The sequence below is a fragment of the Streptomyces sp. NPDC102467 genome, from assembly GCF_044765445.1.
Taxonomy (GTDB): domain Bacteria; phylum Actinomycetota; class Actinomycetes; order Streptomycetales; family Streptomycetaceae; genus Streptomyces.
The window spans coordinates 54978-96122 of the sequence record NZ_JBIWKA010000023.1 but is presented as its reverse complement, the minus strand read 5'-3'; the positions used below and the strand labels follow the sequence as shown (position 1 = coordinate 96122).

The window sequence follows — 41145 nt, the reverse complement described above, 5'->3', positions numbered from 1 at the left end:
GGACCCTGTGGGAGAGTAGGACGCCGCCGAACTAAATTTGATAGACAGAAAACCCCCGTCCGGGGATACCGGACGGGGGTTTTCTGCGTTTACGGTGCGTGTCCGTGAATTATGCGGGCTCCACCAATTTCGCGTCGTACGCCACGATCACCGCCTGGACTCTGTCCCGCGCTCCCGTCTTCGCCAGAATGCGGGACACATGCGTTTTTACCGTTGATTCCGCGAGATGCAGACGTGCGGCGATCTCCGCATTGCTCCAGCCCTGGGCGATGACCGTGAGGATCTCGCGCTCGCGTTCGGTGAGAGAGGCTGTACGGGGGTCAGGTGCCGCGGGGACGTTCGGGGCGGCCGGGAGATGGTGGACGTAGGCGTCCAGGAGGCGGCGGGTCAGGCCCGGGGCGACGATCGCGTCGCCGCCCGCCACCGCGCGGATGCCGGCGAGGAGTTCTTCCGGGAGCGCGTCCTTGATGAGGAAGCCGGAGGCGCCGGCGCGGAGGCCCGCGTACGCGTACTCGTCCATGTCGAACGTGGTGAGAATGAGGATGCGCGGGCCGGGCTCGCTGCCGGTCGGCGTCGAGACGATGCGGCGCGTGGCCTCGATGCCGTCCATGCCCGGCATACGGATGTCCATCAGGACGACGTCAGGGTGCAGCCGCGACGCGAGGGCGACTGCTTCCGTGCCGTTACCCGCCTCCCCGGCGACCCGCATGTCGTCCTGGCTCTCCAGGAGCATGCGGAAACCGAAACGCTGCATGGGCTGATCGTCGACGATGAGGACTGAGGTGGCCGAGGTGGCTGGGGCCGGGCTCACGTGGTGGGTTCCTTAAGGGCGAGGAGAAGGGACGGGGAGGCGGGCCGTGACGCGCCAGCCGCCGGTCGGCTGTGGGCCGGCCTCAAGTGTGCCGCTGTAGAGGGAAGTTCGCTCGCGCATACCTGCGAGGCCCCGGCCGCCGGTGGCGGGGGTGCCACCGCGGCCCGTGTCGGTGATGGTGAGGGTGACTACGTCGGAGGCGTAGGAGAGGTCGGCTGTGGCGGTCGCCTTCGGGCCCGCGTGCTTCAGGGCGTTCGTCAGGGCTTCCTGGAGGATGCGGTAGAGGGCGAGTTGGGTGCCCGGCGGGAGTGGGGCGGGCGGGGCGCCGCTGTGTGTCAGTCGGACCGCGAGGCCCGCGGTGCGTACCCCGTCGATGAGGGCGTCGACGTCCCCGAGAGCGGGCTGCGGGGACAATTCCGTTTCTGTCGACGGGGCTTCCTCGCGCAGGACGTCCAGGAGCCGACGGAGTTCGGTGAGGGCCTGGCGGCTGGTGGTGGCGATCGCGGTGAGGGCCTGGCCCGCGCGTTCCGGGTTGCGGGCGGCCGCGTAGGAGCCGCCGTCGGCGAGGCCCGTGATGACCGAGAGGTTGTGGCCGATGATGTCGTGCATCTCGCGGGCGATCCGGGCGCGTTCGGCGGCGGCCGCGAGCTGGGCCTGCTGATCGCGTTCGACCTCGAGCCGACGGGCGCGTTCGACGAGGGAGTTCGTGTAGTCCTGGCGGCTGCGGAGGGCGATGCCGAACGCGGAGACGAGGGCCAGGGCCCAGAACTGGGGGACGACCTGGGCGTCCCAACTGCCCCTGGGGAAGCGGACGACCGCGACCACGACCGGGATCATCGTCAGGGCGCAGGCCAGGACCAGGGTGCGCATGCGGGCGCGCAGGGCGACGTTGAAGACGACGAAGAGCTGGAGCAGGGCCGCCTGGAGGAGGGCACCGGTCGCGCTGTTCACGATGCCCGCGGGTACCAGGACGGAGAGCACCGCCATGGGGTGGCTGCGGCGCCACAGCATCGGGACGGACAGGGCGAGGCTGAGGAGGAGGACCAGCGGGCCGGGGACGTGGGTGTCGGCGGCTATGTTCTTCCAGCCGTCGCCCGCGTAGTCGATGACGGCCGCGATGACGCAGAACCCCGTCAGGACCAGGTCCCACACCAGCGGGCGGCGCCGGTCGAAGGCGCGCACCCGCCGGGTGGAGCGGTGCTGGAACTGGCTGATGCGGGACTCGGGCTCGCCGGCTTCGGACGTCACGTGATCATCCTGGTCATACGTCGCGGCGCTTGAGAAGGAGTGCGGCCGCGGCGAGCACGGCGGCGGCCCACACGAGGAGGCTGACCAAGCCGGTCACCGGGGCATTGTGGTCGGTCAGCGGTGCGATCGTGCCGAGGGACTCCGCGGACTTGGCCGGGAAGTACTTCACGGCGCTCTGTACGAAGTCGTTGCTGATCGCCCCGAGGACCTCGGGCAGGATCATGACGGCGCCGACGAATGCTCCGATGGCGGCCGGGATCGAGCGGCACAGGGCGCCGAGGCCCACGGCGATCAGGCTGAGGAGGGTGACGCCAGCGGCGTTGCCCGCGAGGGCGCCGAGGACACCGGAGTCCGTCAGCGACAGGGCCTTGTCGGTGTCGGACAGCCAGATCTGTGCCAGCAGGAACGTCACGGTGTTCGTCGCGAAGGTGAGAGTGAAGGCGCAGGCCGTGAAGACGCCGGCCTTCGACCAGAGGACGGGAAGGCGGCGCGGGACGGCCGCCAGCGTGGCGCGGACCAGGCCCGTCGAGTACTCGCTCGCGGTGACCAGGATGCCGAGGACGGCGACACAGATCTGGGAGAGCTGCGAGCCGAAGAGGACGAAGAGGACGGTGTCGATGTTCGCGTCGTCGCCGTCGTATGTGGAGCCCATCATGAGGCCGACGCCGATCACCAGGGCGGTGGCCAGGCCGAGGGTCCACCAAGTGGAGCGCAGCGTACGGAGTTTGTGCCATTCCGCGTGCAGGATGCGGCGCGGCGTCACCGCGTAGGGGGCGGTGGTGGTCGTCGTCGACGTTGTCATCGTGCGGCTCCCGTCAGGGCGGTGGTCGCCTGGTACTCGACCGCGTCGTGGGTGAGGTTCATGAAGGCCTGTTCCAACGAGGCGGTCTGCGGGCTCAGTTCGAAGAGGGGGATGGTGTGGGCGGCGGCGATCCGGCCGATGTCGGGGGCTTCGAGTCCGCGTACGTGGAGGGTGTCGGCGGCCTCGGTGGTGGTCTCGGCGCCGGTCAGCAGGGAGCGCAGGCGGGCGGCGTCGGGTGTGACGACCTTGACGTAGGCGGCGCCCGACGCGCGGACGAGCTCGGCGACCGTCGTGTCCGCGAGGAGGCGGCCGCGGCCGATGACGACGAGGTGGTCGGCGGTCAGCGCCATTTCGCTCATCAGGTGCGAGGAGATCAGGACCGTACGGCCCTGCTGGGCAAGGGACTTGAGGAGGTTGCGCATCCACAGGACGCCCTCGGGGTCGAGGCCGTTGACGGGTTCGTCGAGGACGATCGCGGCCGGGTCGCCGAGCAGGGCCGCGGCGATGCCGAGGCGCTGGCCCATGCCGAGGGAGAAGCCCTTGGCGCGCTTTCCGGCTACCTCGGTGAGGCCCGCGAGGTCGAGAACGTGGTCGACGCGGGAGCGCGGGATGCCGTGGGTGTGGGCGAGCGCCATGAGGTGGTGGAAGGCGCTGCGGCCCGGGTGGACGGCCTTCGCCTCGAGGAGCGCGCCGACCTCGCACAGGGGCGCGGGGTGGGTCGCGTAGGCGCGGCCGCCGATCGTGGCGCGTCCGGAGGTCGGGGCGTCCAGGCCGAGGAGCATGCGCAGGGTCGTGGACTTGCCGGCGCCGTTCGGGCCGAGGAAGCCGGTGACCGTGCCGGGCTCGACCGTGAAGGTCAGGTCGTCGACCGCTGTCTTGCCGGGCTTGCCGCCGTAGCGTTTGGTGAGGCCGTGCGCTCGGATCGTCATGCCTATGAAGGTGCCGTGAGAGGACCCCCGGCCGCGTCCGACCCGGGCACCGAGCTGCGGAAAAGGCGGTAGTACCCGGGTACTACGGGCCCGTAGGGTGCCGCGCATGGATTACGAGATACGCGTCGTACGCCCTGAGGAGTGGCCCGCGGTGAAGGAGCTGCGGCTTGCCGCGCTGCTCGACCCGGTGGCTCCGCTGGCGTTCCTGGAGACGTACGAGCAGGCGCTCGCGCGGCCCGACGTGTTCTGGCAGGACCGGGCTGCGGGGGCCTCGCACGGCATGGCCGCGCGGCAATTCGTGGCGGTGGGGAGCGACGGGGTGTGGGCCGGGACGGTGGTGGTGCTCGTCGAGGACGAGGGGGCCGTGGACTTCTTCGGGGAGGTCGTCGAGGAGCGGCAGGCGCAGCTCGTCGGGGTGTTCGTGCGGCCGGAGGCGCGGGGGCGCGGGGTGACGGAGGCGTTGTTCTCGGCGGCCGTCGAGTGGGCGCTGGGGGTCGACGGGGTGGCCCGGGTGCGGCTGCACGTCCATGAGGACAATGCGCGGGCGGCGGGGTTCTACCGGAAGTTCGGGTTCGTACGGTCGGGCGGGGCCGTCCCGAATCCGGGCGACCCTTCCAAGGTGGACCACGAGATGGTGCTCAGGGTTGGTTAGCTGATTTGGCCGGTGTGGCTGATCTGGCTGGTGTGCTGGGCGTGGCTGATGTTGCCGGTTCAGTTGTACGGGCGTTCCGCGCGGGCCGTGCGTAGGGCGTGGGCCCACCAGTCCAGCTGGTCGAGCAGGATCTTGGCGGCTGTGCCGGCGCCCTCGGGTGCGTGGGCCGCGCCGTTCTCGGCGAAGTGGTCGGGGGTCGCGCGGTGGAAGCTGACGCCGTCGCGGACCGTGACGGCGTGCAACTCGGCGAAAACCAGGCGGAGTTGCTCCACCGCGCGCAGGCCTCCGCCGACGCCGCCGTACGAGACGAAGCCGACCGGCTTGGCCTGCCATTCCTTGTGGTGCAGGTCGATGAAGTGCTTCAGGTGGGCCGGGAAGCTGTGGTTGTACTCGGGGGTGACGATCACGTAGGCGTCGGCGGCGTCCACCCGGGCGGCCAGAGCGGCCTGCTCGGGGGTGTGCGTGTGGCCCCAGTCCGGGTGGGTGTCGGGGAGGTCGAGGTCGGTCAGGTCGATGACGTCGAAGTGGGTGTCGGGGGCGTGGGTCCTGGCGTGCCCGGTGAACCAGGCGCCCACGGTGGGGGCGAGGCGCCCGTCGCGGGTGGAGCCGATGACGATGGCTACGCGGAGGGGGGTGGTGTTGCTGTTGGCGGTCATGGTGGGTCTCCCTGTATGCGGGGGCGGCGTTGGGCTGTGATGGTGTTGGCGGGTTTCGGCGGTGTGGTCGGGCCGTGGTGGTGCCAGCGGGGCGTGGCGGTGCCAGCGGGCTGCGCTGGTGCTGTTCGGGCGGTGGTGGCGCCCGCGGGCTTTGGCGTCGTCCGCGTCGTCATTGGGCCGTGGTGGTGCCAGCGGGGCGTGGCGGTGCCAGCCGGCTGTGATGGTGCTAGCGAGTTTCGGGAGTGCTGTCGGGCCGGCCGTGGTGGCTCCGGCGCGCCGTGGTGGTGCTAACGGGCTGCGATGGTGCGATCCGGGTCGTGGTGGGGCCAGCGGGCTTCGGCGGTGTTGATGGGCCGCTGTGGTGTCGGCGGGCTTCGGCAGTGTCGTCGGGAGGTGGTGGGGCCGGCGGGCTGTGCTGGTGCTGTCCGGGAGGTGGTGGTGCCCGCGGGCTTTGGCGTCGTCCGCGTCGTCATTGGGCCGTTGTGGTGCCCGCAGGGTTCGGCTGTGTCAGCGGGGCGCTGCTGAGGGGGCCTTGGTGAAGCTCGGGGTCTCGGGACGTGGGGTGTGGGTCGCCGGCGAGCGCTTGCCTTTGGGGGCGAGCAGGGCGTATGCGAGGGCTGCCAGTGCTGTCATCAGGACCGTCACCGTCCAGAGCGTGAGGTGCCAGGCTGCCGTGAATTCCGGGGCGTGGCCGCCTGTGCCCGCTGTGACCTGGGCCGCTGCCCGGCTTGAGCCGATCCGGGGTTCGACGGAGGCGAGCAGCAGCGCGCCGAAGACCGTCAGCATGACGGCGCCGGTGCCGCCGCGAACGGTGTTGAGGAAGCCGGAGGCCATGCCGACCTCGGACGGGGCGACCATCGACATGGCCTGCGCGTCGATGATGCCGATGGAGAGGCCCTGTCCGGTGCCGATGGTGAGCAGTGGGCCGGCGAGCGCGCCGGCGGTGATGCCGGGGTGCAGGGTGGTGAGCCAGGCGTTGCCCGCGGCGATCAGCAGCAGGGACAGGACCAGCAGGTGGCGGGCGGGTACGCCGCGGTTGACGAGGCGGGCGCCGAGCGGGGGCAGGGCGAGGACGGGCACCGTCATCAGGAGCAGGGTCAGTCCTGCCGCGCCGGCCGTGGTGCCGTTCACGCCCTGGAGGTAGGTGGGGAGGAAGGTGAGGGCGCCGGTGGTGCCCGCGCCCAGGCCGAAGGAGCCGACGGCCCAGCCGAGGAACGCCGGGTTGCGGGCGAGCCCCAGATCGAGGATCGGGCGGCCCCTGCCGGTGCGGGTGATGCGCTGCTCCACGCGGACGAAGGTGAGGAGCAGGGCCAGGGCGAGGGTGGCGGGGAGCAGCGTTGCGGGCGATGTCCAGCCGGACTTGGAGCCCTGGGTGATGGCGAAGAGGGCGAGGGCGAGGCCCGCGATGAAGGTGGCCGCGCCCGCCTTGTCGACGCGGGGCCGGGTCTCGGCCCGGGACTCGCTCATCAGGCGGGTGCCGATGAGGATGACGGTGCCCACGGCGACGTAGGACAGGAAGGTGGCGCGCCAGCCGAGCGCGTCGACGAGCCAGCCGGAGAACGTCGGGCCGAAGGCGAGGCCGAGGCCCGCGGTGGTGCCGAGTAAGGCGAAGACGCGGGTGCGGGCGGGGCCGGTGAAGGTCGCGGCGAGCAGGGAGCCGCCGCTGGCCATGACGCCCGCGGCGCCGATGCCGGACAGTGCGCGGGCCGCGTCCAGGAGAAGGATGTGCTGGACGAGGGCGGAGGCCAGGGTGCCGGCCGTGTAGATCGCGGCGCCGATGGTGAGGATCCGGCGGCGGCCGTAGAGGTCGCCGAGTGCGCCTGCGACCAGCATGAACGAGGAAGCGGCGAGGAAGTAGCCGACGACGACCCACTGCAGTGCGGCGCCGGACGCGTCGAGGTCGGCGCCGATGCGGGGCAGTGCCACCGTCGTGCCGGACATGGCCATCGGCAGGGTGAGCATGCCGAGGAGGACGACGATCAGGGTGAAGGCGGGGCGGCGGCCGTCGGACGTGGGGACCGCCGAAGCCTGGGGGTCGGTTGCCATGAGCAGTAAGGTACAACCGCGGTTGTAATAAGTGCAACAGTCGTTGTACCTAGGTCTTTGTGTCCAGAGGTGTCCAAGGGTGTCTAGGCTGGACGGCGGTGACGGAGGAACGTATGGCGGAGCAGGACGGGCCGGGCCCTCGCAAGGGCACGGCCGAGAAGCGGCAGGCGCTGCTGCGCGGTGCGCGCACGGTCTTCGGGCGCGAGGGCTATGCGCGTGCGGGCATCGACGAGATCGCGGCCGAGGCCGGCGTCTCGACCCGTACGCTCTACAACCACTTCGGCGGCAAGAAGAACCTGTTCCGTGAAGTGCTGATGGACAGCGCCGCGGAGGTCACCGCTGCCCATGTCGCTCTCATCGAGCGGCACTTGGGCAAGGTGACGGACATCGGGGAGGACATTCGGGCCCTCGCGCGCGAGTGGATGGCGGGGCGCGCCGAGCACGCCCCGCACATGCTGCTCGTCCGGCAGATCATCTCGGAGGGACCGCATCTGCCCGCCGACGTCATCGAGGAGTGGCAGCGGACCGGGCCGCGAGCCGTCACGGAAGCGGTGCGCGAGCGGTTCGTCGAGCTGGGTGCGCAGGGCCTGTTGAACGTCGAGGAGTCCAACTCCCTCGAAGCGGCGCGGTACTTCACGCTGCTGACCGCGGGGACTGTCACCGTGGACACATTCTTCGGGGTCGTACCGATGCCGAGGGCGGAGGTCGACGCGCGGGTGGAGAGCGGAGTGCGGGTCTTCCTGCGGCTGTACGCCACCGGGAACAGCGCCTAGACCGCCGGGAGTTCGGCGTCCGGCCAGCGGCTGCGGCCCTGTTCGCGGGAGCGGAGCAGGGCCAGGGTCGGCAGGCCCCGGCCCGCTCCGGTGGCCAGCAGCTCCGGTAGCTGGGGAAGCGGAGCCACCGCCGCGACGTCGTCCAGGACGAGCGTCATTGGTGGGTCGAGCCGACCGGCGGGTGACCTTTCGGCCATGCGGCGGCCGTGCTCGACCACGCTCGAGGCGAGGGCCGTCAGCAGCGGCATCGCACCGGGATTCCCCTTGGGGTCCTCGATGGCTTCGCCCACCACATAAAGCGTGCCCCCTTCGTCGATGAAGGAATCCAGGGTGAGCGCATCAGTTCGGTTGGCGGTGCAGGCCTCGCGGATGTGGACCGAGAAGAGCGAGGACAGTGCGCGGGCCGTCAACTCCTGCGCCATGTCGCGGCGTTCGGGGTGTGAGGTGAGCGCCGCTTCCAGTTCGCCCGCGGAGCCGGCGGCCGCCTTCGGGCTCGTCCGCAGGATGCGTACGGCGTCCTGCACCTGACTGCCCTGGGCCCAGCGGTGGACGTGGCGGAACGGTTTGCCGTCGACGGCGGCCGCGTGGAGGTAGCTGCGCAGCAGCGTGTCGGCGGTCTCGGCCACCGCGGAGTCGAGCTTGGCCGTCGGCCGGGTCGGGGCGAGCAGCGCCGCCGCGCGGGTGACCGCCGTGGCCCTGTCCTCGCAGCCCGCGGCGGGGTTCCAGTGCATGCGGGCCGGGGTGTCGCACCGGTGGGCCGGGTCGTAGAGGAGGACGGGGCCGAGTTTGGCCCGCGCGTCCTTGGTCTCCTCCCAGACGCAGGGGGCCGAGGTGATGACGAGGGCGGGGCCCTCGGCGTCCTGGATCGCCTGTACGGCCAGCGGGTGGCGGTCCGTCGGTGGGCCGAGGAGGAGGGGGCCGCGGGGGGCCGGGACGGGGGAGGGGTCGGCCGGGGCCGCCGGGGCCACAGCAGGCGCCGGGGCGGGCTCGACGGGGTGGAACTCCGGTGTCTGTCCGGCCGGGGGTCCGGCGTGTGTGGCCGCCGCAGCCACCGGTGCTTGTGGTTGTTCGCGCGCCGGGGCGGATGGTCCGCTGACCGGTACACCCTCGCGCCCCTGAACAGGCGCTGGCACCGGCTCGGAAGCAGGCCCCGCGACCATCGGCCCCGCGACCATCGGCCCCGCGACCATCGGCTGGGCGACCGGCCCGGCGACCGGGCCGCGCCCCGCCCGTACCGCCCGCCATCTCGCCACCGTGCCCGCCACGAAAATGGCCAGCACCACAAGGATCATCAACTGGCCGATGAACAGCCCCCAGAAGAGCCCGTACCCGGAGAGTTCCGCCCCGGGGGTGTTCGGCCAGGCGCCCGGCAGATCGTGCGGCTTGGCGACCAAATAACGTATGGCCAGCGGCGTATGACCGAACGTCACCTGCGAAGGCCACGCGCCTTTGGTGAACAGGCCCGCAAGGCCCGTCGCCGTCCACACCATGATCGTCATGCCCAGCAGGAACGCCAGGACGCCGACCAGCAGCCCGTCGGGAATGCCCCGGCCGCGCTGGTCACGCCCGTCGGGGTATCGCCGCTCGTCCCGCATCAGCACGCCACCTCACGCCACCGTGGACTCGGAGGAATCGCTGAGCCGCTGCTCGACGAAGGACGCCGCCCGTTCCTCGGCCTCCAGCTCGGCCGCGTGCAGGGCGTCGTCGGCGAGCGACGCGTCGGACGCCTCGGTCATCGCGCGGTCGGTGAAGACCAGGGGCCGTTCCGTCTCGGTGATCAGGTGTTTGACCACCTGGACGTTGCCGTTGACGTCCCAGACCGCGATGCCGGGGGTGAGGGTCGGGATGATCTCCACGGCCCAGCGGGGAAGCCCGAGGACCCGCCCCGTCGCCCGTGCCTCGTCCGCCTTCTGGGCGTAGATCGTGCGCGTGGACGCCATTTTGAGGATGGCCGCCGCCTCCTTCGCGGCCGCCCCGTCCACCACGTCGCTCAAGTGATGCACGACCGCCACGAAGGACAGGCCGAGCCGTCGCCCGAACTTCAGCAGCCGCTGGAACAGCTGCGCCACAAAAGGCGAGTTGATGATGTGCCAGGCCTCCTCGACCAGGAAGATGCGCTTCTTCCGGTCGGGGCGGATCCAGGTGTGCTCCAGCCATACGCCGACGATCGCCATCAGGATCGGCATCGCGATCGAGTTGCGGTCGATGTGCGAGAGGTCGAAGACGATCAGTGGGGCGTCGAGATCGATGCCGACCGTCGTCGGGCCGTCGAACATGCCGCGGAGGTCACCGTCGACGAGCCGGTCCAGGACCAGAGCGACGTCGAGGCCCCAGGCCCGTACGTCCTCTATGGCCACGTTCATCGCCTCGGCCGACTCCGGCTCGGGGTGGCGGAGCTGCTCGACGATGTCGGTGAGGACCGGCTGCCGCTCGACGATCGTCTCGTTGACGTAGGCGTGCGCGACCTTGAGCGCGAAGCCGGACCGCTCGTCCAGGCCGTGGCCCATCGCGACCTCGATGATCGTCCGGAGCAGCGCGAGCTGCCCGGTCGTCGTGATCGCCGGGTCGAGCGGGTTGAGCCGGATCCCCATGTCCAGGGCGGCGGTCGGGTCGAGCCGGATGGGGGTTATCCCCAGCTCCTGCGCGATGAGGTTCCATTCGCCGACCCCGTCCTCGCCCTGCGCGTCGAGGACGACGACCTGCCGGTCCCGGAACCTCAACTGCCGCAGTACGTAGGTCTTCTCCAGGGCCGACTTGCCGTTGCCCGACTCGCCGAGGACCAGCCAGTGCGGGGCGGGCAGCTGCTGCCCGTACAGCTGGAACGGGTCGTAGATGTAGCCCTTGCCGGAGTAGACCTCACGCCCGATGATCACGCCGGAGTCGCCGAGGCCGGGCGCGGCGGTCGGCAGGTAGACGGCCTGGGCCTGCCCCGTCGACGTACGCACGGGCAGCCGGGACGTCTCCACCTTTCCGAACAGAAAAGAGGTGAAGGCGTCGGTGAGGAGGGACAACGGATCCCGCATGAGCAGCGCCTACCTTCTGGCCTTGTGGGACACGGGCCTACCGTCGGATGCCGGTGGCGAACGGCAAGGTGTTCACGAACGCCCGGTGATGCTCCCGGTCACACCATTCCAGCTTCAAGTACGACTTTCCGGCCGAGGCCCGGATGGTGCGCTTGTCGCGGGCGAGCGAGTCCGGGTTGCGGGACGAGACCGTGATGTAGCCGACGATGTTGACGCCCGCCGCTCCGCTCGCCAGGTCCTCGCCGCGCTGGTCGAGGCGGCCGTGGGCGGCGATGTCGCGCGGGTCGACGGTCCTGTTCATCTTGGCGGCGCGGGACGCGTCCGCCTCGTCGTTGGTCTTCTCGGTGAGCATCCGCTCGATGGCGACCTCGGTCGGTTCCAGATCCATCGTGACGGCGACGGTTCTGATGACGTCCGGGGTGTGGACCAGCAGCGGCGCGAGGAAGTTCACGCCGACCGGCGTCATCGGCCACTCCTTGACCCAGGCGGTGGCGTGACACCAGGGCGCGCGCGTCGAGGACTCCCGCGTCTTCGCCTGGAGGTAGGTCGGCTCCATCGCGTCGAGCTCGGCCGGCCAGGCGTTCCGCTTCGTCATCGCCTGGATGTGGTCGATGGGGTGGTCCGGGTCGTACATGGAGTGGATGAGCGAGGAGAGGCGGCCCTGGCCGAGCGGCTGCCGTACGCGGATGTCGGCTTCCTGGAGCCGCGAGCAGATGTCGGTGAGCTCGCGTGCCATGACGACGGCGAGGCCCGCGTCCCTGTCGACCTTCTTGCCGGCCTTCGGGCGGGTGGCCCGCGCCATCGCGTTCGCCTCGGAGGCCAGCTCGCGGGTGAAGTGCATGCAGGCCACGAGGTAGGCGCGGTGCTGCTCGCTGCTGGTCGACACCATGGACTGCAGTTGGTCGTACGACTCCTGCAGCCAGCCCAGGGAACGGTCGTCGCCGCGCATGGCGACGTCCTTGGCGTGCGCGTCCGGGTCGGCGGGCAGGGTGCGGGCGAGCATCTGGAGGCGGGTCACGAACCCGTCCCCGTTCGCCACGTGCTTCAGCAGCGTGCCGAACCGGTCGACCAGCGCCTCCTGGTCCTCCGAGTCGCGCAGCCCGACGCCCGGACCCTCGATCTCGATGGCCGCGGTGACCGTGCGCCGGTCGGCGTGGAGCAGGACGGCGATCTCGTCCGGGCCGAACGGGGCGGCGAGCCACGTAAGCCGCCCGATGCCCGGCGGCGGCCCGACCTCGACCTCGCGCCCGTCGAACCGGACCCCGGCCTCCATCGTGCGCGAACGGTAGGCGGTGCCCCGCTTGAGGGAGCGCTTGTAACTGCGGTTGATCTCGAACCACTTGTAGAAGGTGCGGTGCTTGTACGGGACGTAGACCGCGGCCAGGGCAAGGAGCGGGAACCCCATGAGGAGCACGATCCGCATGGACAGGACAGGGACGAGCAGCCCGCACATCATGCCGAGGAACGCCCCGCCGATGATCAGGGCGATCTCACCGGACTCACGGTTCCTGCCGACGATCGCGTTCGGCCGGGCGCGGCCGATCAGATATGTACGGCGGGGCGTGACCGGAGGGGACACATGGGACTGGGTCGTCAACGCCCTGCACCTCCTTGCGGTTTGCTGTTGTAGCCGGAATTGCCGCCCCCGCTGCCGCGGTTACCCGCGTGCGGGGTGTTCGTGGGGCTCGTACGGGGCGGGGGTGCGGCGGAGGGGACAGATCCGCCGCCGCCCCCGGCGGCCGGGCGCGTGCTGTGCGCGGCCACGCCGCCGGACACGGGGTTGGCGGGACGGGCCTGGCTGGCGCCGCCTCCACCGCCACCGCCGCTGTCCGGACGGGCGCTGTGGGTCTTGATGCCCTGCGAGACGAGCGAGGCGGGCGAGGTGAACGCGGCGGCCGCCTTGCCCTCCGCGCCCTGCATGATGCGGTTCTTTCGTACGTTGGCCATCTCGTCGCCGAAGCCCGGGACGAAGCGGTAGATCATGCCGCTCGCGAAGATGGCGAGCAGCACGATGGCGAGTCCTGAGACGACCGCGGCCAGCGAGTCGGGCCCGCCGTTGCCGGTGGTGAGCGCGCCGGCGAGACCCAGCACGATCACGATGACCGGTTTGACGAGAATGATGGCGACCATGATCCCGACCCAGCGGCGGACATGGCCCCACAGGTTCTTGTCGACCATCCCCGAGTACACGACGACGCCGAGCAGGGCGCCTACGTACAGCAGCACGGCCCGCAGATACAGCTCCATGTAGAGCACGCCGGCCGCGACGATGGAGACCAGCGACACGACGATCAGCATGATCGGGCCGCCGCCGATGTCGTCGCCCTGCTTGAGGGCCTCGGAGAACGTTCCGAAGAACGTGTCCGTCTGGTTGCCCGTCGCCTTGGCCAGTACGTCGGTGACACCGTCCGTGGCGGAGACGATCGTGTACAGGATCAGGGGCGTGAAGGCCGAGGCGACCACGGTCAGCCAGAGGAATCCGACGGCTTCCGTGATCGCGGTGGTCAGCGGTACGCCGCGGACGGCTCGTTTGGCGACGGCGAGCAGCCACAGCACGATCGTCAGGACGGCCGACGCGGCGAAGACGACGGCGTACTGCTGCAGGAATTTCTGGTTGGTGAAGTCGACGTCGGCGGTCTTCTGTACGGCTTCGCTGAGTTGGTCGACGGTCCAGGAGGCGGCTTCCGCGCAGCCCTTGGCGAGGCTGGAGAGTGGGTCCAGGGGGTTGGTGGTGTCGGGGGCCAGATTGCCGCCTGTGGGGGCGCTCTTCTTGTTGCCGCGTTGGCAGTACTGCTTGGCGGGACCCACGATGAGGTCGCAGTTGTCCTCGGGAGCCGCGACGGCGCGGGCCGAGAGGAGGACGACCGCTGTCTGTACGGCGACGGCGGTGCCGGTGAGTTTGAGCGCGAGTCGGCTACCGGGCATAGGTGAACCCTCCGTACTCCTCGACGGCCTTGGCGATCTCGTCGGCCGACGAGACCTTGTTGTCGCCGTTCACGGGGGACGGGCCGTCCTTCTGGGAGAAGCTCTCGACCTTCCAGTCGCCGTTCACCCAGCGCAGCTTGAGCGTCATGGTGAACCAGTCGTTGGTCACCGGGTTCTTCGAGGCCTCCCCGGCCGTGCCGAAGGCACCGGTGCACCAGACCTCGGCGGTCGCCGTGCTGTCGGCGTAGGCGGTCGTCCTGGTGCCGACCGGCACGGTGCGGGAGACGTAGGTCTGACCCGCGGCGGCGTTGCCGTTCTCGTCGAGGCCGACCTTGGCCAGGAAGTCCTTCGAGTACGCGTTGTCGAACCGCGCCTGGAGGGAGCTCACCCGGTCGGCGACGAACAGCCGCGCCAGGATGTCGGGCCTGCGGTCCGGTTTGAGGATGTCCGCCGAAACGAGCTGGACCGCATAATTCGCCGCGGCCGACTGCACCCCTTGCTCATCATGGGCGAACCCCGACCCCACCGCTTTCGTGCCGGTCGGTGACGTGGGAGAGGATTTCGGGCCGTTGTCCGATTTCGCGGAGCCGCCGGAGGCACCGTCGTCGCCCCGGTTCGCGAAGGCGATCGCCGCGATGAGGAGCACCACGACGCCGACCACGGTGACCAGGGAACGGGACGAGGAGCGGCCGCCTCTTCGCGCGCCTCCGTACACGTCGCCGCCCGAGCCCTCGGGGAGCCGCGTCCGGGTCTGCCCGGTGCCGCCGTAGACGTCGTCGTCCCGCCGGTCGTCGACACTCATAGCGCGCACGTCCCCTCAACCTCGTGCTGAACCGTCGAATACGCCGCATACGACGGTAGCCGCACTGGTTCCCGTGCGGGCGCGGTGTGGTGACTGGACATCAGGGAGACGCAACCTCAGCCGGTGGGCACGACAGGACGGATGGTGTAGAGGGGTTATTAGAGGTAACCGGGTGGGACCGGACCGAAACTGACGGCGTGCCCGCCGCGGGACATGCGGCGAGGGGACCGGGGGCCGCCGGGCTACACGGCCATGCCGTACACGATCGTGAAGAGCGTGCCGAGGGATCCGATGATGAAAACCCCGGTCAGGCCCGCGACGATCAACCCCTTGCCCTGTTCGGCGCTGAAGGTGTCGCGCAGGGCCGTGGCCCCGATCCGTTGCTTGGCCGCGCCCCAGATCGCGATGCCGAGGCAGAGCAGGATGGCCACCGCCATCACTACCTCGATCATTACGCGTGCCTCGTTGCCCAGGCTCCCGAACGGGCCCCAGTCGGGGGCGATCCCGCCGATAATGGTCGTGATGTCGCCCTTTTCGGCTGCCATCAGCATGTGTAACTCACCGCCCCATGTGGGTAGTTCTGTCGCCTCCGCCGCAGCGCAGAGGTCAGGCCCATTCTGACCCAGATTGGCGCTGATGCCTGCACACTTGGCGCCATTCGTTGGCCGAGTTCGTACGGTCCCGCGGTCGCGGGGCCGCCTCGCGGGGCGGTTCCGTATGCGAGGGAACGTATGGTCACTCTGTGTATCACGCCTGGTCACGCCGGGCAACGACGGTTCGCGGTGTCCTGGCGCCCGGGGAGCCGCCGGTGAACTGCCGGTCGCGCGGCCGGGACGGCTCTAGACTGTGACGCCGGTGGACTCCCGTGCGGCGAAGGGCGGTTGACGGTGCGTAAGGCGTGGATCGTCGCAGGATCGGCCGTCGCCGGGGGGACCGGGTTCGTGAGCCTGCTCGTCGTCGGTACGTACATGGCGGCCGGGAGCCTGACGAACGGGGTCGGTCAGGGGGCCGTCGGGCTCGCCAAGGGCGCTGTGCCCGCCGCATACCAGTCGCTGGTGCAGAAGTGGGGCAACATGTGCCCCGCCATCAACCCGGCGCTGCTCGCCGCGCAGCTCTATCAGGAGAGCGGCTTCAACCCGAAGGCCACGTCTCCCGCGAAGGCGTACGGCATCGCGCAGTTCATCTCGGGGACCTGGGCCGCGCACGGTGTCGACGGGGACGGCGACGGGGACCGTGACATCTGGGACCCGAACGACGCGATCCCCTCGGCCGCCTCGTACGACTGCAAGCTCGCCTCGTACGTGAAGGACGCGCCCGGCGATCAGACGAAGAACATGCTCGCCGCGTACAACGCGGGGGCGTACGCCGTCATCAAGTACGGGGGCGTGCCGCCGTACCGGGAGACGCAGAACTACGTGAAGACGATCACGACGCTGGAGAAGTCGTTCGCCAGGCCCGTGGGGCGGGTGCAGCCCTCGCAGCAGGCCGCGGCGGCGATCTACTACGCGCAGAAAAAGCTGGGCACCCCCTACCTGTGGGGTGGGAACGGGACGGCGGACCAGGGTGGGCGGTTCGACTGTTCCGGGCTGACCAAGGCCGCGTACGAGGCGGTGGGCGTGGAGTTGCCGCGCGTCGCCAATGACCAGTACAACGCCGGGGCGCACCCGAAAAGGGACGAGTTGCTGCCGGGAGATCTGGTGTTCTTCTCGGACGATCTCAGCAACAGCCGCGCCATCCGGCACGTGGGCATCTACGTCGGCGGCGGTTACATGATCGACGCGCCGCGACCTGGTGCGGTCATCCGTTTCGACCCCGTCGACACGCCGGATTACTTCGGCGCGACGCGGGTCACCGAGGACGGCGCAGAGGCTTTGCCCAGCACGTCACCCGAAGTGTGACGTGGCTTGAACTCTCCGTTAACGCCCGGCCCTGAGCTGCGGGTTTCCATCTCTCTTCGATAACGTCTGGGTGATCGTTCGGTGGAGTGCGGAACGTTGGGAACGGGAATGTGCGTTCCTCTTGCTGAACCGGAAAACAGACCACGGGGGTGGCTGAAGACGAAGGGGCCGCTGAATCATGGCTGGACTCGAGGCACTCGAGAGTTCCGGATCAAACCCTGACGTCTCGCTGCTCTACGACATCAATGGGCTCACGGACGCCACACCGGGCTGGTTCGACAAGGCCATGGAGTTCGTCGGCGAGTACGGAATTCTGCTCGGGCTCGTGGTCGTCGTGGTGTGGTGCTGGTGGGGCGCCCGGCGCCGGGGCGCGCTCGACGACGCCGCCTCGTCCGTCGCCGCCGTGGTGTGGGCGCCGCTCGCCGCGGCCGCCGCGGTCCTGGTGAACGCGCCGATCCGGTCCTTCGTCGAGCGGCCGCGGCCCTTCAAGGACCACGACGGGCTCACCGTCCTGGTGACGGGGAAGAACGACTTCTCGTTCGTCAGCGACCACGCGACGCTGGCCATGGCGATGGGCGCCGCGCTCTTCGTCGCCCACCGCAAGCTCGGCCTCGCCGGGATCGCCCTCGCCGTGATCGAGGGGTTCTGCCGGGTCTTCATGGGCGTGCACTACCCGACCGACGTCATCGGCGGGTTCGCGCTCGGCACCGCTGTCGCGCTACTGCTCTCGCCGCTCGCGTCGGCGCTGCTCACGCCGCTGGCCAGGGCGATCGGGCGGTCCCGTGCCGGATGGCTGGTGTGGGCGCCTAGGTCTGTGGTGCCGGCTCCGGGAGCGGTGGAGCTTCCAGAGGCCCGGGGGTCCGGCTCGGCCGAGGAGCGGGATCTGGCCGCGTAGTCGCCCGGCTGCCCGCGCGCGACCGGGAGAGTCCGGTGGCGGCGGCGGCCAGCGCCACGGTCGCGGAGGCCGCCGCGAGCGGGCCCGCCTCGGAGTGTGCTGATCCGTCGTCAAGGGCGGCCGCCACGGCGGCACCCAGGGTGAGGACGACGGCGGAGGCCGCGGAGGCCGCGACTATTCGGGGCTTGTTCATGAGTCCAGCGCAACCCCGCCCGGTGCTTTGGGCCACCCGAGGGCGTGTCGCGTGGTCCATACGGGGTGGGGGTTGCCCGATCCGGCCCCGCGCGGCCCGGTGAGGCGCCCTACAGCGCCTGCGGGAAGCTGAAGAAGCCCGACGGGTCGTAACTGCGCTTCACCTTCGTCAGACGGTCGGCGGCGGCGCCGTAGTAGGCCTGCTTCCAGTCCGTCAGGGTCGCGTCCGTGTAGTTCTGGTACGCCGCACCCGACGCGTACGGGCGCATCGCGGTGTGGGCCTTTTTCAGCCACCCCTGGGCGGCCGTGCCGGAGGTGCCGGCCCGCCACGACACGATGTACTGCGCGAGCATCCGCGAGCGGCGGTGGACGAACGCCGTGGCCGTCGGGTCGACCCGGTTGATCGCGCCGCCGAGCGCGGTGAGGGCGACGGAGCCCGCGCCCGCCGTCACCGCCTCCATCTGCTTGAGCAGGGCGCGCACGCCGGCGTCCGACAGCGAGCGGTCGAAGAAGTCCGAGTGCGCCGCGTAGGTCTCGCGCTGCAGCGCGCCTTGCGCGGAGCGGCCGGGGGTGGCGCCGGGGAGGTGGCACTGGGCGTCGGAGGAGAAGGCGGAGCAGCCCGCGTAGACCTCCATCGACTCCTCGTAGGAGCGGCGCTTGAGCGAGACGGAGGTGGCCGGGCCCGGACCGCCGGGGCCGTCGGCGAGGCGGTCCACCGCGTTCTGCAGTTCGGTGTACGTGCCGAGCGAGAAGGCCGATACGGAGATCGTGGGGCGCCCGCCCGCCGCGTTCGCCACGTGCAGCGACGACCAGATCTCGTCGGCCTGGTCGGGGCCCCACTTCTGCCAGGCCTTGAGGACCGTCGCCGCCTTCGACCAGGGCCACGTCATGTACGCGGAGACGGCCTGCGGCGCCGGGTGGGTCTTGAAGCGGAGCTCCGTCACCACGCCGAACTGGCCGTTGCCCGCGCCGCGGAGCGCCCAGAACAGCTCTTTGTTCGTCGAGGAGTCGGCGGTGAGCTGCTTGCCGTCCGCCGTGATGATCGTGGCCTGCGTCAGGCTGTCGCAGGTCAGGCCGTAGGCGCGGGAGACCACTCCGTGGCCGCCGCCCAGGGTGAGGCCGGAGACGCCGACCGTGGGGCAGGAGCCCGCCGGTATCGTGACGCCCTTCGCGGCCAGGGCCCGGTAGACGTCGATGAGTTTGGCGCCCGCGCCGACCACGGCCTCGCCGCCGGAGGCGCGGACCGTCTTCATACGGGACACGTCGAGGATCAGCCGGCCGTTGCCCGAGGACCAGCCCGCGTACGAATGCCCGCCGTTGCGTATGGCGACCGGGACCTTGTGGGCGCGGGCGTACGCGAGGGTCGTCCGGAGGTCGTCCGGCCCGGCGACGTAGGCGACCGCGCTCGGCTTCAGCGCGTCGAAGCGGGTGTTGTACAACTGGCGGGCCGCCGCCCACGCCGACTGGCCGGGGCGGACGAGGGAACCGTCGAGGTCCTTGGCCAGCGCGTCCAGGTTCGCCGCGGCGCGGACCGTCGATGAGGCGCTCGCGCTCGTGGTGCGGAGCGGGGCCGAGGACGAGGCCGTGGGCGACGCGGGCGACGAAGGCCCGGACGAGGCACCGCCGTCCGCGCTGCAGGCGGATATCGCGCCCGCGCCGATTGCGGCCGCCGAGGCCGTGATGAACGTACGCCGCTGCATGCCGTGTCTCCCTGGGCCACCGGTTGCTTCCCGTGGTGCAAGACGAGATCTGTGAGCCACGGGTTCCCGGTGCCCGCCAGGGCGGGTTCTAGGGCCTGTCTGACAGTTCCCGTCGTTGCCCGAAGGGCGGCCAGGCGTCGCGCCGGCAGACGGGAAATGTCAGACAGGCCCTAGGCGGCCTGGACGTGGTCCTCCGCGTCGGTGCGGGCTCTGCTGCGGGCCCTTCTCGCGGGGCCGCGCCAGCCGCAGGTGCACCGGGCCAGGCAGAACCGGCCCTGTTCCACGACCGTCGTCGCATGATCATGCTGCTGTTGCGCCACGCGGCCACGGTAACGGGCTCGGGTAAACCACCGTTCGCGTGACGGTCGACCCTACTCGTCGTTAACCGGTCAGCAGCGGGGCCGCAGACGCACGGAACAGCTTGGGGGTAGACAAGCGATGGTGGTGCAGCACAGGCGCCCGACGAGACGAGCGGCGGCGGCCCTCGCCACGGCGGGAATCGTGGCCGGGACCGCCGGTTGCGGCGGCGGCGCCGCGGCGGGTGACCGGACCGCGGATCCGGCCCGGGTCGTCCGCCAGGCCGCCGACCGGCTGGTGCGCGAGGGCAGTTCGCAGGCGCGTACGTCGATGGAGATGGCCAGCGGTGGCACGCGGGTCACTGTTCGGGGCACCGGCGTCTACGACTACCGCAGAGGTCTGGGCGAGCTGAAGGTGCAGCTGCCGCAGGACGCGGCCGGCGCGCAGGAGCACCGGCCGATCACCGAACTGCTCGCTCCCGGCGCCCTCTTCATGAAGAACCGCGGCGCGGGTGTGCCCGCCGACAAGTGGGTGCGGGTCGAGACGGCCTCGCTGACCGACGGCAATCTGGTCACCGGCGGCGCCACCGATCCGCTCGCCGCGGCCGAACTCCTGCGGGGCGCACATGCCGTGACGTATGTGGGTGAGAGCGACATCGCGGGTGTGCGGACCCGCCATTACAAAGGGACCGTCGATCTTCTCGTCGCGGCGAAGGCGGCGTCCGCGGGGAACAAGGGGGCGATCGCCGCGGCGGCGAAAGGGTTCGGCGCCTCGCCGGTGCCGTTCGACGTGTACCTCGACGACGAGGGACTCATCCGCAAGGTCAGGCACCGGTTCAGCTTCGCCAACGCCCAGGAGAAGAAGGACGTCGCGGTGGCGTCGACGACCCTGCTCTACGGGTTCGGGAAGCCCGCGAGTGTCCGGCTGCCGCGGAAGAAGGACATCTACGCGGGCCGGGTAGCAGAGAAATAGGGGTCCTGTCGGGGGCCGGAAATGGTTCTTCCGTGCCATGCGCGGCCCGTGCGGTGCTCCCTACTCTGGGAAGTCGACCGACGATGGCTGGAAGAGGTGATGAACGTGGCTCCCCTGAGCGGTACAGCGGTCCAGGACCACGTCGCCCTCGCCGAGATCGAGCTGTGCGGTGAGTTGATCATCGCGGCGTCCGCCGCCTCGGAGGGGCGGCTGAGCGCGGACCGGATCGATGAGGTGCTGCGGGTGGCCGACGCGCTGCCCGGCGGTACGAGCGGCGAGGACTGATACCGAGGGCAAGGACCCCGGGCCCAGCCCTCGCTCGGGGAACTCGTCAGGTACGCAGCCCTCTCGTACGCGGTACTCAGGTCCGCAGCAGCCGGGCGATCGCCTTCGTGGCCTCCTCGACCTTGGCGTCGATCTCGTCGCCGCCCTTGACCGCGGCGTCGGCGACACAGTGCCGCAGGTGCTCCTCGAGGAGCTGGAGCGCGAAGGACTGCAGCGCCTTCGTGGAGGCAGAGACCTGCGTGAGTATGTCGATGCAGTAGACGTCCTCGTCGACCATCCGCTGCAGGCCGCGGATCTGGCCCTCGATGCGGCGCAGGCGCTTGAGGTGCTCGTCCTTCTGGTAGTGGTAGCCGTGGATGCCGCGGTCGTGGTCGGTCACGATCTCGGTGGCCCCGGCCGTGGGCGTCTGTGCGGCGTCCGCCGCCGGCTGGCTCGCGTCCGTGGTCATCGTGTCCGACCTCCCGTGGTGGTTCCACATACCCCCTGCGGGTATATGATACCGGACTTTCCGGGGGTCCTGCCGGTTCGCGGGACCCCGTGCTGATCACTGTGCCTGATGGGCGACACTGGGGGAACGCCGGTTAGCCGTGGCCGGATGATGCGCCTAGCATCAGCCTGACCCAATCCAGAGCACCCCGAGGACCCCACGTGCGCTTTCGTCTGACCCCCAGGGAGACGAGCTTCTACGACATGTTCGCCGCATCCGCGGACAACATCGTCACGGGCTCGAAGCTCCTGATGGAACTGCTCGGAGCGGACACGTCCGCCCGGGCCGAGATCGCGGAGCGGATGCGGGCAGCCGAACACGCCGGTGACGACGCAACGCACGCGATCTTCCACCAACTCAACTCCTCGTTCATCACGCCGTTCGACCGCGAGGACATCTACAACCTCGCCTCGTGCCTCGACGACATCATGGACTTCATGGAAGAGGCCGTCGACCTGGTCGTCCTCTACCAGGTGGAGGAGCTTCCCAAGGGTGTGGAGCAGCAGATCGAGGTCCTCGCCCGGGCAGCCGAGCTGACCGCCGAGGCCATGCCGAACCTGCGCACCATGGCGAACCTCACCGAGTACTGGATCGAGGTCAACCGGCTGGAGAACCAGGCCGACCAGATCCACCGCAAGCTGCTCGCCCAGCTCTTCAACGGCAAGTACGACGCCATGGAAGTTCTGAAGCTGAAGCAGATCGTCGATGTGCTGGAAGAGGCGGCTGACGCCTTCGAGCACGTGGCCAACACGGTGGAGACGATCGCCGTGAAGGAGTCCTGACCGGCTCATGGACACCTTCACCCTGATCGTGACGATCGGCGTCGCGCTCGGATTCACGTACACGAACGGCTTTCACGACTCCGCGAACGCCATCGCCACATCCGTATCCACCCGTGCGCTGACGCCCCGTGCGGCACTCGCCATGGCCGCGGTGATGAACCTCGCCGGTGCCTTCCTGGGCAGCGGGGTCGCCAAGACGGTCAGCGAAGGCATCATCGCCACCCCCGAGGGCAACAAGGGGATGGGGATCCTCTTCGCGGCGCTGGCCGGCGCGATCGTCTGGAACCTCGTCACCTGGTACTTCGGGCTGCCCTCTTCGTCCTCGCACGCCTTGTTCGGTGGCATGGTCGGCGCCGCGCTCGCCGGGGGGACGACCGTCTACTGGTCCGGGGTGCTCGACAAGATCGTCATCCCGATGTTCACGTCGCCGGTGATCGGTCTCGTCGTCGGTTACCTCGTGATGACGCTCATCATGTGGATGTTCCGGCGCTCCAACCCGCACAAGGCCAAGCGCGGATTCCGTATCGCGCAGACCGTCTCGGCGGCCGGTATGGCGCTCGGCCACGGTCTGCAGGACGCGCAGAAGACCATGGGCATCGTGGTCATGGCGCTGGTCATCGGCGGTCACGAGAGCTTCGAGGACCCGATTCCGGTCTGGGTCAAGATCGTGTGTGCGCTGATGCTGTCGCTCGGTACGTATGCCGGTGGCTGGCGGATCATGCGCACCCTGGGTCGCAAGATCATCGAGCTGGATCCGCCGCAGGGGTTCGCCGCGGAGACCACGGGGGCCTCGATCATGTTCGGGTCCGCGTTCCTGTTCCACGCGCCGATCTCGACGACGCACGTCATCACTTCGGCGATCATGGGTGTCGGGGCGACGAAGCGTATGAACGCCGTGCGCTGGGGCGTCGCCAAGAACATCGTGATCGGGTGGTTCATCACGATGCCGGCCGCGGCGCTTGTCGCTGCCGCTTCGTACGGGATTGTCTGGCTGGCCTTCGGATAAGCCCCGCTGGGGCTCAGCCACGTATAAGCCGCAGTCGCGTCTGCTCGGTACATGAGCAGACGCGACCGCGGCTTTTTCGTGGCTGGGCGCGCAGTTCCCCGCGCCCCTGGCCGGGTCAAAGTGAGAGCCCGCCCCCTACCGGGGCGGGCTCTCCAGCCTCGTGGCGGCACCGCCATGCAGCGCCACGAGGAGTCCGGGTCAAGGGCGGCCGGCCCCTAGCCGAAGCGGCCCGAGATGTAGTCCTCCGTGGCCTGGACCGACGGGTTGGAGAAGATGCGTTCCGTCTCGTCGATCTCCACGAGCTTGCCGGGCTGGCCGACCGCCGAGAGGTTGAAGAACGCCGTGCGGTCCGAGACGCGGGCCGCCTGCTGCATGTTGTGCGTCACGATGACGATCGTGAAGCGCTCCTTGAGCTCGCCGATCAGGTCCTCGATGGCGAGGGTCGAGATCGGGTCGAGGGCCGAGCAGGGCTCGTCCATGAGCAGGACGTCGGGCTCGACCGCGATGGCGCGGGCGATGCACAGGCGCTGCTGCTGACCGCCGGAGAGGCCAGAGCCCGGCTTGTTCAGGCGGTCCTTGACCTCGTTCCAGAGGTTGGCGCCCTTGAGGGACTTCTCCACGACGTCGTTCAGCTCGGACTTCTTGTAGCTGCCGTTGAGCTTCAGGCCCGCCGCCACGTTGTCGAAGATCGACATCGTGGGGAAGGGGTTGGGGCGCTGGAAGACCATGCCGACCGTGCGGCGCACGGCGACGGGGTCGATGTGGGTGCCGTACAGGTCCTCGTCGTCGAGGAGGACCTTGCCCTCGACGCGGCCGCCGGGGGTGACCTCGTGCATCCGGTTGAGGGTGCGCAGGAAGGTCGACTTGCCGCAGCCGGAGGGGCCGATGAAGGCCGTCACCGAGCGGGGCTCGACCGTCATCGAGATGTCTTCGATCGCCTTGTGGGATCCGTAGAAGGCGGTGAGTCCGCTTACGTCGATTCGCTTGGCCATGGGGTCAGTTCACTTCCGGTTTTGAGTCGCTGAGAGCGCCGTAGCGCTGTAGCCGCGTCAGCGGCTCGTCTTCGGGGCCTTCCAGCGGGCGACGCCGCGGGCCACGAGGTTGAGGATCATGATGAAGGCGATGAGGACCAGGGCCGCGGCCCAGGCGCGGTCGTACGCCGCCTCGCTGCCGCCGCTGCTCGCGTACTGCTGGTAGATGTACAGCGGCAGCGAGGCCTGCGGGCCGTCGAACGGGTTGCCGTTGATCAGCGGGTTTCCGAAGACCAGCAGCAGCACCGGGGCCGTCTCGCCCGCGATGCGGGCGACCGCCAGCATCACGCCGGTCAGGATGCCGCCGAGCGAGGTCGGCAGGACGACCTTGAGGATCGTGCGCCACTTCGGGACGCCGAGGGCGAGGGAGGCCTCGCGCAGCTCGTTCGGGACGAGCTTGAGCATCTCCTCGGTGGAGCGGACCACGACCGGGATCATCAGGATGGACAGGGCCATCGAGCCGGCGAAGCCGGAGAAGCCGAAGCCGAGGATCAGGATCCAGAAGCTGAGGATGAACAGGCCCGCGACGATCGACGGGATGCCCGTCATGACGTCGACGAAGAAGGTCACCGCCTTGGCGAGCTTGCCGCGGCCGTACTCCACCAGGTAGATCGCGGTCAGCAGACCGATCGGGACCGAGATCAGGGTGGCGAGGCCGACCTGCTCCAGGGTGCCGAGGATCGCGTGGTAGATGCCGCCGCCGGGCTGGTAGGCGGTGACGAAGCCCATCGAGTGCGACAGGAAGTACGGGTCGAGGACGGTGATGCCGCGCTTGACCGTCTCGTAGACCAGGGAGGCGAGCGGGATCACGGCCAGGATGAACGCGACCCAGACGATGCTGGTCGCGACCCGGTCCTTGGCCTGGCGCCGGCCCTCGACCTTCGCGGCGAGGCCGTAGGTGCCGAGGACGAAGAGCAGGGCGGCGAGCAGCCCCCACTGGATGTGGCTGGTCAGGCCGCCGATCAGGCCGATCGCGCAGCCCGCGGCGACCGAGCCGAGTGCGATGGCCCAGGGGGACCACTTGGGCAGGCGCGCGCCGTGCAGGGAGGAGGGGCGCTTCGCGGGCGCGGGCGTGGGCGTCGTCGCGTGGCTCATGCGTTGGCCCCCGAGTACTCCTTGCGGCGGGCGATGATCATCCGCGCGGCGCCGTTGACCAGCAGGGTGATGACGAAGAGGACGAGACCGGAGGCGATGAGGGCGTCGCGGCCCTGGTCGTTGGCCTCGGAGAACTTCGCGGCGATGTTCTGTGCGAAGGTGCCGCCGCCCGGGTCGAGCAGGCTGGCGTGGATCAGGAAGTCGGGGGAGAGGACCGTGGCGACGGCCATCGTCTCGCCGAGCGCGCGGCCGAGGCCGAGCATCGACGCGGAGATCACACCGGAGCGGCCGAAGGGGATCACCGACATGCGGATGACCTCCCAGCGGGTGGCGCCGAGCGCGAGGGCCGCCTCCTGGTGCATCTGGGGGGCCTGTCGGAAGACCTCGCGGGAGACGTTCGTGATGATCGGCAGGATCATGATCGCCAGCAGGACGCCGACGGCGAGCAGGGTGCGCGGGGCGCCGCCCTGCCAGGAGAAGATGCCGGTCCAGCCGAAGTAGTCGTCGAGCCAGCTGTAGAGGCCGGTCATGTGCGGCACCAGGAAGAGGGCGCCCCACAGGCCGTACACGATGGACGGCACGGCGGCCAGCAGGTCGATCACGTAGCCGATGACGCCGCTCAGCTTCTTCGGCGCGTAGTGCGTCAGGAAGAGCGCGATGCCGACGGCGACGGGGACCGCGATCAGCATGGCGATGATCGAGGTGACGATCGTGCCGAAGGCGAGGACGGCGATGCCGAAGACGGGCGGGGTCGCGGTCGCGTTCCACTCGAAGGTGGTGAGGAAGTTGCCCTCGTTCTTCGAGAGGACCAGCGAGGCGCGGTAGGTCAGGAAGACCGCGATCGCGGCCATGATCACCAGCAGCAGGATGCCCGAGCCGCGCGAGAGACCGAGGAAGATCCGGTCACCGGGGCGGGTGGCGCCGCGTTCGGCGCGCTTCTGCTGGGCGGGGGTCGGGCGATCGGCGGGCGCCGGTGGCGCGGGTGGTTGCGTGGCTATGTCTGTGTTGTCCATGGGGGTCTCCGGTCTGCGAAGTCCTTTGCCGCGTTCGGCGGTCTCGTACGGGACTTCTGGCGGCGGTGCACCGGACGGTGCGGGCCACCCGTGGTGTGGGGCGGCCCGCACGCGGGTCAGCTGATGCTGGCGACGGTCTCGCGGACCTTGGCGTTGATCTCCGTGGGGATCGGGGCGTAGCCCAGGTCGGCGAGGGCGGCCTGGCCCTCTTCGGAGGCCGTGTAGGTCAGGAAGGACTTGGTCGCGGCGAGGGTGTCCGACTTGTTGCCCTTGTCGCAGACGATCTCGTACGTGACCAGGGTGATCGGGTAGGCGCCCTCGGCCTTGGTCGCGTAGTTCAGCTCCAGGGCGAGGTCCTTGCCGGTGCCGATGATCTTGGCGTCGGCGATCGCCTTGGAGGCGTTCTCCGTGGTGGCCTTGACCGGGGCGGCGGCGCCCGTGTCGATGTCGACGGTCTTCACGCCGTCCTTGGCGTAGGACAGCTCGAAGTAGGAGATGGCGCCGTCGGTCTGCTTGACCTGCTGGGCCAGACCGGACGAGCCCTGTGCGGACTGGCCGCCCTTGGCCTGCCAGGCCTTGCCGCCCTCGTACTTCCAGTCGCTCGCGGCCGTGGCCTTGAGGTACTTGGTGAAGTTGTCCGTGGTGCCGGACTCGTCCGAGCGGTGGTACGCCTGGATCTTGGTGGAGGGCAGCTTCGCGTCGGGGTTGAGCTTCGCGATCGCCGGGTCGTTCCACTTGGTGATCTTCGAGTCGAAGATCTTGGCGAGGGTCGGGCCGTCCAGGACGAGGTTGTCGACGCCCGAGACGTTGTACGCGACCGCGATCGGGCCGCCGACCATCGGGAGGTCGATGCCCTGGCCGGTCTTGCAGACCTTCTTCGAGGCGGTGACCTCTTCGGGCTTGAGCGCCGAGTCGGAGCCGGCGAAGGCGACCTGGCCCTGGTTGAACGCGGTGACACCGGCGCCCGATCCGTCGGGCTTGTAGTTGATCTGCACGCCCGAGCAGGCCTGCGCGTAGGCCTGGCGCCAGGCGTCGACCGCGTTGGCCTGGGCCGAGGAGCCGATGCCAAGGAGCTGGCCCTTGGCGTCGTCGCACTTGATGTTGCCGGCCTTGGCCGACGAGCTGGAGCCGCCCCCGCCGGTGCTGTTGGTGTCGTCGGAGCCGCACGCCGTGAGGGCCAGGGCGCCGGAGACGGCGAGAGCGCCGAGAGAGAGGGCGCGGAGCCGGTTCTTGCGCTGAAGCTTCACCTTCGGGTTTTCCTTCCAGGAGCCGCCGGCCTCTTGTCTGTCTGTGGCGGCGTGCGATCTGCGGATGTTTCAGATGAACGGTGGGGCTTGCCCCCGTCTCGGGGACTCACCGTCTAAGGCCGAAATTAAGCAGATCAAGTGAAGCGCCCCATGGCCGTGAGTGAACGGAGGGTGAACCTAAGCAGGCGGTGTGGTTAGGTCACGGAGCGATTACGTCAGGTGGCGTGGAGGGCGGCCAGCAGAGCGTCCAGAATCTTGCGGTCGCGGGGCTGCGTCAGGCGGTTGCGGGCGGCCATGGGCGGCAGCCACACGATGCGGTCGACCTCGTCGTTCGGGGTGAACGTGCCCGACGTGGCCTCCGCCGCCCAGTAGTCGACCTTCTTGGGGCGGCCGTTCGCGAGATAGCGCACGGTGGGCAGAGTGGCGCCGGGGGCGCACGCGTGGCCGGTTTCCTCCCGTACCTCACGCAGCGCGCCCGTCAACGGGTCCTCGCCGCGCTTCAGCTTGCCTTTCGGATGCGACCAGTCGTCGTACTTGGGTCGATGAACGAGGCAGATCTCCAGGCCGCCGTCGATCGCCGACCGCCGCCACAGGACGCAGCCCGCCGCTCGGATGGTGTTCATGTCGTCCTCGTGCACGGTCACGGGGTTCCCACCGCCTCTCTGTGCCATGCCCCCCTGAACGCGATCCTGGCGGCCTCCACCTGATGGCGCTGGTCCGCGTGGAGCACGCCCAGGGCGTACGCCGTCGCCGGGGCGATGCGCGGGGTGCGGGCCGCGTGCGCGGCCGCGCCGGCGGCCTCGGCGGCGTCGCGGTGCGCGTTCAGGGCGTGCGCCGCCTCGTTCTCCTTGCGGTTCTCCTCGCGGCGTAGGTCGCTCGCGGGGCCCTCTGGGGTGACCTCCTGCGCGTAGCGGTGCAGGCGCAGCAGCAGGCGTACGTGGTGCCAGGGGGTGTCGGCGTCCGGGTTGTAGGGGTGGCCGGTGTCGTGCAGCGCGGCGACCGCCTCCGTGAGCCGGTTCTCGGCGGCCTCGGCGAGCTTCTTCAGCTCCGCGTCCGCGCCGCGGAGCGGGACCTCGCTGGCGAGTACGGCGACGCTGTCCGCCACCGCGTGGAACCGGGACGAGCCGAGCGCTCCCAGAGCCGTGCTGTGGGCTCTCGTCTTGGCGAGGGTCAGTTGGCGGTCGAGCAGGGCCGCCGCCTTGGCCGCGCCGAGCGTGAGGGTCTCCCGCGCGGGCGGCGCCGCGTCCTTCTCCGCACGCGGCGCCGGTGGCCCCGCCGACCCGCCCCGCCCCGCCGCGGTGAGCCGGTGCAGTGCCTCGTTCAGCCGCTGCAACCGCTCCGCGTACGCGTGCTCCTGGGCCAACGTGCCCGAGAGCCACGCCAGTTCGGGGCGCAGGCCGTCGGACCACTCGGCGTCGAGCAGCGGGCGGAACGTGTGCAGCGTGCCGCTGATGCGACGGGCGGCGCGGCGCAGGGCGCGGGCCGCGCCCGCCGTCTCTCCGGCCGCGCCGCTCTCGCGGTGCTGGCGCAGGGCGCGCAGGAACTCGGTCGCCTGGGCCCGCAGATAGGACGCCAGGACGGCTTCGGCGGTGTGCGCCGTGCCGGGATCAAGGTGTTGCTGTGCCACGCCGGCGCCTCCGGGCGTCTATGAGCATCTCCTGTACGTTGCGCAGCGGCCGCCCGTCCGCGTCCAGCGCGTGCCGGGTCCAGTTGCCGTCCGGGCCCAGGTGCCAGGAGGCGGTGGTGTCGGACATCCCCGTTTCGAGGAGCCGGCTGAGGGCCGCGCGGTGCGCCGGGTCCTCGACGCGGACCAGGGCCTCGATGCGGCGGTCGAGGTTGCGGTGCATCATGTCGGCGCTGCCGATCCACACCTCGGGCTCGCCGCCGTTGCCGAAGGCGAAGACGCGGGAGTGCTCCAGGAAGCGGCCGAGCACCGAGCGGACCCGGATGTTCTCGGACAGGCCCGCGACCCCGGGCCGCACCGCGCAGATCCCGCGGACCCACACGTCCACCGTGACGCCCGCCTGCGACGCCCGGTACAGCGCGTCGATGACGGCCTCGTCGACCATCGAGTTGACCTTGACGCGGACGTAGGCGGGGCGGCCCGCACGGTGGTGCTGGACCTCCTTCTCGATCCGCGTGATCAGGCCCGTACGAAGGGACTTGGGGGCTACGAGCAGACGGCGGTAGGTCTCCCGGCGCGAGTAGCCGGACAGCCGGTTGAAGAGGTCGGAGAGGTCGGCCCCGACTTCCTGATTGGCCGTCAGGAGGCCCAAGTCCTCATACAGGCGCGCCGTCTTGGGGTGGTAGTTGCCGGTGCCGACGTGCGAGTAGCGGACGAGCTGGTCGCCCTCCTGGCGGACGACCAGGGAGAGCTTGCAGTGCGTCTTCAGGCCGACGAGGCCGTAGACGACATGGCAGCCCGACTCCTCCAGCTTCCGCGCCCACTTGATGTTGGCCTGCTCGTCGAAACGTGCCTTGATCTCGACCAGGACGAGGACCTGCTTGCCGGCCTCGGCGGCGTCTATCAGCGCGTCCACGATCGGGGAGTCGCCCGACGTCCGGTACAGCGTCTGCTTGATGGCGAGCACGTCCGGGTCGTTCGCGGCCTGCTCCAGGAAGGCCTGCACGGACGTGGAGAAGCTGTCGTACGGGTGGTGCAGCAGGACATCGTGCTGGCGGAGCGCCGCGAAGACGTCGGGTGCCGAGGACGACTCGACCTCGGCGAGGTCGCGGTGGGTGCCCGCCACGAACTTCTGGTACTTCAGCTCGGGCCGGTCCAGGACCGCGATCGCGAACAGACCCGTGAGGTCGAGGGGGCCCGGCAGCGGGTACACCTCGGCCTCGCTCATCTTCAACTCCCGTACGAGCAGGCTCAGTACCTCGGAGTCGATGCTCTCCTCGACCTCCAGGCGCACCGGCGGCCCGAAGCGGCGCCGCATGAGCTCCTTCTCCAGGGCCTGGAGCAGGTTCTCGGCGTCGTCCTCCTCGACCTCCAGGTCCTCGTTGCGGGTCAGCCGGAACATGTGGTGCTCCTCGACCGTCATGCCGGGGAAGAGCTCGCCAAGGTGGCGGGGGGCCGCGATGACGTCCTCGATGGGGACGTAGCGCTGCGGGGAGGCCTCCAGGAAGCGGGCGAGGAGGGGCGGCACCTTGACGCGGGCGAAGTGGCGGTGGCCCGACACGGGGTTCGAGACCACGACCGCGAGGTTGAGGGAGAGCCCCGAGATGTACGGGAACGGGTGCGCGGGGTCGACGGCCAGCGGCGTCAGGACCGGGAAGATCTGCTGCATGAACAGCGTGTAGAGCCGCGCCTGCTCCTTGTCGGTCAGCTCGTTCCAGCGCACGACGTGGATGCCCTCGTCGGCCAGGGAAGGGGCGACCTCGTCCTGGTAGCAGGCGGCGTGCCGGGCCATGAGCTCGCGGGAGCGGTTCCAGATCAGCTCCAGGACCTCGCGGGGCTGCAGCCCCGAGGCCGAACGGGTGGCGACGCCGGTCGCGATGCGCCGCTTGAGCCCTGCCACGCGGACCATGAAGAACTCGTCGAGGTTCGAGGCGAAGATCGCCAGGAAGTTCGCGCGCTCCAGGAGCGGGGTGTTCGGGTCCTCGGCCAGCTCCAGGACCCGCTCGTTGAACGCCAGCCAGCTGCGCTCCCGGTCCAGGAAACGGCCCTGCGGGAGCTCCGCGTCCTCCCGGCCCGCGTACTCGTCCTCGTAGTCGTCGGGGTCCGCGTCGATGTCGGCGACGATCCCGGCGAGCTTCGCGGCCGCCCGCTCGAAGTCGCCGCCCGCCACGGGTTGCGGGCGGAGCGCGGCGAGCGAGCCCACGGACGGCTGGGGCTGCGGGGCCGAGGTGGCCCCCGGCGCGGCGGCGGTCGGGTCCTGTGCGGCGTTCGGCTGGCTCATGGCCCCATTCTTCCGCGCGGAGACCGTCTTGGGCGCGCCGGGCAGATCGGAGAGCGCGGGCGCGAGATAGAGCCGGCCCTGCGGCGCGGGCTCCGGCGGCGCGGGCTCCGGCGAGGCCTTCGCGGGATCGGACGCGGGGGGTTGCATTCCGTGAGCGTCGCAAGCCCGTCTGAATCGCCGGTTACGGCGACATGACGTGCGGGATATGGGCGGGCGGCCCCGGGGCGTCTACGGGGGCGGGTGTTTGTCGGCTGGGAAGTGGCGGGGCCGGGGTTTTGGTGCGGGCCGCTGTTGGTTGACCGGGCGCCGTCGGGGTTTTTCCTGTGTGTGGCCGCGGGCCGGTGGGGACTTCTCGCGCAGTTCCCCGCGCCCCGTCGGGGCGCACACCGTCAAGCCGTGCGGCGGCGCAGGAGCCAGAACGTGGCGGCGACGGTGGCCGCGGTGATGGTGAGGACGACGGTGGATTCCGCAAGTTGTAGGGGCCAGTAGTGGGACGACGGGTGGTACGTCACCCAGAAGTCGCGGAACTGGGCGGTGCAGCGGCGCAGGTCGGCGCCCTGGTCGCCGACGCAGGCGTTGTTGTTCGTGACGCGCTCGCCGGTGCGCAGGACCGTGCCGTGCACCAGGACTTGGGCGTCGGCCGGCGGGCGCAGGGCTCCCGTGCCGGTGGTGGTCACCGTCGGCCACAGGCTGACCCGGTAACGCCCGAGCAGGGTGGAGACGGCGAACAGCGCGGCGACGGCGAGTGCCGGGCTCTTGACGGTACTGCGGGTGAACAGGCCCGCGAATGCGCCGAAAGCCAGGCCCAGCAGTGCGTACGCGACCGGGAGCAGGCCCGTGGGGACGAACGCCTCGTCGGCGTACCAGGCAGTGCCGAGGAAGTCGTCGGAAGCGCCCCACGCCGCCCGGTTCAGCAGGGCGAGCGGGGTCAGGGTCGCGATGATCAGCGCGGCCGGCGCGGCCAGTGTCGTAGCGAGCCAGCGGGGTGGGGAGACGGACTGGGTCCAGAGCAGGGCGGCGGTGCCCCGCTCCAGCTCGCGGCCGATCAGGAGGGCGCCCGCGTACGCGGCCACCAGGAACGGGGTCACCGTGAGGAGCGTGCCCGCCGCGGCGGTGAGCTGCTCGTAGTGGGTCCGGGGCCCGCTGAACACCTCGCACATGTCGCCGCCCACGCAGCGCGGCTCGTCCCGCCGCGCTGCCGCCGCCCCCGGCCCGCCCAGCCACAGCAGGGCTCCGCCGACGAGGAGGACGTACCCCGCCCACACCCACAGGGCCGTACGGTGCAGGCGCAGTACGGGGCGCAGGCTGCCGGTGGGGCGGGGGCGCGGCAGGGTGAGGGCGGGGGCGGAAGTGGTCACCGGGCGACTCTCCTTCTCAGGATGCGGAACGCGAGGAACGTGATGCCTCCGGCGAGGAGCAACAGCAGCCCCGTCTCGACCAGTTGGAGCGGCCAGAAGTGGGAGGGCGGGTGGCCCTCGGTGTAGAAGCCGGTGATGTGGCGATCGGTGAGGCAGGCGCGGTTGTCGCCGCACATGGGGTCGGCGACAACCGCGCCGGAGCCCGTGATCGCACCCTCGTCCCGGACGTCGCCGGTGAAGCCGGGGTAGCCCTGGCGGAGACTGCCGGTCGCGGTGACAGTGGGCCACAGGTGTGGGCGCAGCACCCCCGCGAGCACGGTCAGCAGGAGCAGGAGCACGCCGGAGAAGCCCGCCGCGGGCAGGGCCTTTCTCTGCCACAGGGCGCCGAGGGCCCCGCACGCCAGGCCGAGGAGGGGGAGCGCCACGGCCGTCGTGCCCAGAACATCGAAGGTGCCGGACACGTACCACTGGTTGTCGGGGAGCCCGGGGGCCCGCGCGGCGACCGCGTGGCGCAGCGCCACCAGGAGGCCGGTGCCGACGGTGAGCAAGAGGGCGGGCAGGGTCAGCTTCGCGGTGAGCCAGCGGACCGGGGACATGGACTGCGTCCAGGCCAACTGGGCGGTGCCGTGCTCCAGTTCGCGGCCGATGAGCATGCCGCCCGTGAACACAGCGGCGAGCAGGGGCACGGCGCCCATGGACGCCTGGACGGCGTCGAGCACGTGGCGGTACGTGTCCGCGGTCGGGCCGGTCGCGGTGCAGGAGTTGCCGATCCCCGGCACGCAGTGTCCGGTGATGTCGAGCCCCGCAGAGCCGGGCCCCCACAGCCACAGCAGCAGCCCCGCCGCCACGGCGACGTAACCGATCCATGCCCCCAGGGCGATCCGGTGCAGCCGCAGCACGGTCCAGGTGAGGCCCTTCGGGCGGGTGAGGGCGATGCTCATGCGGTGGCCTCCTTCGTGACCTTCGCGGCGCGGCGCGGCTGGTACCGGCGCAGGACGAGGAATGCCGCGACGACGGCGAGGACGGTGAGGCCGAGCAGGATGCCCGTCTCGGTGAGCTGGCGGGGCCAGTAGTCGGGGGAGGGCAGGTAGTGGCGGGTGAAGCCGGTGACGTGGTGCCGGGCGAGGCACTTCAGGTCCTCGTAGCAGCCGGGGTCGGTGATCTCGGCGCCGCCGGAGGTGATCGCCTTGTTGTGGACCGGGAGTTCGGGCTGCTGGTAATTCCCCTGGAAGGGCCAGGAGTTGCCGCGCAGCGCGCCGGCCAGGTACTGGCCGATCCCGGCGACGGCCAGGGCGGGCAGGGTGCGGCGCACGACCAGCGCGACGAGCACGCCGAACGCGAGACCGAACAGCGCGTTCGCCACCGTGGCCGGGCCGACGGAGAAGGCGATGTCGCGCGGGCCGATGCCGGCGACGAGCAGATGGTTGCGCCCGTCCCAGACCAGCCGGTACAGGGCGACGACCAGGCCGGTGCCGACGGTGATGAGCAGCGCGGGCACGGCCAGCTTGGCGGCGAGCCAGCGGGCCGGCGACACGGACTGGGTCCACGCCAACTGGGCGGTGCCCGACTCCAGTTCACGCGCGATCAGCGGGCCCGCGGCGAACACGGCGACGGCGACCGCGGCGATCCGGGTCAGCGACAGCGGGTTGTAGAAGACGGAGTCGAAGGAGCCGAGGAGGGGGAGGCTGTCGGACAGCCCGCGAAAGGCGTTGTCCTGCGCCCCGCTGTAGCCGAACGCGTCGAACGCCTGCTGCGCGGCCGACGAGCCGGGCCCCCACAGCCACAGCAGCAGACCGACGCTGATCACGACGTAGCCGAGCCACATCCACAGGGCCGTGCGGTGCAGCCGCAGCACGGTCCACACCAGGCCGTCCGGGCCCGGCAGGGTGCGCCGGGGCGGGTGGGCCTCGGTGTCGGGCCGCTTCAGGGTCGCCGTGCTCATGCGGACACCGCCGTACCGGACGTGCGGACGGTGGTGCCCGGGGTGAGCAGGGCCGGGGCGTCGGGGGAGCGCAGGTGGGCCAGGAGCAGCTCCTCCAGGGAGGGTTCCTGGACCTGCCACTCGTCGCCGAGCGGTCCGTCGCGGCGGATCAGCGCGGTGGTGCCGCGGCCCGAGGCGCGGGACTCCACGACCGTGTGCCGGGACAGGTCGCCGCGCCCGGTGACCAGGCTGTGCGCGCCGGTCAGGTCGTCGATGCCGCCGCCGAGCCGGATCCGGCCGCCGCCCAGGAGCAGCAGGTGGTCGCAGGCGTCGGCCAGCTCGGCCACGATGTGGGAGGACATCAGCACGGTCGTGCCGTGCTCGGCGGCGTCCGCCATCAGCGTGCCCATCAGCTCGTGCCGGGCGAGCGGGTCCAGGTCGGCCATCGGTTCGTCCAGGAGCATCAGCTCGGGCCGCTTGCCCAGGGCCAGGGCGAGCGCGACGCGGGTGCGCTGGCCACCGGAGAGGGCGCGGACGCGGGCCTTCGGGTCGAGGGCGCCCTGCTCGACGACCTTCGCCGCGTAGGCCGCGTCCCAGCGGCCGGGGTTCAGCTCGGCGCCCATGCGCAGTGTGTCGGCGATGGACAGCTGGGGGTGCAGGGGCTTGTCCTGCGAGAGGTAGGCGACCTTCGCGCGGTGCTCGCCGGGGGCGCCGCCCAGCACCTCGATCCGCCCCGAGTTCTGCCGCATCAGGCCCGCGGCGATCGCCAACAGGGTGGATTTACCTGCCCCGTTGGGCCCGACGAGAGCGCTGATCCGGCCCGTGGGCAGCCGGAACGAGCAGTCGTCCAGGGCGACGCCGCCGCGCCGCCCGTACCTCTTGACGAGGCCGGTCGCCTCGATGGCCGTGCTCATGGGGTCCCCTTGCCGGTGGTGCTGAAGTGTGCTTCCAATGCGCTGGCGAACAGGGCCGCCACGTCCTCGCGGTCGAGCCCCGTCTCCTTCGCCCGTCTCGTCCAGTCGTCGAGCTCCGCCCGCAGGGGCGAGTCGGCCGGTGCGGATCCGAGGGATCTGCGGACGAACGTGCCCAGGCCGCGGCGGGCCTCGACGAGCCCCGCCCGCTCCAGCTCGCGGTACGCCTTGAGCACGGTGTTCGGATTGATGGCCGTCGCCTCGACCACCTCGCGGGCGGTGGGCAGCTTGTCGCCCGGTTCGAGCATGCCCATGCGCAGGGCCTGCTCGGTCTGGTGGACGATCTGCAGATAGGTGGCGACGCCGCTGTGGCGGTCGATCCGGAACTCGATGACGTACTCGCGCTCACCCACTGGCGTACCCCCCTTTCACTACTTTCACTAATCAAGTAGTGAAAGGGTGATGCAAGAGAGGGGGCGGCGTCAAGTGACGCCGCCCCCTCTCGGGTCGCTCCAGCCGGTTATGACTCGGTTCGGTACATCAAATCCGTTTCGTACGTCGTGAAGCCGAGCCGCTCGTACACGCTCACCGCCGCCTTGTTGTCGGCGTCGACGTACAGCATCGCCGTCGGCAGCCCGGCCGCGGCCAGGTGACGCAGGCCCGTCGTGGTCAGCGCTTTGCCGAGGCCGCCGCCCTGGTTGCCCGGCGCGACGCCGAGCACATACACCTCGCCGAGCTGCTCCTCGGCGTGCGTCTTCGTCCAGTGGAAGCCGACCAGCTCGTCGTTCTTGAACGCGAGGAAGAAGCCCGCCGGGTCGAACCACGGCTCGGCCTTGCGGTCGTCCAGGTCGCGCTGGGTGAGAGAGCCCTGCTCGGGGTGGTGCGCGAACGCCGCCGCGTTCACCGCCAGCCAGGCCGCGTCGTCCTGACCCGGCACGAAGGTGCGGATGCGCACGCCCGCGGGCAGCACGGGGTCGGGCAGGTCCAGATCGGCCAACGGGCGCCGCATCTGGCGCAGTTCACGGAACAGGGTCAGGCCGAGCACCTGCGCGAGGTGCCGTGCCGCGCCGTGCCCGCCGTGCGCCCACACCCGCAGCCGCTTCCCGGAGGTGGCGAGCAGCGCCGTGCCGAGCGCCCGCCCGTGCCCGCGCCCGCGGTGCCCCGGGTGCACGACCAGCTCGGAGGCGGGGGCCTCGACCGGGTCGGTGTCCTCCAGCTGCGCGTACCCGAGCAGCTCCCCGCCGACGCTGAGCAGCAAGTGGTGCACACCGTCGCGCTCCCCGCCCCGCAGCTGGAGCCTGCCCTGCTCCGACACGGCCTGCTGTCCGTCGGCGCGGGCGGCGTCGGTCAGCAGCGCGAGCACGGTCGCGGACTGCGCGTCGGTCAGGGTGGAGAGGGTGTCGATCTGACGCCCCGAGGGGGCCGGATCGCTGGCGGGGGCGGGGTCGGTGGTCATGGGGACGAGGGTACGGCGCCCTCCCGGCCAGGCGGCGGCAACCAGCTCGTAACCGGCAACCCCCTGTTGCGCTACGCGCGTTGACTCTAGGCTTCCGGCAGTCAGAGCCACACGCACAGTCACCGCACAGCATCCACGGATCCAGGGGAACGTATGCCCGTCATGCCGCAGGGACTCAGACCAGGCGCTCGTCCGCTCCGCCGCCGCGCCAAGGCGGTGCTCGGGGCGGTCGCGACCCTCACCACGGCCGGGGCGCTGATCGCCGCGCTGCCCGCGAGCGCCGCCCACGGCGGCGGGCACCACGGGGGGCAGCACGGCCAGAGCCGCTACCAGGACGTACAGCTGCTGTCGTTCAACGACTTCCACGGGAACCTGGAGCCGCCGGCCGGATCGTCCGGGCAGGTCGCGGAGAAGCAGGCCGACGGCACGACGAAGCAGGTCGACGCGGGTGGCGCGGAGTACCTGGCCACTTCCTTGCGCACCGCTCGCAAGGGGCACCCGTACAGCGTCACGGCGGCCGCCGGCGACCTGATCGGCGCGAGCCCGCTGCTGTCTGGCCTCTTCCACGACGAGCCGACCGTCGAGGCGATGAACAAGCTCGACCTGGACGTCACCGGTGTCGGCAACCACGAGTTCGACGAGGGCGCCACCGAGCTGGCGCGCATCCAGAACGGCGGGTGTCACCCCAAGGACGGCTGCTTCGAGAAGGGCCGCACGTTCAAGGGCGCGGACTACCCCTACCTCGCGGCGAACGTGACCGACGAGAAGACCGGCAAGCCGATCCTCAAGCCGTACTGGGTGTGGAAGAACAAGGGCGTCAAGGTCGGTTTCATCGGCGTCACGCTGGAGGGCACGCCGAACATCGTGTCCGCCGACGGCGTCAAGGGCCTGAAGTTCCACGACGAGATCGAGACCGTCAACAAGTACGCGAAGATCCTCGACAAGCAGGGCGTGAAGTCGATCGTCGCGCTCATCCACGAAGGCGGCGTGCCCGCTTCGTCGTCCTACAACTACGACTGCGATTCCCCGGGCGCGGGCGACGGCGTCTCCGGGCCGATCGTCGACATAGCCAAGGGCATCACACCGAAGGTCGACGCGCTGGTCACGGGCCACACGCACAACGCCTACGTATGCACCATCCCCGACCCGTCGGGCAAGCCGCGCATGGTCACGTCGGCGTCCTCCTACGGAAAGCTCTACACGGACACCACCCTCACCTACGACCGCCGCACCAAGGACATCGTCCGGACGGCTGTGAAGTCGCAGAAGTCGCAGAAGTCGCAGAGGGCTGGGAAGTCGCCGAAGTCGCCCACCTCGGTGAACCACGTCGTGTCGCGCACGCAGCCCAAGGCGCCGGACATGACCGCGCTGATCGACCGGTGGAACAAGCTCGCCGCGCCCGTCTCGAACCAGGCCGTCGGTCACATCTCCGCCGACATTCCCGGCCGTGGCGCCGGTACGCCGGAGGAGCCGCTCGGCGACCTCATCGCGGACGCGCAGCTCGCGCACGCCAAGTCGCTCGACCCGAAGGCGTCGCTGGCCCTGATGAACCCGGGCGGGGTCCGCTCCGACCTGGTGTTCAAGGCGAGCGGGGGCGAGGGCGACGGAGTCGTAACGTACGGCGAGGCGTTCACCGTGCAGCCCTTCAGCAACACGGTCAATCTCGCCGACCTCACCGGCGCGCAGGTGGTTCAGGCGTTGCAGCAGCAGGTCAGCGGCACCAACGAGGCCTCGCCGAAGATCCTCCAGCCGTCGGCCGGGCTCACGTACACGCTCGACATGACCAAGACAGGAGCGGCCCGCGTTCTCGTCGACTCGATCAAGCTGAACGGGGCGGCGATCGACCCGGCCGCCACCTACCGCGTCGCGATGAACTCCTTCCTCGCGGGCGGCGGCGACGGCTTCGCGGCGCTCGGGCAGGGCAAGAACCCGCTGGTCGGCGCGGACGACCTGAAGGCGTTCAACGACTACCTGACCGCCAACTCGTCGGCGGCGGAACCGATCGCGCCGCCGAAGACGGACCGGATCACGATCGTGAAGTGACCCGATCATGAACTGACCGGAAACTTCGCGTACATATAGGTGGCCTACGGTGGACCGTAGGCCACCTGTTGTGTGCGAACGCTGTTTGTGAAGGTTGTTTGCGTAAAGGGTGGGGGTATGTGGTGCAATCACCCGATGCGTACCCCCCACCGCATAGCCAACGACCGTGCCCCGTCAGAGGGTTGGCCACCTGACGTCTCCGTTCCCCTGGAACCCGTGCGGACGGCCAACCCGTACGAGGAGCTGGCCGCGCTCGCGGACAACCCGCTCGACGAGGTCCTCCACGAGGAGCCGCGGCGCCTGGACGACCCGGACGACGACTGGCTGCCGCCCCACCACGGGCGGCGCGGCAGCCGCCGCCGCAACCGCTTCGCCGGGCTGCCGCTCCTCGCCAAGGGTGTGGTCGCCGTCCTCGTCGTCCTGGCGTTCCTCGCCCTCGGCGACCGCTGGGCCGTCCTGTACGCCGAACACCGCGCCGCGCAGCAGCTCAAGAAAGAGCTGAAGCTGACCGCGGCGCCCGAGGTCGAGATCAAGGGCTTCCCCTTCCTTACCCAGCTCGCCGACCGCCGCGTCGACGAGATGAAGGTCACCGTTCCCGACGTCGCCGCCGACCGCGTCACCCTCGCCAAGGTCTCGGCGACCGCGCGCAACGTACGCATCGAGGGCTCCGGCCTCACCGGCATCAGCGGCGCCTACGTCGACGCGATGCACGGCGAAGTGCTGCTCAGCTTCTCCGACATGAACCGTGAACTGGGCGCTTCCCAGGTCACGTTCACCGGCCACGGCAACGACCGGGTGCTCGCCCGCGGCACCCTGCCGGTCGCCGGGCACGAGGTGAAGGTGCGGGCCGACGCCACGATCCGCCGCCTCGGCGCGACCGGCATCTCCACCGACATCGACGGCATGCGCCTGGACCTCGGCGACCTCGCCACCTACCGGCCGGGCACCGGTACCGGCGAGGGCCTGCACCTGACGGCCAAGTCGGTGAAGCGGATCACCGAGGAGACCGACAAGGCCAAGCGGCTGCTGTCGATCCCCGCCATCGTGCACCGGGCCGGCGTCCCCGCCTCGGTCGTCCGCCAGGCGCTGGACGGCGACAAGAAGGTGAGCGAGGTGACCGGAACGCCCCGCTTCGTGAAGAGCCTGATGGGGATGAACCTGGTCGACATCGCACTCGACCACCCCTGGATCCTGCAGAAACTGGGCCTGGACCCGTCCCTGCTCGACGGCCTCTCCGACCTCACCCGCCCCGAACTCGCCGACCGCCTCTCCCTCGCGTTCCGGCTGCCGAAGCTGCCGGGCGACCACGGCTACGTACGGCTGCGTGACGTGACCGTGGAGAAGGACGGGATCCGGGTCGACCTGTCGGGTGCCGGTCTCTCCGTGGGGCACTGAGGGCCGGCTCAGCCTGACCAGTCCGTTCAGCCTGTCCTGGTGGTCAGGGGACGGTCTCCGGCGGTGGGGTCGGGGCGCCGGGCAGCCGCATCGTCGCGACCGTGCCGCCGCCGTCCGCCGCGGCGAGGGCGACCTCGCCGCCGTTCGCCTCGACGGTACGGGCCACGATGGACAGACCGAGCCCCGAGCCGGGCAGCGCGCGGGCGGTCGGCGAACGCCAGAACCGGCCGAAGACGTACGGGAGTTCGTCGGCGGGGATGCCAGGACCGTGGTCCCGCACGGTGAGCGTCCCGCGCATCAGCCGCACCTCGACCGTGCCCTTCTCCGGGCTGAACTTCACGGCGTTGTCGAGCAGGTTCACGACCGCCCGCTCCAGCGCCGCCGGTTCCGCCCGGACGTACCAGGGGGCCAGCTCGGAGTCGATGGTCAGCTCGGGGCCGCGCAGGCGGGCGCGTTCGATGGCGGTACGGACGGTCTCGTGCAGCGAGACGACCTTGAGGGGGCCGTCGCTCCCGTTCAGCCCGGTACGCGACAGCTCCTGCAAGTCCCCGATCAGCGCGGCCAGTTCGGTCATCTGCGCCTTCACCGA

At 70.5% G+C, this 41145-nt stretch carries 39 protein-coding genes (1 of these 39 cut by a window edge); 10 read left to right on the top strand and 29 right to left on the bottom strand.

Features of this window, described 5'->3' with window-relative positions; genetic code table 11:
• Window positions 1–109: 109 nt before the first annotated feature.
• From ACIREE_RS37420 to ACIREE_RS37405, 4 genes are read right to left on the bottom strand one after another with little or no spacing between them, the layout of a single operon-like run.
• Window positions 110–811 (bottom strand): response regulator, encoded by a 702-nt coding sequence (locus ACIREE_RS37420; RefSeq protein WP_404162803.1) that lies wholly within the window; start codon window positions 809–811, stop codon window positions 110–112.
• A gap of 12 nt (window positions 812–823) precedes the next feature.
• A complete protein-coding gene (locus ACIREE_RS37415) occupies window positions 824–2059 on the bottom strand; it encodes a sensor histidine kinase (RefSeq protein WP_404162801.1) in 1236 nt (411 codons plus the stop codon).
• 13 nt (window positions 2060–2072) lie between these two features.
• Window positions 2073–2861, bottom strand: coding sequence for an ABC transporter permease (locus tag ACIREE_RS37410; RefSeq protein WP_404162797.1), 789 nt, complete (start codon window positions 2859–2861; stop codon window positions 2073–2075).
• Window positions 2858–3790, bottom strand: coding sequence for an ATP-binding cassette domain-containing protein (locus ACIREE_RS37405; protein WP_404162794.1), 933 nt, complete (start codon window positions 3788–3790; stop codon window positions 2858–2860). The genes ACIREE_RS37410 and ACIREE_RS37405 overlap by 4 nt, the downstream gene beginning before the upstream one ends.
• A gap of 106 nt (window positions 3791–3896) precedes the next feature.
• Here ACIREE_RS37405 and ACIREE_RS37400 point away from each other — a divergent pair, with 106 nt between their 5' ends.
• Window positions 3897–4442 (top strand): GNAT family N-acetyltransferase, encoded by a 546-nt coding sequence (locus tag ACIREE_RS37400; RefSeq protein WP_404162791.1) that lies wholly within the window; start codon window positions 3897–3899, stop codon window positions 4440–4442.
• Between the two features lie 59 nt (window positions 4443–4501).
• Here ACIREE_RS37400 and ACIREE_RS37395 read toward each other — a convergent pair whose 3' ends face one another.
• Together ACIREE_RS37395 and ACIREE_RS37390 are read right to left on the bottom strand one after the other, a co-directional pair.
• Window positions 4502–5098, bottom strand: coding sequence for an NADPH-dependent FMN reductase (locus ACIREE_RS37395; protein WP_404162788.1), 597 nt, complete (start codon window positions 5096–5098; stop codon window positions 4502–4504).
• Window positions 5099–5605: 507 nt separating this feature from the next.
• A complete protein-coding gene (locus ACIREE_RS37390) occupies window positions 5606–7144 on the bottom strand; it encodes an MFS transporter (protein WP_404162786.1) in 1539 nt (512 codons plus the stop codon).
• Between the two features lie 98 nt (window positions 7145–7242).
• On the opposite strand from ACIREE_RS37390, the gene ACIREE_RS37385 reads away from it, so the two are divergent.
• Window positions 7243–7917, top strand: a complete 675-nt coding sequence (locus ACIREE_RS37385) for a TetR/AcrR family transcriptional regulator (RefSeq protein ID WP_404162783.1) — start codon at window positions 7243–7245, stop codon at window positions 7915–7917.
• On the opposite strand, the gene ACIREE_RS37380 is transcribed toward ACIREE_RS37385, so the two are convergent.
• The 6 genes from ACIREE_RS37380 to ACIREE_RS37355 form a co-directional block, all read right to left on the bottom strand.
• Window positions 7914–9512: a type IV secretory system conjugative DNA transfer family protein gene (locus tag ACIREE_RS37380; RefSeq protein ID WP_404162820.1), complete on the bottom strand. Its 1599-nt coding sequence runs from the start codon at window positions 9510–9512 to the stop codon at window positions 7914–7916. The genes ACIREE_RS37385 and ACIREE_RS37380 overlap by 4 nt on opposite strands.
• Window positions 9513–9524: 12 nt before the next feature.
• Complete coding sequence (locus ACIREE_RS37375) at window positions 9525–10940, bottom strand: ATP-binding protein (RefSeq protein WP_404162780.1); 1416 nt, start codon at window positions 10938–10940, stop codon at window positions 9525–9527.
• A gap of 37 nt (window positions 10941–10977) precedes the next feature.
• Entirely contained in the window at window positions 10978–12537 is a 1560-nt protein-coding gene (locus tag ACIREE_RS37370) for an SCO6880 family protein (protein ID WP_404162777.1), read from the bottom strand.
• A complete protein-coding gene (locus ACIREE_RS37365; RefSeq protein WP_404162774.1) occupies window positions 12534–13865 on the bottom strand; it encodes a hypothetical protein in 1332 nt (443 codons plus the stop codon). Before ACIREE_RS37365 ends, ACIREE_RS37370 begins: the two co-directional genes overlap by 4 nt.
• The gene (locus ACIREE_RS37360) at window positions 13855–14667 is read right to left on the bottom strand and encodes a hypothetical protein (RefSeq protein WP_404162771.1); all 813 of its coding nucleotides are present in this window, start codon (window positions 14665–14667) and stop codon (window positions 13855–13857) included. Before ACIREE_RS37360 ends, ACIREE_RS37365 begins: the two co-directional genes overlap by 11 nt.
• 242 nt (window positions 14668–14909) lie before the next feature.
• Window positions 14910–15218 carry a hypothetical protein gene (locus ACIREE_RS37355; protein ID WP_404162768.1) on the bottom strand — a complete coding sequence of 103 codons (309 nt, stop codon included), beginning with the start codon at window positions 15216–15218 and terminating at the stop codon, window positions 14910–14912.
• Window positions 15219–15554: 336 nt separating this feature from the next.
• Between ACIREE_RS37355 and ACIREE_RS37350 the strand changes: the two genes are divergently transcribed.
• Both ACIREE_RS37350 and ACIREE_RS37345 read left to right on the top strand, forming a co-directional pair.
• On the top strand, window positions 15555–16565 hold the full coding sequence (locus ACIREE_RS37350; RefSeq protein ID WP_404162817.1) for an NlpC/P60 family protein: 1011 nt from the start codon (window positions 15555–15557) through the stop codon (window positions 16563–16565).
• 178 nt (window positions 16566–16743) lie between these two features.
• Complete coding sequence (locus ACIREE_RS37345; protein WP_404162765.1) at window positions 16744–17460, top strand: phosphatase PAP2 family protein; 717 nt, start codon at window positions 16744–16746, stop codon at window positions 17458–17460.
• 302 nt (window positions 17461–17762) lie between these two features.
• Here ACIREE_RS37345 and ACIREE_RS37340 read toward each other — a convergent pair whose 3' ends face one another.
• The gene (locus tag ACIREE_RS37340) at window positions 17763–19352 is read right to left on the bottom strand and encodes an FAD-binding oxidoreductase (protein WP_404162763.1); all 1590 of its coding nucleotides are present in this window, start codon (window positions 19350–19352) and stop codon (window positions 17763–17765) included.
• A gap of 170 nt (window positions 19353–19522) precedes the next feature.
• On the bottom strand, window positions 19523–19672 hold the full coding sequence (locus tag ACIREE_RS37335; RefSeq protein WP_404162760.1) for a hypothetical protein: 150 nt from the start codon (window positions 19670–19672) through the stop codon (window positions 19523–19525).
• Between the two features lie 118 nt (window positions 19673–19790).
• Between ACIREE_RS37335 and ACIREE_RS37330 the strand changes: the two genes are divergently transcribed.
• Both ACIREE_RS37330 and ACIREE_RS37325 read left to right on the top strand, forming a co-directional pair.
• Window positions 19791–20621, top strand: coding sequence for a hypothetical protein (locus tag ACIREE_RS37330; protein WP_404162758.1), 831 nt, complete (start codon window positions 19791–19793; stop codon window positions 20619–20621).
• 99 nt (window positions 20622–20720) lie between these two features.
• Entirely contained in the window at window positions 20721–20906 is a 186-nt protein-coding gene (locus tag ACIREE_RS37325; protein WP_404162755.1) for a hypothetical protein, read from the top strand.
• Between the two features lie 76 nt (window positions 20907–20982).
• Here the strand turns inward: ACIREE_RS37325 and ACIREE_RS37320 are convergent, their stop codons facing one another.
• Entirely contained in the window at window positions 20983–21354 is a 372-nt protein-coding gene (locus ACIREE_RS37320) for a metal-sensitive transcriptional regulator (protein WP_404162752.1), read from the bottom strand.
• Window positions 21355–21554: 200 nt separating this feature from the next.
• Here ACIREE_RS37320 and ACIREE_RS37315 point away from each other — a divergent pair, with 200 nt between their 5' ends.
• Both ACIREE_RS37315 and ACIREE_RS37310 read left to right on the top strand, forming a co-directional pair.
• Complete coding sequence (locus ACIREE_RS37315; protein ID WP_404162749.1) at window positions 21555–22175, top strand: DUF47 domain-containing protein; 621 nt, start codon at window positions 21555–21557, stop codon at window positions 22173–22175.
• Window positions 22176–22182: 7 nt separating this feature from the next.
• On the top strand, window positions 22183–23181 hold the full coding sequence (locus ACIREE_RS37310; protein ID WP_404162746.1) for an anion permease: 999 nt from the start codon (window positions 22183–22185) through the stop codon (window positions 23179–23181).
• A gap of 215 nt (window positions 23182–23396) precedes the next feature.
• Here the strand turns inward: ACIREE_RS37310 and pstB are convergent, their stop codons facing one another.
• The 13 genes from pstB to mshD all read right to left on the bottom strand — a co-directional run bounded on the left by pstB (window position 23397) and on the right by mshD (window position 37118).
• Window positions 23397–24173, bottom strand: a complete 777-nt coding sequence (gene pstB / locus ACIREE_RS37305) for a phosphate ABC transporter ATP-binding protein PstB (RefSeq protein WP_404162744.1) — start codon at window positions 24171–24173, stop codon at window positions 23397–23399.
• Window positions 24174–24230: 57 nt separating this feature from the next.
• Window positions 24231–25307, bottom strand: coding sequence for a phosphate ABC transporter permease PstA (pstA, locus tag ACIREE_RS37300; RefSeq protein WP_404162741.1), 1077 nt, complete (start codon window positions 25305–25307; stop codon window positions 24231–24233).
• Window positions 25304–26320, bottom strand: a complete 1017-nt coding sequence (gene pstC / locus ACIREE_RS37295) for a phosphate ABC transporter permease subunit PstC (RefSeq protein ID WP_404162738.1) — start codon at window positions 26318–26320, stop codon at window positions 25304–25306. The genes pstA and pstC overlap by 4 nt, the downstream gene beginning before the upstream one ends.
• A 116-nt stretch (window positions 26321–26436) precedes the next feature.
• The gene (pstS, locus tag ACIREE_RS37290; RefSeq protein ID WP_404162735.1) at window positions 26437–27567 is read right to left on the bottom strand and encodes a phosphate ABC transporter substrate-binding protein PstS; all 1131 of its coding nucleotides are present in this window, start codon (window positions 27565–27567) and stop codon (window positions 26437–26439) included.
• Window positions 27568–27782: 215 nt separating this feature from the next.
• Complete coding sequence (locus tag ACIREE_RS37285; protein ID WP_404162733.1) at window positions 27783–28238, bottom strand: NUDIX hydrolase; 456 nt, start codon at window positions 28236–28238, stop codon at window positions 27783–27785.
• On the bottom strand, window positions 28208–29194 hold the full coding sequence (locus ACIREE_RS37280; RefSeq protein ID WP_404162730.1) for a CHAD domain-containing protein: 987 nt from the start codon (window positions 29192–29194) through the stop codon (window positions 28208–28210). The genes ACIREE_RS37285 and ACIREE_RS37280 overlap by 31 nt, the downstream gene beginning before the upstream one ends.
• Window positions 29175–31619, bottom strand: a complete 2445-nt coding sequence (locus tag ACIREE_RS37275; protein WP_404162727.1) for an RNA degradosome polyphosphate kinase — start codon at window positions 31617–31619, stop codon at window positions 29175–29177. The genes ACIREE_RS37280 and ACIREE_RS37275 overlap by 20 nt, the downstream gene beginning before the upstream one ends.
• Window positions 31620–31861: 242 nt before the next feature.
• Complete coding sequence (locus tag ACIREE_RS37270; protein ID WP_404162724.1) at window positions 31862–32830, bottom strand: hypothetical protein; 969 nt, start codon at window positions 32828–32830, stop codon at window positions 31862–31864.
• Window positions 32827–33771 (bottom strand): ABC transporter permease, encoded by a 945-nt coding sequence (locus ACIREE_RS37265; RefSeq protein ID WP_404162722.1) that lies wholly within the window; start codon window positions 33769–33771, stop codon window positions 32827–32829. The genes ACIREE_RS37270 and ACIREE_RS37265 overlap by 4 nt, the downstream gene beginning before the upstream one ends.
• The gene (locus tag ACIREE_RS37260) at window positions 33768–34772 is read right to left on the bottom strand and encodes a hypothetical protein (RefSeq protein WP_404162719.1); all 1005 of its coding nucleotides are present in this window, start codon (window positions 34770–34772) and stop codon (window positions 33768–33770) included. Before ACIREE_RS37260 ends, ACIREE_RS37265 begins: the two co-directional genes overlap by 4 nt.
• The gene (locus ACIREE_RS37255; RefSeq protein ID WP_404162716.1) at window positions 34769–35665 is read right to left on the bottom strand and encodes an ABC transporter ATP-binding protein; all 897 of its coding nucleotides are present in this window, start codon (window positions 35663–35665) and stop codon (window positions 34769–34771) included. Before ACIREE_RS37255 ends, ACIREE_RS37260 begins: the two co-directional genes overlap by 4 nt.
• The gene (locus ACIREE_RS37250) at window positions 35662–36075 is read right to left on the bottom strand and encodes a GntR family transcriptional regulator (protein WP_404162713.1); all 414 of its coding nucleotides are present in this window, start codon (window positions 36073–36075) and stop codon (window positions 35662–35664) included. Before ACIREE_RS37250 ends, ACIREE_RS37255 begins: the two co-directional genes overlap by 4 nt.
• Window positions 36076–36182: 107 nt before the next feature.
• Window positions 36183–37118: a mycothiol synthase gene (gene mshD, locus ACIREE_RS37245; RefSeq protein WP_404162711.1), complete on the bottom strand. Its 936-nt coding sequence runs from the start codon at window positions 37116–37118 to the stop codon at window positions 36183–36185.
• A gap of 153 nt (window positions 37119–37271) precedes the next feature.
• Here mshD and ACIREE_RS37240 point away from each other — a divergent pair, with 153 nt between their 5' ends.
• Complete coding sequence (locus ACIREE_RS37240; protein WP_404162708.1) at window positions 37272–39161, top strand: 5'-nucleotidase C-terminal domain-containing protein; 1890 nt, start codon at window positions 37272–37274, stop codon at window positions 39159–39161.
• Between the two features lie 135 nt (window positions 39162–39296).
• Window positions 39297–40556, top strand: a complete 1260-nt coding sequence (locus ACIREE_RS37235) for a DUF2993 domain-containing protein (protein ID WP_404162705.1) — start codon at window positions 39297–39299, stop codon at window positions 40554–40556.
• Between the two features lie 43 nt (window positions 40557–40599).
• Here the strand turns inward: ACIREE_RS37235 and ACIREE_RS37230 are convergent, their stop codons facing one another.
• Window positions 40600–41145: the final stretch of an ATP-binding protein gene (locus ACIREE_RS37230; RefSeq protein WP_404162702.1), read on the bottom strand. Its footprint extends 882 nt past the window's final position; the window shows 546 of its 1428 coding nt (coding positions 883–1428); the start codon falls outside the window, past its right edge; the stop codon is at window positions 40600–40602.

What these genes read in the sequence shown, in the direction of transcription:
- ACIREE_RS37410 (WP_404162797.1), bottom strand. Translation starts at nt 2,861, where the DNA reads ATGACAACGTCGACGACGACCACCACCGCCCCCTACGCGGTGACGCCG.
- ACIREE_RS37405 (WP_404162794.1), bottom strand. Translation starts at nt 3,790, where the DNA reads ATGACGATCCGAGCGCACGGCCTCACCAAACGCTACGGCGGCAAGCCC.
- ACIREE_RS37400 (WP_404162791.1), top strand. Translation starts at nt 3,897, where the DNA reads ATGGATTACGAGATACGCGTCGTACGCCCTGAGGAGTGGCCCGCGGTG.
- ACIREE_RS37395 (WP_404162788.1), bottom strand. Translation starts at nt 5,098, where the DNA reads ATGACCGCCAACAGCAACACCACCCCCCTCCGCGTAGCCATCGTCATC.
- ACIREE_RS37390 (WP_404162786.1), bottom strand. Translation starts at nt 7,144, where the DNA reads ATGGCAACCGACCCCCAGGCTTCGGCGGTCCCCACGTCCGACGGCCGC.
- ACIREE_RS37380 (WP_404162820.1), bottom strand. Translation starts at nt 9,512, where the DNA reads ATGCGGGACGAGCGGCGATACCCCGACGGGCGTGACCAGCGCGGCCGG.
- ACIREE_RS37375 (WP_404162780.1), bottom strand. Translation starts at nt 10,940, where the DNA reads ATGCGGGATCCGTTGTCCCTCCTCACCGACGCCTTCACCTCTTTTCTG.
- ACIREE_RS37365 (WP_404162774.1), bottom strand. Translation starts at nt 13,865, where the DNA reads ATGCCCGGTAGCCGACTCGCGCTCAAACTCACCGGCACCGCCGTCGCC.
- ACIREE_RS37360 (WP_404162771.1), bottom strand. Translation starts at nt 14,667, where the DNA reads ATGAGTGTCGACGACCGGCGGGACGACGACGTCTACGGCGGCACCGGG.
- ACIREE_RS37355 (WP_404162768.1), bottom strand. Translation starts at nt 15,218, where the DNA reads ATGCTGATGGCAGCCGAAAAGGGCGACATCACGACCATTATCGGCGGG.
- ACIREE_RS37345 (WP_404162765.1), top strand. Translation starts at nt 16,744, where the DNA reads ATGGCTGGACTCGAGGCACTCGAGAGTTCCGGATCAAACCCTGACGTC.
- ACIREE_RS37340 (WP_404162763.1), bottom strand. Translation starts at nt 19,352, where the DNA reads ATGCAGCGGCGTACGTTCATCACGGCCTCGGCGGCCGCAATCGGCGCG.
- ACIREE_RS37330 (WP_404162758.1), top strand. Translation starts at nt 19,791, where the DNA reads ATGGTGGTGCAGCACAGGCGCCCGACGAGACGAGCGGCGGCGGCCCTC.
- ACIREE_RS37325 (WP_404162755.1), top strand. Translation starts at nt 20,721, where the DNA reads ATGAACGTGGCTCCCCTGAGCGGTACAGCGGTCCAGGACCACGTCGCC.
- ACIREE_RS37320 (WP_404162752.1), bottom strand. Translation starts at nt 21,354, where the DNA reads ATGACCACGGACGCGAGCCAGCCGGCGGCGGACGCCGCACAGACGCCC.
- ACIREE_RS37310 (WP_404162746.1), top strand. Translation starts at nt 22,183, where the DNA reads ATGGACACCTTCACCCTGATCGTGACGATCGGCGTCGCGCTCGGATTC.
- pstB (WP_404162744.1), bottom strand. Translation starts at nt 24,173, where the DNA reads ATGGCCAAGCGAATCGACGTAAGCGGACTCACCGCCTTCTACGGATCC.
- pstA (WP_404162741.1), bottom strand. Translation starts at nt 25,307, where the DNA reads ATGAGCCACGCGACGACGCCCACGCCCGCGCCCGCGAAGCGCCCCTCC.
- pstC (WP_404162738.1), bottom strand. Translation starts at nt 26,320, where the DNA reads ATGGACAACACAGACATAGCCACGCAACCACCCGCGCCACCGGCGCCC.
- ACIREE_RS37285 (WP_404162733.1), bottom strand. Translation starts at nt 28,238, where the DNA reads ATGGCACAGAGAGGCGGTGGGAACCCCGTGACCGTGCACGAGGACGAC.
- ACIREE_RS37275 (WP_404162727.1), bottom strand. Translation starts at nt 31,619, where the DNA reads ATGCAACCCCCCGCGTCCGATCCCGCGAAGGCCTCGCCGGAGCCCGCG.
- ACIREE_RS37265 (WP_404162722.1), bottom strand. Translation starts at nt 33,771, where the DNA reads ATGAGCATCGCCCTCACCCGCCCGAAGGGCCTCACCTGGACCGTGCTG.
- ACIREE_RS37260 (WP_404162719.1), bottom strand. Translation starts at nt 34,772, where the DNA reads ATGAGCACGGCGACCCTGAAGCGGCCCGACACCGAGGCCCACCCGCCC.
- ACIREE_RS37255 (WP_404162716.1), bottom strand. Translation starts at nt 35,665, where the DNA reads ATGAGCACGGCCATCGAGGCGACCGGCCTCGTCAAGAGGTACGGGCGG.
- mshD (WP_404162711.1), bottom strand. Translation starts at nt 37,118, where the DNA reads ATGACCACCGACCCCGCCCCCGCCAGCGATCCGGCCCCCTCGGGGCGT.
- ACIREE_RS37240 (WP_404162708.1), top strand. Translation starts at nt 37,272, where the DNA reads ATGCCCGTCATGCCGCAGGGACTCAGACCAGGCGCTCGTCCGCTCCGC.
- ACIREE_RS37235 (WP_404162705.1), top strand. Translation starts at nt 39,297, where the DNA reads ATGCGTACCCCCCACCGCATAGCCAACGACCGTGCCCCGTCAGAGGGT.